General features: G+C 67.0%; 46 protein-coding genes and 2 tRNA genes (1 of these 48 running past the window's edge). 26 read left to right on the forward strand and 22 right to left on the reverse strand.

Features of this window, described 5'->3' with window-relative positions; all coding sequences use genetic code 11:
* The 8 genes from AC56KW_RS09985 to wrbA all read right to left on the reverse strand — a co-directional run.
* Positions 1-867, reverse strand: the start of a protein-coding gene (locus AC56KW_RS09985; protein ID WP_497170580.1) for a methyl-accepting chemotaxis protein. 1,158 nt of this gene lie to the left of the window's left edge; 867 of the gene's 2,025 nt are visible here — the first part of the coding sequence; the start codon lies at positions 865-867; its stop codon lies beyond the left edge, outside the window.
* Positions 868-1,013: 146 nt separating this feature from the next.
* Positions 1,014-2,891, reverse strand: coding sequence for an ABC transporter transmembrane domain-containing protein (locus tag AC56KW_RS09990; protein ID WP_497170581.1), 1,878 nt, complete (start codon positions 2,889-2,891; stop codon positions 1,014-1,016).
* 37 nt (positions 2,892-2,928) lie between these two features.
* Positions 2,929-3,996: a lipocalin-like domain-containing protein gene (locus tag AC56KW_RS09995; protein WP_497170582.1), complete on the reverse strand. Its 1,068-nt coding sequence runs from the start codon at positions 3,994-3,996 to the stop codon at positions 2,929-2,931.
* On the reverse strand, positions 3,996-6,545 hold the full coding sequence (locus AC56KW_RS10000; RefSeq protein ID WP_497170583.1) for an ABC transporter permease: 2,550 nt from the start codon (positions 6,543-6,545) through the stop codon (positions 3,996-3,998). The genes AC56KW_RS09995 and AC56KW_RS10000 overlap by 1 nt, the downstream gene beginning before the upstream one ends.
* Positions 6,533-6,964: a DUF4124 domain-containing protein gene (locus AC56KW_RS10005; protein ID WP_497170584.1), complete on the reverse strand. Its 432-nt coding sequence runs from the start codon at positions 6,962-6,964 to the stop codon at positions 6,533-6,535. Before AC56KW_RS10005 ends, AC56KW_RS10000 begins: the two co-directional genes overlap by 13 nt.
* Positions 6,965-6,977: 13 nt before the next feature.
* Complete coding sequence (locus AC56KW_RS10010; RefSeq protein ID WP_497170585.1) at positions 6,978-8,399, reverse strand: FAD-binding oxidoreductase; 1,422 nt, start codon at positions 8,397-8,399, stop codon at positions 6,978-6,980.
* Positions 8,392-8,793, reverse strand: a complete 402-nt coding sequence (locus AC56KW_RS10015; protein WP_497170586.1) for a DUF2069 domain-containing protein — start codon at positions 8,791-8,793, stop codon at positions 8,392-8,394. Before AC56KW_RS10015 ends, AC56KW_RS10010 begins: the two co-directional genes overlap by 8 nt.
* Complete coding sequence (gene wrbA / locus AC56KW_RS10020; RefSeq protein WP_497170587.1) at positions 8,793-9,404, reverse strand: NAD(P)H:quinone oxidoreductase; 612 nt, start codon at positions 9,402-9,404, stop codon at positions 8,793-8,795. Before wrbA ends, AC56KW_RS10015 begins: the two co-directional genes overlap by 1 nt.
* 71 nt (positions 9,405-9,475) lie before the next feature.
* Here wrbA and AC56KW_RS10025 point away from each other — a divergent pair, with 71 nt between their 5' ends.
* Complete coding sequence (locus AC56KW_RS10025; RefSeq protein ID WP_497170588.1) at positions 9,476-10,873, forward strand: YihY family inner membrane protein; 1,398 nt, start codon at positions 9,476-9,478, stop codon at positions 10,871-10,873.
* Here the strand turns inward: AC56KW_RS10025 and AC56KW_RS10030 are convergent.
* Genes AC56KW_RS10030 through AC56KW_RS10040 form a run of 3 tightly spaced genes read right to left on the reverse strand, consistent with a single transcriptional unit; the run spans position 10,863 to position 13,304 of the window.
* Entirely contained in the window at positions 10,863-11,168 is a 306-nt protein-coding gene (locus tag AC56KW_RS10030; RefSeq protein ID WP_497170589.1) for an Mpo1-like protein, read from the reverse strand. The genes AC56KW_RS10025 and AC56KW_RS10030 overlap by 11 nt on opposite strands.
* Before the next feature lie 8 nt (positions 11,169-11,176).
* Positions 11,177-11,995, reverse strand: a complete 819-nt coding sequence (locus tag AC56KW_RS10035; protein WP_497170590.1) for an alpha/beta fold hydrolase — start codon at positions 11,993-11,995, stop codon at positions 11,177-11,179.
* A gap of 1 nt (position 11,996) precedes the next feature.
* Positions 11,997-13,304: an O-acetylhomoserine aminocarboxypropyltransferase gene (locus AC56KW_RS10040; protein ID WP_497170591.1), complete on the reverse strand. Its 1,308-nt coding sequence runs from the start codon at positions 13,302-13,304 to the stop codon at positions 11,997-11,999.
* 201 nt (positions 13,305-13,505) lie between these two features.
* Here AC56KW_RS10040 and AC56KW_RS10045 point away from each other — a divergent pair, with 201 nt between their 5' ends.
* Entirely contained in the window at positions 13,506-13,958 is a 453-nt protein-coding gene (locus AC56KW_RS10045) for a CBS domain-containing protein (RefSeq protein ID WP_137176105.1), read from the forward strand.
* Between the two features lie 84 nt (positions 13,959-14,042).
* Here AC56KW_RS10045 and AC56KW_RS10050 read toward each other — a convergent pair whose 3' ends face one another.
* Positions 14,043-16,289, reverse strand: coding sequence for a putative bifunctional diguanylate cyclase/phosphodiesterase (locus tag AC56KW_RS10050; RefSeq protein ID WP_497170592.1), 2,247 nt, complete (start codon positions 16,287-16,289; stop codon positions 14,043-14,045).
* 200 nt (positions 16,290-16,489) lie between these two features.
* Between AC56KW_RS10050 and aroC the strand changes: the two genes are divergently transcribed.
* Positions 16,490-17,584 (forward strand): chorismate synthase, encoded by a 1,095-nt coding sequence (gene aroC / locus AC56KW_RS10055; RefSeq protein WP_497170593.1) that lies wholly within the window; start codon positions 16,490-16,492, stop codon positions 17,582-17,584.
* 106 nt (positions 17,585-17,690) lie between these two features.
* On the opposite strand, the gene AC56KW_RS10060 is transcribed toward aroC, so the two are convergent.
* Together AC56KW_RS10060 and AC56KW_RS10065 are read right to left on the reverse strand one after the other, a co-directional pair.
* Positions 17,691-19,184 (reverse strand): HDOD domain-containing protein, encoded by a 1,494-nt coding sequence (locus AC56KW_RS10060; protein WP_497170594.1) that lies wholly within the window; start codon positions 19,182-19,184, stop codon positions 17,691-17,693.
* Positions 19,181-20,914, reverse strand: a complete 1,734-nt coding sequence (locus AC56KW_RS10065) for a putative bifunctional diguanylate cyclase/phosphodiesterase (RefSeq protein WP_497170595.1) — start codon at positions 20,912-20,914, stop codon at positions 19,181-19,183. The genes AC56KW_RS10060 and AC56KW_RS10065 overlap by 4 nt, the downstream gene beginning before the upstream one ends.
* Positions 20,915-21,241: 327 nt before the next feature.
* Here AC56KW_RS10065 and AC56KW_RS10070 point away from each other — a divergent pair, with 327 nt between their 5' ends.
* The 4 genes from AC56KW_RS10070 (at position 21,242) to AC56KW_RS10085 (ending at position 24,595) form a co-directional block, all read left to right on the forward strand.
* A complete protein-coding gene (locus tag AC56KW_RS10070; protein ID WP_497170596.1) occupies positions 21,242-22,915 on the forward strand; it encodes an isovaleryl-CoA dehydrogenase in 1,674 nt (557 codons plus the stop codon).
* A 97-nt stretch (positions 22,916-23,012) separates the two neighbouring features.
* Complete coding sequence (upp, locus tag AC56KW_RS10075; protein WP_497170597.1) at positions 23,013-23,663, forward strand: uracil phosphoribosyltransferase; 651 nt, start codon at positions 23,013-23,015, stop codon at positions 23,661-23,663.
* Positions 23,664-23,665: 2 nt separating this feature from the next.
* Positions 23,666-24,043 carry an Hpt domain-containing protein gene (locus tag AC56KW_RS10080; RefSeq protein WP_497170598.1) on the forward strand — a complete coding sequence of 126 codons (378 nt, stop codon included), beginning with the start codon at positions 23,666-23,668 and terminating at the stop codon, positions 24,041-24,043.
* Positions 24,044-24,391: 348 nt separating this feature from the next.
* On the forward strand, positions 24,392-24,595 hold the full coding sequence (locus AC56KW_RS10085; RefSeq protein ID WP_005670341.1) for a cold-shock protein: 204 nt from the start codon (positions 24,392-24,394) through the stop codon (positions 24,593-24,595).
* 85 nt (positions 24,596-24,680) lie between these two features.
* Here the strand turns inward: AC56KW_RS10085 and AC56KW_RS10090 are convergent, their stop codons facing one another.
* Positions 24,681-25,586 carry a LysR family transcriptional regulator gene (locus AC56KW_RS10090; RefSeq protein WP_497170599.1) on the reverse strand — a complete coding sequence of 302 codons (906 nt, stop codon included), beginning with the start codon at positions 25,584-25,586 and terminating at the stop codon, positions 24,681-24,683.
* A 178-nt stretch (positions 25,587-25,764) separates the two neighbouring features.
* Here AC56KW_RS10090 and aceB point away from each other — a divergent pair, with 178 nt between their 5' ends.
* On the forward strand, positions 25,765-27,354 hold the full coding sequence (aceB, locus tag AC56KW_RS10095) for a malate synthase A (protein ID WP_497170600.1): 1,590 nt from the start codon (positions 25,765-25,767) through the stop codon (positions 27,352-27,354).
* Between the two features lie 225 nt (positions 27,355-27,579).
* On the opposite strand, the gene gloB is transcribed toward aceB, so the two are convergent.
* On the reverse strand, positions 27,580-28,380 hold the full coding sequence (gene gloB / locus AC56KW_RS10100) for a hydroxyacylglutathione hydrolase (RefSeq protein ID WP_497170675.1): 801 nt from the start codon (positions 28,378-28,380) through the stop codon (positions 27,580-27,582).
* Between the two features lie 26 nt (positions 28,381-28,406).
* On the opposite strand from gloB, the gene AC56KW_RS10105 reads away from it, so the two are divergent.
* The 6 genes from AC56KW_RS10105 to AC56KW_RS10130 all read left to right on the forward strand — a co-directional run bounded on the left by AC56KW_RS10105 (position 28,407) and on the right by AC56KW_RS10130 (position 31,143).
* The gene (locus tag AC56KW_RS10105) at positions 28,407-29,195 is read left to right on the forward strand and encodes a class I SAM-dependent methyltransferase (protein WP_497170601.1); all 789 of its coding nucleotides are present in this window, start codon (positions 28,407-28,409) and stop codon (positions 29,193-29,195) included.
* Positions 29,173-29,640: a ribonuclease HI gene (gene rnhA / locus AC56KW_RS10110; protein WP_497170602.1), complete on the forward strand. Its 468-nt coding sequence runs from the start codon at positions 29,173-29,175 to the stop codon at positions 29,638-29,640. Before AC56KW_RS10105 ends, rnhA begins: the two co-directional genes overlap by 23 nt.
* An 83-nt stretch (positions 29,641-29,723) precedes the next feature.
* Positions 29,724-30,431 carry a DNA polymerase III subunit epsilon gene (gene dnaQ, locus AC56KW_RS10115; protein WP_497170603.1) on the forward strand — a complete coding sequence of 236 codons (708 nt, stop codon included), beginning with the start codon at positions 29,724-29,726 and terminating at the stop codon, positions 30,429-30,431.
* 37 nt (positions 30,432-30,468) lie between these two features.
* Positions 30,469-30,543 (forward strand) — tRNA-Val (locus AC56KW_RS10120).
* Positions 30,544-30,699: 156 nt separating this feature from the next.
* Positions 30,700-30,774, forward strand: a tRNA-Val gene (locus AC56KW_RS10125).
* 126 nt (positions 30,775-30,900) lie between these two features.
* A complete protein-coding gene (locus AC56KW_RS10130) occupies positions 30,901-31,143 on the forward strand; it encodes a hypothetical protein (protein WP_497170604.1) in 243 nt (80 codons plus the stop codon).
* An 11-nt stretch (positions 31,144-31,154) separates the two neighbouring features.
* On the opposite strand, the gene AC56KW_RS10135 is transcribed toward AC56KW_RS10130, so the two are convergent.
* Positions 31,155-31,373, reverse strand: coding sequence for a hypothetical protein (locus tag AC56KW_RS10135; RefSeq protein WP_497170605.1), 219 nt, complete (start codon positions 31,371-31,373; stop codon positions 31,155-31,157).
* On the opposite strand from AC56KW_RS10135, the gene AC56KW_RS10140 reads away from it, so the two are divergent.
* Positions 31,372-31,581, forward strand: coding sequence for a hypothetical protein (locus tag AC56KW_RS10140; protein WP_497170606.1), 210 nt, complete (start codon positions 31,372-31,374; stop codon positions 31,579-31,581). The two genes, AC56KW_RS10135 and AC56KW_RS10140, sit on opposite strands and share 2 nt — an antisense overlap.
* On the opposite strand, the gene AC56KW_RS10145 is transcribed toward AC56KW_RS10140, so the two are convergent.
* The gene (locus AC56KW_RS10145) at positions 31,541-32,188 is read right to left on the reverse strand and encodes a class I SAM-dependent methyltransferase (protein ID WP_497170607.1); all 648 of its coding nucleotides are present in this window, start codon (positions 32,186-32,188) and stop codon (positions 31,541-31,543) included. The two genes, AC56KW_RS10140 and AC56KW_RS10145, sit on opposite strands and share 41 nt — an antisense overlap.
* 174 nt (positions 32,189-32,362) lie before the next feature.
* Between AC56KW_RS10145 and AC56KW_RS10150 the strand changes: the two genes are divergently transcribed.
* Complete coding sequence (locus AC56KW_RS10150; protein ID WP_497170608.1) at positions 32,363-34,354, forward strand: MHYT domain-containing protein; 1,992 nt, start codon at positions 32,363-32,365, stop codon at positions 34,352-34,354.
* Positions 34,355-34,440: 86 nt separating this feature from the next.
* Here AC56KW_RS10150 and AC56KW_RS10155 read toward each other — a convergent pair whose 3' ends face one another.
* Entirely contained in the window at positions 34,441-36,417 is a 1,977-nt protein-coding gene (locus AC56KW_RS10155; RefSeq protein WP_497170609.1) for a GGDEF domain-containing protein, read from the reverse strand.
* A 416-nt stretch (positions 36,418-36,833) separates the two neighbouring features.
* On the opposite strand from AC56KW_RS10155, the gene bcaP reads away from it, so the two are divergent.
* From bcaP to AC56KW_RS10185, 6 genes are all read left to right on the forward strand, one after another.
* Positions 36,834-38,231 (forward strand): branched-chain amino acid transporter BcaP, encoded by a 1,398-nt coding sequence (gene bcaP / locus AC56KW_RS10160; protein ID WP_497170610.1) that lies wholly within the window; start codon positions 36,834-36,836, stop codon positions 38,229-38,231.
* A 140-nt stretch (positions 38,232-38,371) separates the two neighbouring features.
* The gene (locus AC56KW_RS10165) at positions 38,372-38,986 is read left to right on the forward strand and encodes an isochorismatase family protein (protein ID WP_497170611.1); all 615 of its coding nucleotides are present in this window, start codon (positions 38,372-38,374) and stop codon (positions 38,984-38,986) included.
* 96 nt (positions 38,987-39,082) lie between these two features.
* Complete coding sequence (locus AC56KW_RS10170) at positions 39,083-40,864, forward strand: thiamine pyrophosphate-requiring protein (protein WP_497170612.1); 1,782 nt, start codon at positions 39,083-39,085, stop codon at positions 40,862-40,864.
* Between the two features lie 156 nt (positions 40,865-41,020).
* Positions 41,021-42,466 carry an iron-containing redox enzyme family protein gene (locus AC56KW_RS10175; protein ID WP_497170613.1) on the forward strand — a complete coding sequence of 482 codons (1,446 nt, stop codon included), beginning with the start codon at positions 41,021-41,023 and terminating at the stop codon, positions 42,464-42,466.
* Positions 42,467-42,556: 90 nt separating this feature from the next.
* Positions 42,557-45,190 (forward strand): cyanophycin synthetase, encoded by a 2,634-nt coding sequence (cphA, locus tag AC56KW_RS10180; protein ID WP_497170614.1) that lies wholly within the window; start codon positions 42,557-42,559, stop codon positions 45,188-45,190.
* A gap of 15 nt (positions 45,191-45,205) precedes the next feature.
* Positions 45,206-45,337 (forward strand): hypothetical protein, encoded by a 132-nt coding sequence (locus AC56KW_RS10185; protein WP_497170615.1) that lies wholly within the window; start codon positions 45,206-45,208, stop codon positions 45,335-45,337.
* Positions 45,338-46,189: 852 nt separating this feature from the next.
* Here the strand turns inward: AC56KW_RS10185 and cphA (AC56KW_RS10190) are convergent.
* Genes cphA (AC56KW_RS10190) through AC56KW_RS10200 form a run of 3 tightly spaced genes read right to left on the reverse strand, consistent with a single transcriptional unit; the run spans position 46,190 to position 50,561 of the window.
* Entirely contained in the window at positions 46,190-48,778 is a 2,589-nt protein-coding gene (gene cphA, locus AC56KW_RS10190; RefSeq protein ID WP_497170616.1) for a cyanophycin synthetase, read from the reverse strand.
* On the reverse strand, positions 48,775-49,653 hold the full coding sequence (locus AC56KW_RS10195) for a cyanophycinase (protein ID WP_497170617.1): 879 nt from the start codon (positions 49,651-49,653) through the stop codon (positions 48,775-48,777). Before AC56KW_RS10195 ends, cphA (AC56KW_RS10190) begins: the two co-directional genes overlap by 4 nt.
* A complete protein-coding gene (locus tag AC56KW_RS10200) occupies positions 49,650-50,561 on the reverse strand; it encodes an isoaspartyl peptidase/L-asparaginase (RefSeq protein WP_497170618.1) in 912 nt (303 codons plus the stop codon). Before AC56KW_RS10200 ends, AC56KW_RS10195 begins: the two co-directional genes overlap by 4 nt.
* A 213-nt stretch (positions 50,562-50,774) precedes the next feature.
* Here AC56KW_RS10200 and AC56KW_RS10205 point away from each other — a divergent pair, with 213 nt between their 5' ends.
* The 4 genes from AC56KW_RS10205 (at position 50,775) to AC56KW_RS10220 (ending at position 56,669) form a co-directional block, all read left to right on the forward strand.
* The gene (locus tag AC56KW_RS10205) at positions 50,775-52,040 is read left to right on the forward strand and encodes an Hsp70 family protein (RefSeq protein WP_497170619.1); all 1,266 of its coding nucleotides are present in this window, start codon (positions 50,775-50,777) and stop codon (positions 52,038-52,040) included.
* A 32-nt stretch (positions 52,041-52,072) separates the two neighbouring features.
* Positions 52,073-52,750 carry a 3'-5' exonuclease gene (locus AC56KW_RS10210; RefSeq protein WP_497170620.1) on the forward strand — a complete coding sequence of 226 codons (678 nt, stop codon included), beginning with the start codon at positions 52,073-52,075 and terminating at the stop codon, positions 52,748-52,750.
* Between the two features lie 125 nt (positions 52,751-52,875).
* The gene (locus tag AC56KW_RS10215; RefSeq protein WP_497170621.1) at positions 52,876-54,315 is read left to right on the forward strand and encodes a tetratricopeptide repeat protein; all 1,440 of its coding nucleotides are present in this window, start codon (positions 52,876-52,878) and stop codon (positions 54,313-54,315) included.
* Between the two features lie 185 nt (positions 54,316-54,500).
* Positions 54,501-56,669, forward strand: coding sequence for a prolyl oligopeptidase family serine peptidase (locus AC56KW_RS10220; RefSeq protein WP_497170622.1), 2,169 nt, complete (start codon positions 54,501-54,503; stop codon positions 56,667-56,669).
* Positions 56,670-56,924 lie beyond the last annotated feature (255 nt).

Below are 56,924 nucleotides of genomic sequence, written 5' to 3' on the forward strand. Positions count from 1 at the left end.
ATTCTGCGAGTCGTAGTGGATGATGCCTTCCTTCTTTTCCAGCATTTCCCTGATGAACAGGTGGCCGTCGATCGATTTGCTGTCGAGGATGTTCTCGCCTTCCTTGTTCGGGTGCACGATCAGCTCGCCATAGGCCTGGCCCGGCACGGCCGACAGCACGTAGAAGTAGCCGGTCTCGCCGACCTTGACGGCGCGGATACGTTCCTTGAGCGCGGCGATGTCGGCGCTGATATCGACGCCAACGTACAGCGCGCCGACCACCTTTCCCGCGCCATCGCGCACCGGCTCGTACTGGGTGATGAACTGCTTGCCGAACAGCTTGGTGAGGCCGACATAGGTGCGGCCCGCGCGCAGCGCCGGGTAGGCCGGCGAAGCCTTGTCGAGGGCGGTGCCGACGGCGCGCTCGCCATTTTCCTTCTTGACCGAGGTGCTCACGCGCACGAAGTCGTCGCCCGAGGCGGCGAAGATGGTGGCGTTGCCACCGGTGCGTTCGGTGAAGGCGTCCGGTGCGCTGAAGTCGAGATTCAAGGGCTGGCCGGCGACGCTCAGCGTCGGCACCTGACGGCCGCCGATGTCGGCGGTGGCGGCTTCGTCGAGCGTGAATTCGCCCGGCAGGCCGGCGCGGAAGATGCGCCCGAAGCTTACCGCCTGGCTGCTGACGGTCTTGTTGAACAGTTCGACGGTCGCGGCGACACCATGCAGTTCGCTGCGCACGCCCTCCACGGCGCGCTGCTCGAGCATGTTCGAGGTCGACACGGTGATGGTCGCGATCAGGGCGGCGATGATGATGCCGGCGAGGGCGAAGGTGACGGCGCTGATGCGCGTGCCGACGCTCCAGCTGGACGGCCTAATTGTGTTCTTGCTCATGGCAGTTGACGAGGCAGACGGAGATATGACCCCGGATCATACCCTGTCAACTTTTCTTGAGGCAATAATTAGTCAGGATCTAATGCGACTTCGTGGCGCACGCAACACTCAACGAGCATCGCTACGTGCTACCACGTATTGACAGTTCAAGCCGCTACCGGCGCATGGGTCTGGAACTGCAGCGCCGCCAGGTTGGCGTACACGCCGCGCAGCGCGATCAGCTCGGCATGGGTACCGGATTCCACGATCCGGCCTTCGTCCAGCACGATGATGCGGTCGGCGCGCTGCACGGTTGCCAGGCGGTGCGCGATGATGATGGTGGTGCGGCCGACCATGGCCGCCTCGAGCGCGCGCTGCACCAGGCGTTCGGATTCGGCGTCCAGCGCGCTGGTGGCTTCGTCGAGCAGCAGCAGCGGCGGGTTCTTGAGCAGGGCGCGCGCGATCGCGATGCGCTGGCGCTGGCCGCCCGACAGGCGCACGCCACGTTCGCCCAGGAAGGACGCGTAACCCTCGGGCAGGCGTTCGATGAAGTCGTGGGCCGCGGCCATCTTCGCCGCCGCGATCACCTCGTCGTCGCTGGCGTCGGGCCGGCCGTAGCGGATGTTTTCCATCGCGTCGAGCGAGAAGATCACGGTGTCTTGCGGCACGATGCCGACCGCGCCGCGCAAGGTGTGCAGCGCCAGGTCGCGCACGTCGACGCCATCGAGGCGGATGCTGCCGGATTGCGGGTCGTAGAAGCGCAGCAGCAATTGGAACAGGGTGGTCTTGCCGGCGCCGGAAGGGCCGACCACGGCCACTGTCTCGCCGGGGCGGATATCGAGCGCCAGGTGCGACAGGGCCGCTTCATCCAGGCGCGAAGGATAGGCGAAGGTGACGTCGTCGAGCGTGACGCGGGCGCCGTTGACCGAGGTGGAGCCAGCCCCGTGTGGCAGCGCTTGCGGCTGCAGCGGATCCTGGATCTCGGATCGTGCGCCGAGCAGCTCGAGCAGGCGTTCGGTGGCGCCGGCGGCGCGCTGGGCGTCGCCCATGACTTCCGACAGCGCGCCTACCGAGCCGGCCACGATGCCGGCGTACAGGATGAACTGGCCCAGGTCGCCGCCGGTCATGGTCCCCTCCAGCACCGCATGGGCGCCGAGCCACAGCACGAACACGATCGATCCGAACACCAGCACGATGGCCAGCATGGTCAGGGTGGCGCGGGCGCGGATGCGCCGCATCGCGGTGGTGAAGGCGCCTTCGACTTCGTTGCCGAAGCGGCCGGACTCGTGGTTTTCGCGGGTGAATGCCTGCACGGTCGGCATCGCGTTCAGGATCTCGCCGGCCACCGCCGAGGCGTCGGCGATGCGGTCCTGCGAGTCGCGCGAGAGTTTACGCACGCGGCGCCCGAACAGCACGATCGGCAGCACCACCAGCACCAGCAGGCCGAGGATGATGGACGTCAGGCGCGGGCTGGTCACGAACAGCATCACCAGCCCGCCGAAGAACAACAGGGTATTGCGCAGCGCAAGCGAGATGCTGGTGCCGACCACGGTCTGGATCAGGGTGGTGTCGGTGGTCAGGCGCGACAGCACCTCGCCGGTGCGGGTGGTCTCGAAGAATTCGGGGCTCTGGCGCACCACGTGGGCGTAGACGGCGCTCCTGATATCGGCGGTGACGCGTTCGCCCAGCCAGGACACCATGTAGAAGCGTGCCGCCGTGGCCACCGCGAGCACGGCGGCCACGCCGAACAGGGCCAGGAAGGTGGCGTTGATGTGTTCCAGGCTGCCGCCTTCGATGGCGGCGCCGGCGGCGGCGGTGGCGGACCCGACGGACGACCCCGCCGCCGCGCCGAAACCCAGGTCGATCATCTGCTTGAAGGCCGCCGGAATCGCGAGGGTCGCGCCGGCCGCGAACAGCAGGGCGACGCCGGCCAGCAGGAACTGGCGGCGGTAGGGACGCAGGAACGGCCCCAGGCCCCTGAGGGTGGCCAGGCTGCTCTTGCGGGATGTCTCGGATTCTGGCTTGCTGGTGTTACGGGTGGTCATCGTGTCCTGGTGTTCCGGTCGTTCTTCTTGTACGTCATCAAAGCTTCATCGGTTGCACGTAGCCGGTCATTTCCAGGTAGCCGCGGCCCACCCGGCGCCCGTCCTTTTCGATCGTGACCGCGCCTTCCCAGTAGACGGCGCCGGTCGAGCGGCGCGAGTCGAGTTCCTGGTCTTGCTGCAGCGGCGCGACCTGCCAGCTGTCGGCGCCGGTCGTGATCGTGGTCGCGATCGGATAGGTGGCGCCGGTGCGCGGCGATGTCCAGTGCGCCTGCGGCGCAAACGTGATCTGCCCGGGTGCGTAATGCACCACCTTGCCGGCCTTGTCGCGCCTGGTCGCGTGCGCCCATAGTTTACCACCTTGGCGGTCGCGGATCTGGAAAGCCATCAGGGCCCCGCCGTCGTCGAGGTTGGCGCCGACCCAGTCCCAGCCCACCGCATCCGGCTGCAGCGCTTCGCTCGACCATTCGTGGTCGAGCCAGGCGCTGCCCGTGACCTGCGTGGCCGCCATGCCGGCGCGGCCGGCGGTGCCGGATACCTCGAGTTGCGGTTCGCTGTAGTAGTAGCTTGCGTGCCGGGCGCTCGGGCCCTTGCGCGAATAGCCGCCCTGGCCCTGGACCAGCACCGGCTGCGTCGGCTTCAGGCGCAGTTCGAGGGTCAGCTGGTTGGAGCGGATCGTGACCCGGTAGACGCCGTTGCCGTCCCTGACCATGCGCCAGTCGTCCAGCTTCAGGTCGGTATTGCCGGGCCGGGCCCAGGCCATGCTGAAGCCTTCGCGCGCGCTGCGCTCGTCGTGCACCAGGCGCCCGACGGAAGGATCGGACAGGGCCGCGTGGCCGATCACCAGCTGGCGCGGCGCGAAGTGGCTCGGGTTGGCGTTGTCGGCGCCGGTGCGGCTGCGAAAGAACGTGACCTGGAAGCCGAGCGGACGTTTATCCGGCGTCTCGACCCAGCCGGTCACGTACCACCACTCGGTGCGAAACTCGGGATGGGCGCCATAGTCGCGTGGGAACGACAGGGCGGCGCCCGGTGTGACAGGAGCATACACGGGAGCCGCGGCATGGCTCGAGCACGACAACAACACCAGCAGACACAAAATGAAACGCATTACCAATCCTCTCTGACCGCCCGCACCGGGCCGCCGGACAATGCCTGGCGCCCCGACACCAGCGCGGTCGCAACCGACGCCGTGACCAGCACCGCGGCCACGCTGCCGAGCAGCGGCCAGGGCAGGTGCAAGCCCATGGTCCAGTGGAAGGACTGCGGGTTGATCACGTACACCAGGATCAGGCTGATCACCAGCCCGAGCGCGAAGCCGGCGACGACACCGAGGCTCGTGAGCAGAGCGCCCTCGAAGGCGAGCAGCTGCAAGACCTGGCGCCGGGTCACGCCGACGTGGCGCAGCATACCGAATTCTCGCGCCCTTGCCAAAGTCTGGGCCGAAAAACTCGCGGCGATGCCCGATAGCCCGATGGCGATCGCGATCGCTTCCAGCAGGTAAGTGACGGCGAAACTGCGGTCGAAGATCTTGAGACTGCTCGCGCGGATGTCACCGGGGCGCATCATGGTCAGGGCCGCGCCGAACGGCAGCGCGCGCAGGCTGCCTTCCAATGTCGCCGGGTCGACCCCGCGCGCGCTCCACAGGGCGGCGTCGGTGACGTCGCGTTCCCCGGTCAGCTTGCGGTAGTCCTCGAGCTGGATCACGACCGAGCCGCCCTGGTTGGCGTAGTCGCGCCAGGCGCCGGCCACGAAGAACTCTACCTCGGCGCCGCCCAGGGGCAGGCGCAGCACCTGGCCGACGCGGGCATCGTACAAGTCGAGCATCGCCTCGGATACCCAGGCCGGGCGGACGCCGGCGGGAATCGTCGCCGTGTCGCCGACCAGGTACAGCAGGCGCGCCGGATCGCCGGCGTCGATGTCACGGGCGATCACGACGATCGGCGGTCGCTCGGGCGCGAGCGAGACGCGCCGGGTGCGCAGGAATTGTACCTGCTCGACCCCTGGCAGCCGGATGAGCGCGTCCTGCTGCGCGCGGCTCAGGAAACCCGTGCCGCCGGCGTCGACCGTGCGTACATACAGGTCGGCCGGCAGGATGTGGCCCATCCACTCGTCGACCGAGACCCGGAAGCTCGACACCATGATCCCCATCGCCACCATCAGGCTGAAGCTGGCCAGGATGCCGCCCAGCGCGATCGAGGCCTGGCCAGGCGCATTCGCCAGCCGGGCCAGCGAAAGCGCCAGCACCGGCGCGCCGTTGGCGCGCCGTGTGACCAGGGTTTCGAGCGCGCGGAAGGTGACGGCGGCGAAGCGCGGCATCAGGCCGATGCCGCCGACCAGTAGCAGTGCAATCGCGAGGTAGCCGAACAGCGGCAGCTCGAACACCGGCGGCGCGAACGCGAGCACGGCGGCGAGCAGCAGGCACGCGAGCGAGGGCCAGACCCGCGCCAGGCGCGTGAGCGGCGCTTCGTCGGCGCCCGACTTGATGGCCACCGCCGGCCGTGCGCGCGCTGCTTCCCAGGCCGGCGCCAGGCAGCCGAGCAGGGCCACGCCCAGGCCCAGTCCAAAAAACACCAGGGCCGCGCCGGGCGTGAAGAACACTTGCGGGCGGATGCCGGGGAAGTAGCCGGCGCCCAGGTCGCCGCCAAAGAAGTGCAGGGCCGCGGCGGCCAGCGCGTAGCCGGCGCCGATGCCCAACAGCGCGCCAAGCAGGCCCAGGCTGCCGCCTTCGAGCAGCACCTGGCGCAGCAACTGGCCGCGCTCGAGGCCCAGCACCCGCAGCAGCGCGAACTGGCTGCGCCGGCGCATCACCGACAACGCCTGGGTGGAAAACACGAGGAAGGCGCCGGTGAACAGCGCGACCAGCGCCAGCACCGTCAGGTTGACGCGGTAGGCGCGGCTCATGTTCGCGGTACGGCTTTCCTGCTCGGCGTCGTTGGGCTGGCCGACCGTGAAGCGGCCCGGCCAGGCCTTGTCCAGCTCGGCGCTGAGACGGCGCTGGAAGGCGGCGCGGTCGACGCCATCGCGCAGTTTGAGGTCGACCCGCGACAGCTGGCCGAGGCGGTTCAGGCGCCATTGGGCGGCGCCGATGTCCATCACGGCAAGGCGCTGGCCGGCGCGCGCACGCTGCACCGGTCCCGCCACGCGCAGGGCCACTTCGCCGGTGCCGGCGCGCAGCACCAGCGTATCGCCGCGTCGCTTGTTCAACCAGGCCTCGGCCGCCGGCGACAGGAACAGGGCGTCGTCGGCCAGGATGTCGAGGCGGCGGCCTTCGCCGGTGACGCCCAGCAGGTCGGGCGAGATGGCGCCGGCGCGCAAAGGGTCGATGCCGATGATGCGCAAGGATCCCTCGACCCCCGGCACGCCGGCCGCCACGTCGAGGACGGGCGAGGCCAGCGCCACCTCGGGGTGTTCGGCCAGCACGGGGTACACCGATTCATCGAACAGCGGCTCGCGCCCCTGCACTTGAATGTCGGCTTGGCCCGACAGGCTCTTGATGGCGGCCGAGAATTCATTGAAGGCGGCGGCGTTGATCAGGTGGACGGCGAAACCCATCGCCACGCCGACTGCGATCGCCGCGATGGCGACCAGCGCGCGCACCGGATGCGCGCGCCATTCGCCGAACAGCAGCCAGCGTGACAGCTGGCTCAGGCCGGGCATTCGACCGCCAGCGTCTCGACCTGGCGCCGCAGCTTGATCCGGGCCGCCTCCTTGGCGTCACCGCGCGTGCGCGCCAGGTCTTGTTCCAGCCATTGGCGCTGCAGGCGCAACCTGTCGCAGCGCTTGCGCAGGGGCAGCGCGGCGCGCCGCGCGCGTTCGTCGTCGCTTTCCTCGCGCGCGGTTCGCCCGGCGCGCAGCGCGTCGATCGCGCGCGCCATGTCGCGCGCGCGCGCCAGGCGCGCCTGCGTCTCGGGGTCGGGCCGCGGGGCGGCGCGCACGGGCAATTCGGCGCCGGCGCCCGCGCAGGGACGGTCGGCGTAGCTCACGCGGCCACCTTCATGGCACTTGTAGACGGCGCCCGCGGCCGCCGCATGGTACACGATGCAGGCCGCGACGAGGACCAATGAACGAAACGGCATGCGCGACTCCCGGTCATAGTATTTTCCCGGGATTCATGATGCCGAACGGGTCGAGCGCGGCTTTGACGGCACGCATCATGCCAAGTTCGACCGGCGACTTGTAGCGCGCCAGGTCCGCGCGCTTCAGGACGCCGATGCCGTGCTCGGCCGAGATCGAGCCGCCGCAGGCCACGACCAGGTCGTGCACGATGCGGTTCACTTCGGCCTGATGGGCGAGGAAGGACTCGTGCGCGGTGCCCGCGGGCGGCGCCACGTTATAGTGCAGGTTGCCGTCGCCCAGGTGACCGAACGTGACCGGCTGGCAGCCCGGGAAGGCCGCGTCCAGCGCGGCATCGGCACGCGCGACAAAGTCGGGGATGCACGAGACCGGCAGCGAGATATCGTGCTTGATGTTCTTGCCGGCCGCCGCCTGCGCCAGCGGAATGTGCTCGCGCAGCCGCCACAGGTCCAGCGCCTGCTGGCCGGAGCTCGCCACGACGGCGTCCTGCGCGAGGCCGTATTCCAGGGCCTGGCCGACGCTTGCCTCCAGCAGGCCGTGGGCATGCTCGCCCGACTCGTTGCTCGACAGCTCGACCAGCGCATACTGGGGATGCCGCCCGGCGAATGGCCTCGGCAGATCGGGAAATTGTTGCGCTACCAGGTCCAGGCAGAATGCCGACATCAGCTCGAAGCCGGTCAGCGCCGCCCCGCAACGCGCCTGCAGCAGGCCGAGCAGGTCGAGCGCATGGCGCGGCGACGCCAGTGCGACCAGGGCGACCAGCGCGGCGCGCGGTGCGGGATACAGTTTGAGCACCGCCGCCGTGATCACGCCCAGCGTGCCCTCGGCGCCGATGAAGAGCTCGCGCAGCGCATAACCGGTATTGTCCTTGCGCAGGCCGCGCAAGCCGTCCCAGATCTCGCCCTGGGCGTTGACGACTTCCAGTCCCAGGCACAGTTCGCGGGTGTTTCCGTAACGCAGAACGGCGGTGCCGCCGGCATTGGTCGACAGGTTGCCCCCGATCGTGCAACTGCCTTCGGCAGCCAGCGACAGCGGGTACAACATGCCGGCGTCGCTCGCTGCGGCCTGGATGTCGGACAGGATGCAGCCGGCTTCCACCGTCATGGTGCGGTTGGCGGGATCGATGAAGCGGATGCGGTTCAGGCGCCGCAGCGACAGCACGATGGCCGTGCCCGAGGTGTCTGGCACGCTGCCCATGACCAGGCCGGTGCGTCCGCCCTGGGGGACGATGGGCACCCGCGCCTCGGCACAGGCAGCCACGATGGCGGCGACTTGCGCCGTATCGAACGGGAGCACGACCGCCAGGCCCCGCCCGCTGTAGCGTCCACGCCAGTCGGCCATGAACGGCGCCATGTCGGCGTCAGCGGTAATGACATGGGATTCGCCGACGATCGCCCGGCAGCGCGTCAGCAAGGCATCTGTATGCGGCTCAGCCATGCGGCACTTTGACCTTGTCGAGCAATTCCTTGGCCAGGCGCTGCGCCTCTTTTTTATAGGGGCGCAGGTAGAGCAGGGCGCTGAGGTAATACACCACGACCAGGGCGATCTCGCCGATGGCCATGTGGCGCGAGGCCGCGCTCTGGTCGGCCCAGGCGCGCACGACGCCCTCGGCAAAATAAATCAGGATCAGCATCGACGACCACTGCAGGGTGTACAGGTCGCGCTTGATGACGCCGCGCAGCGGCAACAACAGGGGCAAGGCCTTCAGGGCCAGCAGCCAGCTGCCCGGCTGCAGGGGCGCGACGAAAGCCTCCCAGGCGACCAGCCAGCCGATCAGCCAGATCAGGCTGGCGATCGCCCCGATATGAAAGACTTTTTTCCCTGTTTCCATCAGCGGCTTCCATGCAGTTTCAGGGCCGCCTCGGCCAGGCGGCGACCGAGCGCGATCGACAGCGTACGCTCGTCTTCGGTCAGGGGGCGCTTGCCGTCGACGCCGGCCCAGTGGGTCGCCCCGTAGGGGCTGCCGCCGCTGGCGGTATTCATCAATTCGGGGTGGGTATAGGGCAGGCCCATTACCATCATCCCATGGTGCAGCAAGGGGATCATCATCGACAGCAGCGTCGCTTCCTGGCCGCCGTGCAGGCTGCCGGTGGAAGCGAACACGATCGCCGGCTTGCCCGACAGCGACCCATTGACCCACTCGGTGGCCGTGCCGTCGAGGAAGTACTTCATGCTTGCAGCCATATTGCCGAAGCGCGTGGGCGAACCCAGCGCCAGGCCGGCGCACTCGCGCAGGTCGTCGAGTTCGACGTAGGGCGAGCCCTGGTCGGGAATGCCGGGCGCGGTCGCCTCGGCGACGCTCGAGACCGGCGGGACGGTGCGCAACCTGGCCTCGGCCCCCGGCACGCTATCGACGCCCTGGGCGATCAGTTCGGCCAGCTTGCGCGTGGCGCCATGGCGCGAATAATAGAGGACGAGGATGCAAAGTGGGGTCGTGTTCATCCTTGGTATTATAGTGCGCTTTGTTGAATTGACATGCCTGCGACAATGACGAATACGGTGAAACCAACACCATGCTGAACAGGACCGTCCATCACCTGTCGCGCCCCGGCGGCGAGTTCGCGGGTGGCAGCGCCGAGCGCGGCCTGACCTGGCTCGAGGCGCGCGACCTGGTGCGCTTCGCCGCGCACCGCCTGCGCGAAGAGCGCCTGCCCCAGGTGGCGGGCAGCCTGACGTTCACCACGACGCTGGCGCTGGTGCCGCTCTTGACCATCGTACTGGCGATCTTCACGATGTTCCCGGCCTTCGGCCAGGTGCGCGAGATGATCGACGCCTGGTTCGTGCAGAACCTGATGCCCAAGGCCATCGCCAGCACCATCAGCGGCAACCTGACCCAGTTCGCCGCCAAGGCCAGGGGCTTGTCGGCGCTCGGCGCGGTGGCTTTGCTGTTCACCACGGCCGCCACGATGAGCCTGATCGAGCGCGTGTTCAACCAGATCTGGAGCGTGCGCCAGCCGCGCCCGCTGGCCCAGCGCCTGCTGGTGTACTGGGCGCTGCTGTCGCTGGGACCGCTGCTGTTCGGCCTGTCGCTCAGCTTTACCTCGCAGGTGGTCGATGTCACGGGCGGCCTGGAGCGCGACGCGTCCCTGCTCGCCACCCTGTTCCTCACCCTGGCGTCGGTGGCGGTGACCACGGCCGGCTATACCCTGTTGTACGTCGTGGTGCCGAACCGGGCAGTCGCCTGGCGCGACGCCTTCTGGGGCGCTCTGGCGGCGGCGATCGCCTTCGAGATCGCCAAGCGCGGTTTCGGCCTGTTCATCCGCCAGTTCCCGACCTACGCCATCATCTACGGCGCGCTGGCGGCGGTGCCGCTGTTCCTGGTGTGGATCTATGTCACCTGGATGATCACGCTGGTCGGCGCGGTACTGGCGGCGGCGCTGCCGGTGGTCAAGTACGAGCGCTGGTGGTACGCGCCGGCGCCCGGCGGGGCCTTCGTCGACGCGATGTCGGTGCTCAAGGTGCTGCATGGCAGCGCCAAGCTGAGCGGCAATGCGCTGGTGGCCAGTAGCACGATCCGCCATCACACCCGGATCGGGTACGACGAGCTGGGGCGGCTGCTGGACCGGATGGTAAGCGAGGGCTGGGTCGGCCGGGTCCAGGACGAGGCGCCGGCGCGGCGCGGCTGGCGCTTCAACCGCCGTGGCGAGCAGGAGCACTGGGTGCTGCTGGCCGATCCCGGCAAGCTGCGCGTGGCCGATGTCTACCAGCTGTTCGTGTTCGATTGCACGGCGGCCCAAGGCGTGCAGCGCGAAGAGATCGGGCCCGATACCGCCCTGTCGCTCGACGCCGGCGAGCTGGCGCGCCAGGTCGAGGAGGCGGTCGAGGCCGGGCTCGGCCAGACGCTGGCCGCGCATTTCGGCGATCCCGAAGAAGCCGTGCTGGCGGATATCGAGGCGCGCGCTACCAGCTGAGTTTGCCGGTTAGCATGTGCCAGTACATCAGCCAGTCGGCGCGGAACGAATACCATGGGTAGTCGAAGGTGGCCGGCTTGTTCTTCTCGTAGTAGAAGTGGCCGATCCAGGCGCCCCCGTAGCCGCCGATTGCCGCCGCCAGCAGCCACCAGGGATTCAGGCTGTCGAGAAAGCGCACCATCGCCGCAATGGCGATCGAGGTGCCGATGAAGTGCGCGCGCCGGCAGCGGCGGTCGTCGTGCTGGCTCACATAGTAGGGATAGAAATCGGCGAAGCTGGCGTAGCGGATTTTCATGGCGCGTCTCAGCCTTTCGATGGGAGTTGGCGGGCGAATTCCAGCAGCGCGTCCAGGACCGCTGCCGGCGTCTCGCTCATCATCGCATGGCCGGCGTCCACGCTCACGACCTTGCCATGCTCGATCGCGCCGGTCAGGAGTCGCGCCGAACGGGGTGGCGTCATCATATCCTTCCGGCCCAGTACGAACAGGGTCGGGCAGGCGACCGAGGCCGCGGCTGCCTCGCCGTTGGCATAGGCGTTGCAGGCCGCGAAATCGGCATGGAACATCTGCGGCGCGCCGCGCGCCGCCATACGCTGCATCAGGCGTCGCGCCGTGTTGGTCACCGAGGCGCCAGGACCGGCCGTCGATGGGCCGGGCAGCCAGGATGCATGCGACCACGCGGCCACCATATCGATGGCCACGCGCTCCTGATCGCGTGCGGTGTCGAGCAGCGTGTCCGCCACTTTCATCGGGTACGTCGTGCCCAGCAGGGCCAGGCCGCTCACGCGCGCTGGCGCCTTGTGGGCGGCCTCCAGGGCGATGAGCGAACCCATGCTGTGACCGACCAGCAGCGCACGCTCGACCCCGGCCGTGTCGAGCACGGCAAGCGCCCAGCCGGCCATCGCTTCGACCGTCTTTAGCGGCGGGCCCTTGCTGCGGCCATGCCCGGGCAGGTCCGGCGCCAGCACCGCATAACCCCGATGGGCGAGGGCGCGGCTCTGCAGGGCCCAGACCGAGTGGTCGTTCTGGGCGCCATGGAGCAGCATGACGACCGGCAACCCGGGATCGAAGGGCTGGCCGCCGGTGTGGCAGTAGACATCATGGGTGTCGAGGGAGAATCGCATCTCACGCTCCCTTCGCGGCCAGTTTCAGGGCGCGCTTGAGGTCGTCGATCAGGTCGTCCGAATCCTCGAGGCCGACCGACAGGCGCAGCATTGCCTCGGTGAGGCCGCCGGCCGCCAGCTGGTCGGCCGGTACCCTGCCATGGGTGGTCGAGGCCGGATGGATGGCCAGCGACTTGGCGTCGCCCACGTTCGCCATGTGCGAGAACACCTGCAAGCCGTCGACGAAGCGGCGGCCGGCCGCGCGGTCGCCTTTGAGTTCGAAGGTCAATACGGCGCCGCAGCCCCTGGGCAGCAGGCGTTCTGCCAGCGCATGGTCCGGATGCGATGCCAGTCCGGGGTAGGAAACCGACGCCACCATCGGATGCGCGCAGAGGAAATCGGCCAGGCGCCGGGTATTGGCGACGTGGCGTTCCATGCGCAGCCCAAGTGTCTCGACGCCCTGCAGGATGGCGAACGCATTGTGGGGACTCATCGCCGCCCCGAAGTCGGGCAGGCCTTCGCGCCGCGCGCGCAGGGCGAAGGCGCCGACGGTCGATTCTTCGCTGAACACCATGCCGTGCAAGCCCTCGCACGGCTCGCACAGGGTGGCGAAACGCCCACTGCGCTCGTGCGCCGCCTGCCAGTCGAAGGTGCCGCCATCGACCAGCAGGCCGCCGAGCGCGGTGCCGTGGCCGCACAGGAAGTCGGTCGCCGAATGCAGCAGCAGGTCGGCGCCCAGATCGAACGGGCGCTGCAGATAAGGCGTGGTGAGGGTCGCGTCGACCATCAGCGGCAGGTCGTGCGCGTGGGCGAGTTCGGCGATGGCCGGGATGTCGAGCACCTCGAGCCCGGGATTGCCCAGCGTCGCGCCGAACAGCAGTTTCGAAGCCGGGCGGATCGCGGCGCGCCAGGCATCGAGGTCGCGCGGGTCGACGAAGGTCGTCTCGACGCCGAAGCGGGGCAGGGTATGGGCGAGCAGGTGGCGCGCGCTGCCTTGCAGCGCGCGCGAGGCCACGATATGGTCGCCGGCGCCGGCCAGCGTCGCCAAACCCAGGTGCATGGCCGCCTGGCCGCTGGCGGTGGCGATGCCGGCCACACCGCCTTCGAGCGCCGCGATCCGCTCTTCCAGCACCGCATTGGTCGGATTCGAGATGTGCGTAGCCACATGACCGGCCTGTTCCATATTGAACAGCGCCGCGCCGTGGCTGGCGTCGCGCAAGGCGAACGAGGACGTGAAGTGGATCGGCGTGGCGCGCGCGCCGGTGGGGTCGGGTGCGCTGCCGGCATGCAGGGACAGGGTGTCGAAACCGGGAGGTCGGGGACCGCTCATGCTGGACTCGTGGTGAGTTGGGATGGCGCATCCTAGCAGTTATGGCCTATTGCGCAATCTGCGCTGCACCATCTGTTCGCACACTTGCACCATGATGCGGCGCAACGCTGGATTTTTTGGCGAGCATAGGCTACAGTCGGTGTTATGCCTTATACAAATTTATCCAGTATCAGCAATATTGACGAAGCGGGGGTGGCGAACATGAAAGTTTCGGAAATCCTGCAAGTGAAGGGCAATATCCTGTACACCGTAACGCCCGACCAGCCGCTGGTCGACGCGGTGACCACGATGTCCGAGAACGATATCGGCTCGCTGGTGGTAATGGAGTACGGCGACCTGGTCGGCATGCTGACCTTCCGCGAAGTGCTCAAGGCGCTGCACGCGAACGGTGGCGCGGTCGGTTCCGGCACCGTGCGCCGCCACATGGACGACAGCCCGATCACCGTGACCCCGGACACCGAAGTCAACGAGGTGCGCCGCATCATGCTCGAGAAGCACGCGCGCTACCTGCCGGTGATGGATGCCCGCACCCTGCTGGGCGTGATCTCGTTCTACGACGTCGCGCGCGCGGTGCTCGAGGCGCAGAGCTTCGAGAATCGCATGCTCAAGGCGTATATCCGCGATTGGCCGGCGGAGCAGAACGCGCCGGATTGAGTCGGCGGTGCATGCATGTCGTTTCCGCCTGCGCGGGAACGACGTCAATCGGCGTATTTCTTGCGCCGCCAGTCGCGGCGCCGGTCACGCCGCGTGCGTGACCGGATTGTTCTCCAGCCACGCCAGCAACCCTTCCGGCGACAACGGCCGCGCATACAGAAAGCCTTGCGCCAGCGGGCAGCCGAGCTGGCGCAGGATCTGCGCCTGGCGCTCGTCCTCGACACCTTCGGCGATCACCGACAGGCCCAGGTTGCGGCCCAGCTGCACGACCATCTGCGCGATGCTGCCGCCGCGCGCCGACCCCGTGATCTCGGACACGAAGGCGCGGTCGATCTTGAGTCGGTCGACCTGCAGCCGCTGCAAGTGCGATAGCGAAGAGAACCCGGTCCCGAAATCGTCGATCGCGATCGACACGCCGGTACGCTTGACCTGGGCCAGCTTCTCGACCAGCAGGGCCGGTTCTTCCATCGCCATCGATTCCGTGATTTCCAGCTCGATGAACTCGGGCGGCGCGCCGGTGTCCTCCAGCGCGCGACGCAGCATGTCGAGGAAGTGCGGATGCCGGAACTGCACCTGCGACACGTTGACCGACATCGTGAAGTCGCGGTGGCCGGCCGCGCGCAGGCGCATCAATTCCGCGCAGGCCTGGCGCAGCACCCATTCGCCGATCTCGACGATCAGCCCGGAGTATTCGGCGATCGGGATGAAACGGTCGGGCGGCACCAGGCGCCCGTCTTCCTGGCGCCAGCGCAGCAGGGCCTCGGCGCCGAACGGGCGGTTGGTGGCCAGGTCGACCTGCGGCTGATAATGCAGGAACAGCTGGCCGCGCTGGAAGCCGCTGCGCAGCGCGTGCATCATGCGCACCCGTTCGCGGATCTCGACGCCCATGCTGCGCGAGAAATAGAAGTGGCCGGCGCGTTGCTGTGACTTGGCGCGCTTGAGCGCGATGTCCGCGTCCTTCAGGGCGTCGGCGCCGCTGCCGTCGTGCTCCGGCAGGCGCACCAGGCCTTGCGTGGCGGACACCTGCACGTCCTGGCCGTCGATCCGGAACGATTCGCGAAACAGGGCCTGCACCTGGGCCGGCTGCACCGCGTCGGTGTCGCCCAGCACGCAAAAGATGTCGCCGCCGATGCGGCCGATCTCCAGGTCCGGCGCCAGGCGCGACTTCAACCGCTGGCCGACCGCGACCAGCAGCAGGTCGCCGAAATGGTGACCGAGGGCATCGTTGGTCTCGGCAAAATGGTCGAGGTCGACCAGGGCCAGTACCGAGCGCTCCCGACGCGGGCTGGCCAGCGTGGCGTCGATCAGCTCGACCACGCGGGTGCGGTTGGGCAGGCCGGTCAGCGGATCATGGAAGGCAGACTTGTTCAGGCTGCTGACCAGCTCGCAGTTGTCGAGGCAGACCGCGACCATGCCGCAGAAGACCTTCAGCAGGCGCCGCTCGACCTCGTCGACCGGCCGATCGAGGGGGATGCAGGCGACGAAATCGCGTCCCGCCTTGCCCGGCAAGTACATATTCAGCAGGCCGTCCTCGGCCGCGCATTGGCGCGTGAGCAGGGTGCGCTCGGCGGCCAGCGCAAGCTGGCCGTGCAGTTCGCGGCCGTCGAGGTGGCGGCAAGCGCCGGCCGCGGCGACGGCGCGCAGCGCATCCGGCCGGCCATGACCGCCGTCGCGCGTGCACAGCACGCCCTCGGGCGGCTGGCCAACCAGGCGGCCCGCCTGGCCGAGGATGCCGAGCGCCACGTCGCGCACCCCGTGCAACGCCATCAGTTCGGCGCAGGCTTCGACGATGTGCTCCATGCCGAGGCGGTTGGCTTCCAGCGCACGGATCTGCTGGTAGGAGCGGATCGCGGCCGCCACCGTCGTGTACAGCTTGGTGCGGGTCAGTTCGGACTTGGTGCGGTAATCGTTGATGTCGTAGCCGCGGATCGCTTCCATCTCGGGCGCGTAGCCGGGCTGGCCGGTGCGCAGGATGATACGCACGTCATGCAGGCCCAGTTCGTCGCGGATGCGGCGCACCAGGCGCAGGCCGGCGTCGGCCTTTTCCATCACCACGTCGAGCAGGATGACGGCGATCTCTTTTTCGCGCACGAGCAGGTCGAAGGCCTCGTTGGCGGAATAGGCGTGCAGGAAGGACAGCGGGCGGCCCTGCATCTCGACATTGCCGAGAGCAAAAGTGGTCGTTGAGTGTACATCGGCATCGTCATCGACGACCAGGATCCGCCATGCGGGACGCGGGGATGCGATGGCCGCAGCTTCGTCGGCAAAGACGAGGTCGTCGGTGACACGGTCATCCTTCAGTGGTCCTGAGGGCGTAATCGATGCTGGCATGTGCTACGTCTCCAGGTTGGCTCGGCATGATCACTTCAGTATATATGCAATTGTAAAGATGAAAGAGACCGATCCGGTTCGTCTACTCACAATGTATCTCTACGGAAACATAATTACGCCAGTCAAAGCGGTAATGGCCGTTTCTGCTTGCCAGATGGCCTGTTAAAATGGTAATTCGTCCAATCCGAAATCTCATTCCCATGTCCGGCAATACATTTGGCAAGCTGTTTTCCGTCACCACCTTCGGCGAATCGCATGGCCCCGCGATCGGCTGCGTCATCGACGGCTGCCCGCCGGGCATGGCCCTGAGCGAGGCCGATATCCAGCCCGAGCTGGACCGCCGCAAGCCCGGCACCTCGCGCCACGTCACCCAGCGCCAGGAAGCGGACCGGGTCGAGATCCTGTCCGGCGTGTACCAAGGCGTCACCACCGGCACCCCGATCGCCCTCCTGATCCGCAACGAAGACCAGCGCAGCAAGGACTACGGCAATATCGCCGAAAGCTTCCGCCCCGGCCACGCCGACTACACCTACTGGCATAAATACGGCGTGCGTGATCCCCGCGGCGGCGGCCGTTCGTCGGCGCGCCTGACCGCACCGGTGGTCGGCGCCGGCGCCGTCGCCAAGAAGTGGCTGCGCGAGAAATACGGTACCGAATTCATGGGTCATATGCGCGCGCTGGGCGATATCGACGTGCCGTTCGCGGGCTGGGAGCACGTGCACGCCAATCCCTTCTTCGCCGCCACCGGCGACGCGGCGTTGCTGCAGCGCATGGAAGAAGCGATGGACCAGCTGCGGCGCGATGGCGACTCGATCGGCGCGCGCATCGACGTGGTCGCGACCGGCGTGCCGGTCGGCTGGGGCCAGCCGATCTACGACAAGCTCGACGCCGACATCGCGTATGCGATGATGGGGATTAACGCCGTGAAGGGCGTTGAAATAGGCGCCGGCTTCGCCTCGGTGGCGCAGCGCGGCTCGGAGCACGGCGACGAGTTGACCGCCGGGGGTTTTGTCGGCAACCATGCGGGCGGGGTGCTGGGGGGGATCTCGACTGGGCAGGACATCACGGTGTCGCTGGCGATCAAGCCGACGTCGTCGATCCGCGTGCCGCGCCGTTCGATCGACAAGGAGGGCAATCCGGCGACCGTGGAGACCTTCGGCCGCCACGATCCGTGCGTGGGCATCCGCGCGACGCCGATCGCCGAGGCGATGCTGGCGCTGGTGTTGATCGACCACGCGCTGATGCACCGCGCGCAGTGCGGCGACGTGCAGGTTCGTACGCCAAAGCTGAAATAACGCTGCGGCCAATGGCAATCGCCGGCCCCGGCAAGGGCGGGGGGCACGCGCGGGGCCAGCGCAGGAAACGATGTGCGTGGTGCAGCGGACGACCGGCGCCGCAGGTTCAAGCCCGCGTCACGGTCGCTTCCATCGGATGCCGCTTTTCGACCGTGCGCACCACCAGCGCACGCAAGTCGTTCAACAGCGAAAACTCGGTCTGGCTCAGGATCACCTGCGGGAAGGTGCCGTCCCAGTCGCCATAGATGAAGCCAGCCGGCTGTCCGTGCGCTGACAGGGGGATCACGACGAAGCAGCGCGCCTCGGCCAGCGTGCCCTTCCACCATCCCGGCAGCTTGGTCGCGAACTTGCTGTCGCGGGCGTTCTCGATGAAGATCACGCGATCGCTCCCGAGCGCGGCGTGGAACACGTTCGGCTCATAGGCATCATCGAACACCAGGTTCGGCAGCAGCGCCTTGACGTCGTCGCCCAGCCCCAGGCGCGCCGAATAGCGGCCTTCGCGCCGGTTGCGCAGAAAAGCGAACGAGCGTGTAAACGACAACCCCTTGTGCATGGACTCGAGCGCCATCGAGATCATCTGGCCGGCGGTGGCGTTCGGTCCGGCGTCGCGCATATCGGCCACGCCGCGCATCAAAATCTTGTTGCCGGCGATGCGCTTGCGGGTGGCCGCCGCCTGCTGCGCGCGCTTTTCCTGCGGCTTGGACAGCGGCGCGATCGACAGGTCGGATGTCGCTTCCATCTTGGCCTTGTCGATCGAGGCCAGGATGTCGCCCGGCGGCAAGCCCAGCATTGGCGCGAAATGCTCGGCCAGGACCGCGACCCGGGCGGCGCCGGCCGCGTCGTCCGCCCACAGGGCGTCGGCGACCTGGGTCGACATGCTGCCCAGCGCCGCCAGCCAGTCTTCATGCGCGAAGCCGTCGAAGCGCTCGCCCGGCTCCACCCGCCGCATGCCGGCCACCAGGTTGTCCGGCAGCCCCCAGTGGGCGGCCGTGGCCCGTCCCAATGCTTCCAGCGACAACCCCAGTACGTCCAGCGCCGCGTCTTCTTCGCGGCCTTCGCCGGCCAGTTCGCGCATCTTCGCCCAGCGTTCCGGCATGTAGAAAGTCAGCATCATGCGGCCCAGCGAGTGGAGGATCGAGCAGACTACCGCTTCTTCGGGGTCGCGCGAGCCGGCGCCGGCCGCGAGCTGCTGCGCCACCATCCCGGCCAGCACCGCCTTTTCCATTTCAATGTGCGCGACTTCGGTGTCGGGCGTGCTCCGGCTCAGTTCCTCGATCAGCTTGAGGCCCAGCGCCAGATGGCCGATCGATTCGGTGCCCAGCACCAGCACCGCCTTGGAGATGGTGTCGACGTGCTGGCCGAACGCCGAATACATGCTGCTGTTGGCCAGACGGAGCACCTTCTGGGTGAGCACCGGATCGGACAGCACCGTCTGCGTCATCGAGAAATCGCGTTCGTCCTCGCCGCGCATCGAGGCGAGGATGGCATTGATCGCCTTGGTGAACCCCGGCATGTCGCCCTGGCGCCGGATGCGCTCCCACAGCAGGGCGAGGGTGGCTTGCGACTTCGCCGTGCGCGGGGTGGTGGCGTGTGTGGTCATGATTTGCCTGCGGCCGGCAAAAGCGCGGCGTAGAGATTTTCCTTGAGCGCCGTGACGGCCACGTTGGCCGGCATCGGTTTGCCCGTCAGGTAGCCCTGCACGTAATGGCAGCCCTGGTCATCGAGCCAGGCCAGCTGTTCCTCGGTCTCGACGCCCTCGGCCACGACCGACAGGCTCAGGTGCCCGGCGAGGTCGAGGATTGCGTTGCAGATGGCCGCATCCTTGTTCGAGCCCGGCAAATCCTTCACGAAAGCGCGGTCGATCTTGAGCACCGAGATCGGGAAGCGCTTGAGGTAGGCCAGCGACGAGTAGCCGGTGCCGAAGTCGTCGATCGCGATGCGCGCATGGCGCTCGGCCATGTGGGCCAGGATGTTCTCGGCATGCGCCGGATCGACCATCAAGGTGCCCTCGGTGATCTCGAGCACCAGCTGGCGGCCGTCGAGGCCGGACAGCGCCAGTGCGTCGTCCAGCACCGTCAGGAACAGATCGCTGCGGAACTGGCGTGGGCTGATGTTGACCGAGATATACAGTTCGCGCCCGGCCACTTCCTGGAACTGGCGGATCTGCATGCAGGCCGCCTTCAGGGCCCAGGCGCCCAGCAGGTTGATCAGGCCGTTGTTCTCGGCGATCGGGATGAAGCGCGCCGGCGGCACCATGCCCAGCGTCGGGTGCTTCCAGCGCATGAGGGTCTCGAAGCCTTCGATGATGCGGCTGCGGGCGTTGACGATCGGCTGGTAATACAACAGGAATTCGCCTTCGCGGATGGCCGCGAACATGGCCGCCTCGAGCGAGATGTCGTGCTCGGGCGGGCCCTGGTCGCTGGGGCTGTAGACGACGGCGCGGCCCTTGCCGGTTTCCTTGGCGCGCGACAGCGCGGCGTCGGCCAGCGTCACCAGGCGTACCTCGTCTTCAACGTGGTCGGGGTGGACGGCAACACCGATCGAGGCGCCGAGATAGATCGTGTGGCCGCCGGCTTCGAACGGCGACTGCATGGTGGCCAACAGGCGTCCGGTGACGAGCTTGATCTGGGCTTCGCTGAACGTCCCTGGGAGCACCGCGACGAATTCGTCGCCGCCGACCCGGGCCAGGGTGTCGCTGTCGCGCAGCGTGCGACGCAGGCGAGCGGCGGCCATCTGCAGCACGGTGTCGCCCAGCGGGTGGCCCAGGCCGTCGTTGACCTTCTTGAAACCGTCGATGCCGATGGCGGCGACGGCGAAGCCGTGGCCCGATCTGCGCGCATTGGCGATCACCATCCGGATCCGGTCCGACAGCAGCACCCGGTTGGGCAGTTCGGTGAGGGCGTCGTGGGTCGCCATATGGCGTAGCCGCTCCTCGGTTGCGTGCTGGATCGACATATCGCGCCCGATGACCAGCAGCGGCGCCTCGTCGCCGGTGGCCAGGCGCGCAATCCGCAGCTCGAACCAGATGTCGCGCTCGCCCGAGTGAAAGCGCGTCTCGACCAGCACCGCCTCGTCGCCGGCGGCGGCGCCGGCCAGTGCATCGCGCAGCGCCGGCTGGTCGATCTCGTGCACCAGCGACACCAGAGAGCAGCCCGGCTCGAAGCCGCACAGGTGCTGCGCGCGCGTGCCGGCCGCGTGGATCGCGCCGTCAGGCGTGACGCGGAACACGGCATCACCGGCCGTCTCCAGCAAGCCGTCAAGCAGCGCCGCAGGCAGCGTGGGCGCGGCGGCCGGCTGCGATGGGGGCACGGCTGAAGAACAGGTGTGCATGTTGTTTAGGAGCTTTCTTGTTGCGGCAAGTACGCGTCATGCCAATGTCACATGTGATTCGGTGCAAGTCTACCAAACCAGTGGCGACTGTATCACTGAAAAATTCCGTAAAGCATTAGAAAGCACAAGCGTGGACGATTTTGCGATCGCTTACGCGCGCTCACCCTGCTTGCCGGACAAGCTTGTTGGCGCTAACCTGCTTGTCGTACGGGCAAGTGTGTCAGCAGGCATTGTCGCTTATTCTTGATCGTAGGGACATAAGATAGTGCGATTGTGGTGCCGTAGTGCAACATTTTACAATAAGCAGTTGTGCTTAGAGGAGCCACCATGGACGGATTCGACACCCACGAGATCGTGAACCAGGCCTTGCCTTTCACGGACGTGAACCTGTTCGCCTGCGATCCGGCGCTGCAGGAGGCGTTGTTGCGCGAGGGTGGCGGCTGGGCCGCGCCGCAACTGCTTGCATTCGGCGAGCGGCTCGGAAGCGGCGAGGTCCAGGAACTGGCGCGCCTGGCCAACGCCCACGGCCCGGCGCTGGCATCTTACGACCGTGCCGGACGCCGGACCGACGAGCCCGAATTCCATCCGGCCTGGCATGACCTGATGGGTATCATGATCGGCGCCGGCGCCCATGCCGCGCCATGGAGCGAGCCGCGCCCCGGCGCCCAGGTGGCGCGCGCGGCCCAGTATCTGCTGATCGGCCAGGCCGAGAACGGCGTCCAGTGCCCGCTGACCATGACGTATGCCGCGGTGCCGGCGCTGCGCCGGGCGCCCGCGCTGGCCGCGCAGTGGCTGCCGAAGATCCTGTCGCGCGACTACGATCCGCGGCCGCTGCCGCTGGCGCGGAAACGTGGCGCCCTGGTCGGCATGGGCATGACCGAGAAGCAGGGTGGGTCCGACGTGCGCGCCAACACCACGCACGCCAGCTTGCTGCCGGTCGGCGCCGGAGGGGAGGCGGGCGAGGGCGCCTGGCGCATCGTCGGCCACAAATGGTTTTATTCGGTGCCGCAGGCCGACGCCCATCTGGTGCTGGCCCGCTGCGAGGGCGATGCCGGGGGTGGCCTGGGCTGCTTCCTGGTGCCGCGCTTCCTGGCCGACGGCCGGCGCAACGCGGTGCGCGTGCAGCGCCTGAAGGACAAGCTGGGCAACCGCTCGAACGCCTCGGCGGAGGTCGAGTTCTGCGGCGCGCTCGGCTGGATGGTCGGCGAACCGGGGCGCGGCATCCCGACCATCCTCGAGATGGGCAGCCATACCCGGCTCGACTGCGTGCTGGGCAGCGCCGGCATCATGCGCGCCGCCCTGTGCCATGCGCTGCACCATGCGCGCGGGCGCATGGCCTTCGGCCGGCCGCTGGCCGAGCAGCCGCTGATGGGCAATGTGCTGGCCGACCTGGCGCTGGAATCCGAGGCCGCCACCGCCTTCGCCCTGCGCCTGGCGCGCTGTTTCGACGAAGGCGACGACCCGGCGCAGGCGCTGCTGGGACGCATCCTGACGGCGGCCGGCAAGTACTGGATCTGCAAGCGTGGCCCCGGCTTTGGCGCCGAGGCGATGGAAGTCATGGGCGGCAACGGCTATGTCGAGGACGGCCCGCTGGCGCGGCTATACCGCGAATTGCCGGTCAACTCGATCTGGGAGGGGTCGGGCAATATCATGTGCCTCGACCTGCTGCGTGCGCTCGGCAAGTCGCCCGACGCGGCGCGCGCGGTGCTGGCGGCCGAGCTGGCGCAGGCGGTGGAACGCGACGCGCGCTTCGGCGCGCACGTCGCGGCGCTGCTGGACGGCCTGGCGGAGCGGGTGCAGGATGAGTCGGGCGCGCGCCTGCTGGCCGAGCAGATCGTCGTGACGCTGCAGGCAGCCCTGCTGCTGCGCCATGCTCCGCCGTACGTGGGCGAAGCTTTCCTGCGCTCGCGCATCGTCCAGCCGGTAGGCGGCGCCTACGGGCGGTTGCCGGCGGATGTCGATTGCGGGGCGATCCTGGCACGCGCCTTGCCGTTGTCATGAAGGCCAATTATTTCTTGCGCAAACCGGGACAAACGGCCGCATGGCTGGGATAATGCCGGCTTGCATGCTTTAACTGGAATCAGACTGACACCCCGCCATGAAACAAGATCCGCGCTTCCCGAACCTGTACATCCTGAACCACCCGCTGATCCAGCACAAGCTGTCGCATATGCGCGAGCACGATACATCGACGCGCACCTTCCGCGAGCTGCTGCGCGAGATCACGCTGCTGATGGGGTACGAGATAACGCGCGACCTGCCGCTGACCACGCGCTCGATCCGCACGCCACTCGTGACGATCGATGCGCCCGTGATTGCCGGCAAGAAGCTGGCGGTGGTGCCGATCCTGCGCGCCGGCATCGGCATGAGCGATGGCTTGCTGGAACTGGTGCCGTCGGCGCGCGTGGGTCATATCGGCGTGTTTCGCGATCCGGCAACCCACGAGCCGGTCGAATACATGGTGCGCCTGCCCGACACGATCGAGCGCACCTTCATTCTGTGTGACCCAATGGTTGCCACCGGCAACTCGGCCGTGCACGCGATCGACGTGCTCAAGAAGCGCGGCGTGCCGGACGACCAGATCCTGTTCCTGGCGCTGGTGGCGGCCCCCGAAGGCGTGCAGGTGTTCCAGGATGCGCATCCCCACGTCAAGCTGTTCGTGGCTTCGCTCGACTCGCACCTGGACCAGGACGCCTACATCATCCCGGGGCTGGGCGATGCGGGCGACCGCATCTTTGGCACCAAGTAGGCATGACGATGGCAACCGTGCAGCAGGCCGACCAGCAGTTCTTCGCGCGCCTGGCTGAACTCAACGAGAAGTTCGCGGCCAGGCTGCCGACCACGCTCGAGCGTTTGGCGGCGCTGTCGCATGATCTGGGCAGCGCCGGCACGCCGGGCTTCGACGTCGTGCCGGCGGCGAGCGAATTGCAGGCCATGCTGCACACGCTGGCCGGCTCGGCGGCGACCTTCGGTTTCCGTGGCCTGGGCCACCATGCGCGCTTGCTCGAGCAACGCTTGCGCGTATTGCGGGCCTTCGATGTGGTCTCCGCCACAGAATGGCAGGCCTGGCGCGCGGAGCTCGACGAATATATCCGGGTCGCGCGCCGCGATCCAAAATCGCTTACCTGAACAGGTAGCGCAACGGGGGGCGCCGGTGCTGGCGCGGTCATACGCAAGCCGCATGCGCAAGCTTCTGGTAGAGCGTAATTTGATTTATCGCAAACATTTGCGCCGGCCTTGCGCCTATATTTTCCCTCGTACCGTGAAAAGACCCGCACCCTGTATTTATTGATTTTTAGAATCGTTGTGGTCTGGCGGTTTTTTATTTAACGAATAGGGGTACAAAGCGGTTTTATTCGGTATAATACGGGATCGTTGGGTTCGAGGTAGTAGTGCAGTCTGTCTGTCATTTCTTTCTTGCTTCTTCAAACGATCTGAAACGGGCGCAAGCCCAACTAACCGAAATAGGAAATTGTAATGGCAACTGGCATCGTTAAATGGTTCAATGACTCGAAGGGCTTCGGCTTCATCACCCCTGATGAAGGCGGCGAAGATCTGTTCGCGCACTTCTCGGCTATCCAGAGCACCGGCTTCAAGTCGCTGCAGGAGAACCAGCGCGTTTCGTTCGACGTGACCACCGGCCCTAAGGGCAAGCAAGCCTCGAACATCCAGCCTCTGTAATAGCCTAAAGGCGTTACGAGACAAAAAATCCCCGGAATTGCCGGGGATTTTTTTTGCCCCCACGGCCCAGCCCGGAAGCTCACGGTCAGGGATTGCGCCAATAGTCGGGGGCGGCGTAGCTGCGCCGCAGGAAGTCCACGAAGGCGCGGATGCGCAGGGGCAGGTGGCGCCGCTGCGCGAAAACGGCATGGATGTCGTTGCCGGGCGCCGTGAATTCATCCAGTACGGTACAGAGCTTGCCGCTGGCGATCTGCTCGCCGACTTCCCACATCGAACGCCAGGCCAGGCCCTTGCCGGCCAGCGCCCAGGCATGCAGCACGGCGCCGTCGTTGCACACCATATTGCCGCTCACTTTCATGGTGACCGGCTTGCCGTCGTTCAAGAACGTCCAGCCGCGCTGGCTGCCTTCGCTGCTGATCGGCAGGCAGTTATGACGCGCCAGGTCGGCCAGCTCGCGCGGCCAGCCGTGGCGCTTGAGGTAGGCGGGGGACGCCACTACCACGCGCCGGTTGTCGGCCAGCTTGACGCCGACCAGGCTCGAGTCGTCCAGGCTGGCGATGCGGATCGCCACGTCCACGCCTTCGGCCACCAGGTCGATCACGCGGTCGCTCAGGTTGAGGTCGATGGTCACGTCACGGTGCTCGGCCAGGAAGGAGGGCAGCAGCGGCGCCACGTGCTGACGCCCGAAACCGGCCGGGGCCGACACTGTCAGGTGCCCCGAGGCGCGCATGGTGTGTTCGGAGATGGCCGACTCGGCGTCGTTCACTTCATCCAGGATGCGCTGGCAATCCTCCAGGAAGGCCACCCCCTCGTCGGTCAGGACCAGCCGGCGCGTCGTGCGTTGCAGCAGCTTGACCCCGAGCCGCGCTTCGAGGGCGTCGAGCCGGCGGCCGATCATGGCCGGCGCGATCCCCTCGGCGCGCGCCGCCGCGGACAGGCTGCCGCGCGCCACCACCTCGACAAAGGTCGCCATCTGGGTGAATTTGCCCATGCTTCTCGCCGTTTCTGCTTTCTATTTGATACAAAAACACACGGATGATGTGAGAATTTGTATGGTTTAGCGCTATTCAAGTGAATATACTTGATGGAAAGGCAAACGCCAAGGCGCGCGCGGTCGGTTCGCGCCGGCTGCGCGTCGCACGGATTTCTCATCAAACTCAGGAGTCGCTATGTCCATCACCATCCCCGCAGGCATGGAAATCAAGGGCGAATTCAAGCCCGGCTACGAACACATCCTGGTGCCGCAAGCGCTCGAACTCGTGGCGAAGCTGTCGCGCGCCTTCGCGCCGCGGCGCCAGGAACTGTTGGCCGCGCGCGCCGAGCGGGCACGCAGGCTCGACGCCGGCGAGCGCCCGGACTTCCTGCCGCAGACCGCGGCCATCCGTGACGGTGACTGGCGCATCGCGCCGATTCCGCCGGCCCTGGCCTGCCGGCGCGTGGAAATCACCGGCCCGGTCGAGCGCAAGATGGTGATCAATGCACTCAATTCCGGCGCCGACAGTTATATGACCGACTTCGAGGATTCGAATACCCCGAATTGGGATAATCAGATCCAGGGCCAGATCAATCTGTTCGATGCGATCCGCAAGACCATATCGCTGGAACAGAACGGCAAGTCCTATAAACTGAACGAACAGGTCGCCACCCTGCTCGTGCGCCCGCGCGGCTGGCACCTGGACGAGAAACACGTGCTGGTCGACGGGCAGCGCGTGTCGGGCGGGATCTTCGATTTCGCGCTGTTCATGGTCCATAACGCGAAGGAACTGCTGGCGCGCGGCGCCGGGCCGTATTTCTATCTGCCGAAGCTGGAATCGCACCTCGAGGCGCGGCTGTGGAACGACATCTTCGTCATGACCCAGGACGAACTCGGCCTGCCGCAGGGCACGATCAAGGCCACGGTGCTGATCGAGACCATCCTGGCCGCCTTCGAGATGGACGAGATCCTGTACGAGCTGCGTGAGCACAGCGCGGGCCTGAATGCCGGGCGCTGGGATTACATCTTCTCGTGCATCAAGAAGTTCAAGCACGACACCGACTTTTGCCTGGCCGACCGCGCCAAGGTGACGATGACGGCGCCCTTCATGCGCGCCTACGCGCTGCTGCTACTCAAGACTTGCCACAAGCGCGGCGCGCCGGCCATCGGCGGCATGGCGGCGCTGATCCCGATCAAGAACGATCCCGAGAAAAACGAGATCGCGATGGGCGGCGTGCGCACCGACAAGGCGCGCGATGCGACTGACGGCTATGACGGCGGCTGGGTCGCGCATCCGGGCCTCGTTGCTCTGGCGATGGAAGAATTCACCAAGGTCCTGGGCGACCAACCGAACCAGTTCGAGAAGCAGCGTCCGGACGTCGAGGTGACGGCGGCGCAACTGCTCGACTTCAAGCCCGAAACGCCGATCACCGAGGCGGGCTTGCGCTACAACATCAATGTCGGCATCCATTACCTTGGCGCCTGGCTGGCGGGCAATGGCTGCGTGCCGATCCACAACCTGATGGAAGATGCGGCGACGGCCGAGATCAGCCGCTCGCAGGTGTGGCAGTGGATCCGGTCACCGAAAGGGGTATTGGAAGATGGTCGCAAGGTCACGGCCGGCATGGTGCGGCAGATGATTCCTGAAGAGCTGGAGCAGGTCAAGCAGGTGGCGGCGGATGGAACGCACGCGAGCTACGAGCGTGCGGCCGTCATTTTCGAAGAGATGTCGACGTCGGACGAATTCGCCGAGTTCCTGACGTTGCCGCTGTATGAAGAGATCTGATCTCGGGCCGGGCTGAATTCGCCGCGCATGATCGACGGGTGGGCGGCGAGCCGTCCGCCCGGCATTGCAGGGCCGCAGTCGCATGACGATCCACCCATACCGGCGCGCCCGGCTACGTCCCTGCGATGAGGCACCGCCCGCACGTGGTCCGTATCGCGCGAACAGGTCGAGGATGGCAATGACGCGGGGCGGGCGGGGCCGCCCGCCCACGGGTCTGGCGTCATCTCAAAACGTATTCTTCCATTCGCGCAGCGCTGCGAACGTCTCGACCATGGTCGCGCCCGGCTGAAGCCGGCCGGCTTCGACCAGGCTCTGCACGATGCGCGGTGCGCCATGGCGCAGGAAGGGATTGGTCGCCTTCTCGACCGCTAGCGTCGACGGGATCGTCGGCTCCCCGGCCGCGCGCTTCGCACCATCGGCTTCGACGCGGGCTTCCAGCGCCGCATTGCCCGGCTCGACCGCCTGCGCAAAGCGCAGGTTCGACATCGTGTACTCGTGCGCGCAATACACCAGCGTCCCGTCCGGCAGGGCTGCCAGCTGCGCCAGCGACGCCATCATCTGCCGCGGCGTCCCTTCGAACAGGCGCCCGCAGCCTGCGCCGAACAGCGTATCGCCGCAGAACAGCCAATCGGCGCCGGTGTCGCGCCGCACATAGGCGATATGCCCCAGCGTATGTCCTGGCACGTCGAGCACGTCGAGCGCCAAATCCAGCCCCGGCACCGCGACGCGCTCGCCCTGGCCAAGCGGATGCGTTACCAGTGCAATACCGTCGTTGCGCGGCCCGAAGACGGGCACGTTCCAGTCTTCCAGCAGGCGCGGCACACCCCCGATATGGTCAGCATGATGATGGGTGAGTAGAATGGCGGTCAGGCGCAGCTTGTGCGCGGCGAGGGCGGCCTGTACCGGCGCGGCTTCGCCAGGGTCCACGATGGCCGCGTTGCTGCCGTCGTGAATGAGCCAGAGGTAATTGTCTTTAAAGGCTGGGAGCGTCAATACCGCAAGGTGTTCGCGCAGAGGAGTCGTCATGGTGAACCGTGGGTCAAAGAGGTGGCATGGATAGCGCATCCGAAAAATCCATTATAGCGCTCGACAACTGGCTGCAATCGCCGGCGGGCGCCTACGTGCGCGCGTTCGAGCAGGCTTGCCTGGATGAGCTCACGGTGGATATCTTCGGCTTCAACGCGCTGCAGATCGGCGTGCCCCAGCTCGATGCGCTGGCGGCCAGCCGGATGCCCCATAAATGGCAGGCGGCGACGCGCACCTCGCACGCCGACGAACTCGCCTTCGCGGCCGGCGGCAAGCAGATCGCGGTCGCGGTCGACTTCGAGGAGCTGCCGTTCGCCACCAGCAGCATCGACCTGGTGGTGCTGCCGCACGTGCTCGAGTTCGCTCTGGAGCCGCACCAGGTCTTGCGCGAGGTCGAACGGGTCTTGATTCCGGAAGGGCAGCTGATCATCTGCGGCTTCAATCCGGCCAGCCTGTGGGGCATGCGCCAGGGCGTGCGGCGCGTGACGCGCAGCGACTACTTGCCCGAGTCCGGCGAATTCATTTCTTTGCCGCGTCTGAAAGACTGGCTAAAATTGCTGAACCTGGGCGTGACACGCAGCCATTTCGGCTGCTACGCCCCGCCGTGCCGCACGGCCCACTGGCTCTCCCGCTTCACGATGATGGAATCGGCGGGCGCACGCTGGTGGCCGTACCTCGGCGCGGTTTACGTGGTGCATGCGATCAAGCGGGTCAAGGGCATGCACATCATCGGTCCCGCATGGAACAAGAAAGCGAGCAAGCGGCCGGCGGCAGTGCCGGCAGCGAACAGGAATGAGCGAACAACACACGAATGAAGCAGGCGCGACGCAAGTCGAGATCTTTACCGACGGCGCCTGCAAGGGCAATCCCGGCACCGGCGGCTGGGGCGCGCTCCTGGTCTCGAACGGCCACGAAAAAGAAATCTTCGGCGGCGAGCCGAACACCACCAACAACCGGATGGAATTGCGCGCCGTGATCGAGGCGCTGGGCGTCCTGAACCGTCCCTGCAAGGTCGTGCTGCATACGGACAGCCAGTACGTGCAAAAGGGGATCTCCGAATGGATCCACGGCTGGAAGGCACGCGGCTGGAAGACGGCGGCCAGGGAGCCGGTCAAGAACGACGACCTGTGGAAGGCGCTCGACCTGGCCCAGCAGCAGCATGCGGTCGAATGGCGCTGGGTGCGCGGCCACAACGGCCACCCGGGCAACGAGCGGGCCGACGTGCTGGCCAATCGCGGCGCGGCGTCGGTGCGGCGCTGATCGTTTCATCCCAAACGGCAAGGGCGGGCTTTGCTATACTGCGGTCCGCTTCAATCCAGTTTCATCTCAATCAGTAGAACGCCATGCGCCAGATCGTCCTCGACACCGAAACCACCGGCCTGAATCCTCGCACGGGCGACCGCGTCATCGAGGTCGGCTGCGTCGAAATCTTCAACCGTAAGCTCACCGGCAACAACTTCCATTGCTATATCAATCCCGAGCGCGATTCGGACGAGGCGGCGCTGGCGGTCCACGGCCTGACCACCGAGTTCTTGAGCGACAAGCCGAAATTCCACGAGATCGCCGAGCAATTGCGCGATTTCGTGCAGGGGGCCGAGATCATCATCCATAACGCGCCGTTCGACCTGGGCTTCCTGAACCACGAATTCACCCGCATCGGCCTGCCTCCTTTCGTCGAGCACTGCAACGGCGTGATCGACACCCTGGTGCATGCCAAGGAACTTCATCCGGGCAAGCGCAATTCGCTGGACGCGCTGTGCGACCGCTACGAAATCTCGAACGCGCACCGCAAGCTGCACGGTGCACTGCTCGACTCGGAGCTGCTGGCCGACGTCTACCTGGCCATGACGCGCGGCCAGAACTCGTTGACGATGGATGTCGAAGTCGAGACCTCGAACCTTGGCGACGCGCTCGACGTGGTGCCGCTGGGCGAGATCATCGTGGTCGCCGCCAGCCTCGAAGAACTCGCGGCGCACGACGAGGTACTGGTCGGCCTCGACAAGAACGTGAAAGGCAGCTGCGTCTGGAGGAATTATTCTCCACAGGGATGACGGCACAGTGATTCTGTGCCATAATATGCCTCGCTTCGGGAGGTTAGCTCAGGGGTAGAGCACTGCATTCACACTGCAGGGGTCGCAAGTTCGAAACTTGCACTTCCCACCAGAATTCAAAAGGCCAGCAGCAATGCTGGCCCTTTTGTTTTTGGGCGCGCGATAGGCGCTGCGACCTGGCGTGGCTTCGGCCATGGTTTGTGCAGCAAGGAGTTGGTTAATTGCCATTTGGAATAATCAACACGCTATGGCATAATACGGCCTCGTTGGGAGGTTAGCTCAGGGGTAGAGCACTGCATTCACACTGCAGGGGTCGCAAGTTCGAAACTTGCACTTCCCACCAACAGGATTCTTCGACACGCCCGCACATCGCGGGCGTGTCGCATTCCAGTCCCCCTTCCTGCCGTCTCCCTGGTGTTGACAGATCGCTGTAATAATTGCTTCATAGAATCAGGCGATTGCCAGTTCCGTGAAGCCGATGCTCGCCGATCCTTCCCCCACCATGTCTGCGCTTGCCAATGTCGTCCATGCCAGCACGGCGCAAGGGCGCCTCGAGGTCGCCCAGCGCCGCCGGGCTCGGCGCGCGCCGCGCAGCATGCCAATCATGCTCGATGGGCACACGGCAGCCGGAACGCCGGCGGCGCTGAGGCCGGCCGCGCAGCTGTCTGGCATCCTCGACGCCCTGGCGGCGCACGGCCGATCGCGCCTGTGATCGCGGTGCGATCAGGCCGCAATCACACCAACGGCCGCAATCACACCAACGGCCGCAATCACACCAGCGGCCGCAATCACACCAGCGGCCGCAATCACACCAACGGCCGCATTCACACCACCGCCGGGAGTCACACCACCGCCGGAAGTCACGCCACCGGCCGCGGTCACACCGGCGGCCGCACCGCCGCCAGCAAACGACGACGCGCGCCCGGCCCTGGTGAAAGCCATGGTGATCCGTACCGCCGATACCGGTTTCGGCCTGATCGCCGCCGGCCTGGTGCGGCGGATCGGCGCCGCGCGCGACCACCGGCTGCAGCGCGCCATCGCCCATTGGCATACGGCCATGCAGGATTCGAAGTACGCCAGGGAGGTGGTGGAACACCAGTTCGCGCTGGTCAAGGCTGCCCTGCAAGCGCCTGTTTCAGCGCCGGGGTAATGGTCCACGCATACAGGGTCTTGTCGCGCACGCGCACGATCTGTTCCGGCGGCCACTGGGCGCCCATGTGAAAGTCGTGCGACACGACGCGCGCGCCGATCCGCAACTGGCGCCACAGGCGCGGCATCAGTTGCAGGTTGACCTCGAACAGCAGGTACAGCATGACCACGGTGGCCGGGCTGAAGTCGGTCTGGAACAAATCGGCCTGGCGAAAGCGCACGCGATCCTGCACGCCGGCCAGCCGCGCGTTGGCGTCGGCCTCGCGGATGCGTGCGGGATCGAGGTCGATGCCCACGCCACGTGCACCGCGCTGGCGGGCAGCCGCGATCACGATGCGGCCGTCGCCGCAGCCGAGGTCGTACACCACATCTTGCCGCCCGACCTTCGCCATCGACAGCATGTGCTCGACGATGTCCTGCGGCGTCGCGACATACGGGACCTTCGGCAGGGGGCGCTGCGCGCGTGCCGGCAGGGCCAGGCCGGGCGCCAGCGACAGGCCGGCCAGCCCGGCGGCGCCTTGCAGCAGGGCGCGGCGAACTGGCGCGGGGGCCGGATTTTCGCCGTCGGCATGCGGCGTGGATATGCGCTCTGGGTGGTGGTCGGACAAGGCGAAGTTCCTCGAAAGGCGTGGGCGAACGGGTCGGCACAAGCCTACCCGATATCGGCCGTGCCGGCGGTGCAGGTCGTGTACACTGGCTTCGACAGGCATCCCATATGCGGGCGGTGCGGGTGGGGCGCGATCGACGGGTGCTTGCGATAACACGATAAGAACAAGGAACCCATGGTGAACGGGCATTACGAACCCTTGCTGGTCTTCGTCTCGATCCTGGTGGCCATCCTCGCCTCGTACACGGCCCTCAGCCTGGCGATGCGGGTACGCCAGGCACAGGGCCGCGCCCCTTACTTCTGGATCGCCGGCGGCGCGCTGGCGATGGGCAGCGGCATCTGGGCCATGCACTTCATCGGCATGCTGGCCTTCCGCCTGCCCATGCCAATCGGCTACGATCGCCTGATCACCTTCGCTTCCTGGCTGCTGCCCGTGATCGCCTCCGGTCTCGCGCTGTGGCATGTGCGGCACCGCGAGTTCCGGCGCCGCCAGCTGGCCTGGAGCGCCGTGCTGATGGGCCTGGGCATCAACGCGATGCACTACACCGGCATGGCCGGCATGCGCATGGATCCGGCCATCACCTATACCCCATGGTTGTTCGCGCTGTCGGTCGCGATCGCGATCCTGGCCTCGGCGCTGGCGCTGCAGATCGGCCTGCGCCTGCAACAGGATGGCCGCGCGCGGCGCGTGGTGCAGGTCGCGGCCAGCGTCATCATGGGCGGCGCGATCGCCGGCATGCACTATACCGGCATGGCCGCCGCCCACTTCGAGGCTGGCAGCATCTGCCGCGCGGCGCCCGGCGGCGTCGACCAGGACTACCTGGCGGCCCTGGTCACGGTGGCCACCGTCGCCCTGCTCAGCATCGCGCTGCTGGCCACCATCTTCGATGCGCGGCTGGAATCGCGCAACCGCACGATCGCCGAGTCGCTGGCCGCCGCGGCCGAACGCCAGCAACTGTACCTCGCCGAGCAGCAGGCGCGCCTCGAAGCCGAGAACGTGAGCCAGATGAAGGATGAATTCCTGGCTACGCTGTCACATGAGCTGCGCACGCCGCTCAACGCCATGCTGGGTTGGTCCCAACTGCTGTTGCAGGGGCAGCGCGACGGCCCCATGCTGCGTCGCGGCCTGGAAACCATCGAGCGCAATGCGCGCGCCCAGTCGCAGCTGATCGAGGACATGCTCGATATGAGTCGCCTGCTGGCGGGCAAGGTACGGATCGACGCGGTGCCGATCCAGCCGCAGGATTTCGTCAACGCCGCGCTCGAGACGGCGCGGCCGGCGGCGCTGGCGCGCAGCGTCGGCCTCAACGCCAGCATCGACCACGGCGCTGGTCCGGTGTGCGGCGACATGGCGCGCATGCAGCAAGTGATGTCGAACCTGCTGTCGAACGCCGTCAAGTTCACCGAGCCGGGCGGCACGGTCACTGTCAATCTGCGCACCGAAGGCACGGCGGACGAGGGTGGCGACAGGTCGGTGACGGTCGACGTGACCGACACCGGCGCCGGTATCGCGCCCGCATTTCTGCCTTATGTGTTCGATCGTTTCCGCCAGGGCGATTCCTCGTCGGCGCGCCGGCATGGCGGACTTGGCCTGGGCCTGGCGATCGCACGCCAGCTGGTCGAGCTGCAGGGCGGTACGATCAGTGTCGCCAGCGGCGGTGCGGGCCATGGCGCCACCTTCACCCTGCACCTGCCGCTGGCCGGCCCCGGTGCGCTGCCGGCGCAGCGGCCCGAGCCCGCCGCCGGGCTCACGCTGGCGCCGCCCGAGCTGGCCCATATGACGGTGCTGGTGATCGACGATGAGCTCGATTCACTGGAACTGGTGCAGCAGGTGCTGGCCGCCAGCGACGCCACCATCCTCACCGCGACCAGCGCGGGCGAGGCGCTGCGCCTGGTCGCGCTGCGCCGGCCCGACCTGGTCATCAGCGATATCAGCATGCCGCTGGTCGATGGCTTCGAGCTGATCCGCCGCGTGCGCGCCATGCCGGATCGCGAGGTGGCCGGCGTGCCCGCCATCGCGCTCACTGCATTTTCGCGCCGCGAAGACCAGCAGCGCGCGCTCGAGGCCGGCTTCGACGACTACCTGGCCAAGCCGGTGACGCCGGCGACCCTGCTGCAGACCGTCGCGGCGATCATCGCCCGCCGCAATCTGCTGCGTTCGCTTTAAGGACGTATCGACGGCGATGTGCGGACGGCGCGGACGGCGACGCCGTCCACGCGTTCAACCATCATGCGCGCCGCCCCGATTCCTGATCAGGCCGGGGTGCCGGGCAGTACCAGATCCAGCTCCAGAGCACCCTCGGGCCGCCGCAATCCGGCCACGATATAACCGCGATTGCGTCCCGCTTCCTTGCCCTTGTACAGCGCACGATCCGCCAGCGCGATCGCCTGCTCCCAGTCCGGCTGAATGGCTGCTTCCTCTTGTTCGCCGGCCTCGGGTGCGAATGGCAGCGACACCGCGCCGGCGGTGGCGCTGATTGCAATCTCGGCGCCGTCGTCCAGCACGACCGGCGTCGCCGCGATCGCGTCCAGGATGCGTTGCACCAGCTGCGGTCGCTGTTCCTGGCTCACGCCCTGGGAGTACACGAGAAACACCTCGCCGCCCCAGCGCAGCACCATATCCGACTCGCGCATCGCCGCGCGCAGCCGCTTGCCGACCTCGACCAGCACGGCGTCGCCCGCCGCATGGCCGTGTTCATCGTTGATGCGCTTGAAGTGGTCGATATCGAGCAAGGTAAAACAGTCGGCCGAACCGAGGCGCGGCGCCGCTTCGCCGGTGCGGCTGCGCATGCGGTCCTGGAACGAGCGGCGGTTGAACAGGCCGGTCAGGGGATCGTGGGCCGAGCGGTAGGCCAGTTCCTCGTTCAATTCGGCCAGGCGGCGTCCGGTGCGCACCGACTGGCGGTACCACCACAGCACCCCTGCGCCCAGGAACAGCGCCAGCGCCGCTCCCAGCGAGGCGGCGGTCTGCAGCAGGGTGCGGTGGCGCAGTTCGGCGTCCTTCGCGGCGTTGTCCTGCCGCAGCGTGTCGATCCGGGCGGCGCGCTCGCGCGCCTTGAACTGCTCTTGCAGCGCCGAGATCGCCTTATTGCGCTCGTTCAGCGCCAGTTCCTGCATCACCGTCTCGCGTTCGCGCGACGTGGCCAGCGCTTCGCGCCAGCGCCCGGCGTCTTCGAGGGCATGGCTTTTCTCGGCCAGCATGCTGCCCACGGTCGACATCGCGCCGGCTTTGCGCATCTCGGCGATGACTGCGTCCACCAGCGCCATGCCTTCGCGCTGGCGGCCCTGGCCGAACAGGGCGAAACCGAGGGAAGCCCGGGCCATTTGCAGGCTGATCCGGTCTTCGCTGCGCTCGGCTGGCGCCAGCGCGGCGCGCGCCGCCTGCTCGGCCTGCGCATAACGGTGCGCCTTCAGATGGGCGTTCGCAATATTGCCCAGCACATGGGCCTCGATCGAGATCAGCTCATGGGCATGGGCCAGTTCGAGCGCGCGGCCGAAGGCCGGCAGGGCAGGCGCGATCTGGTCCTGGGCCACCAGCGCGCGGCCTTCATGAAAATGGGCGGCGGCCTCGGTGCGCGGCGGCAGGCGCTGTTTGTCGGCGCGAATCTCGCGCAGGGTCGCGAGCGCCCGGGCCGGATCACGGGCGTTGACATACATGCGCGCCATCGCCAACCGGATATCGGCAGGGCGGGGACTCCACAGGTCCGGATGACGCCCGACGATGTCCAGTGCGCGCAGGAAGTGGTGCAAGGCGCGGTCGTATTGGCCAGCCGCGCTGTAGGCCATGCCGTGCAGCGCCTCGATGCCGGCGCTGAACTCGAGGCTGTCGAGATCGCGGTAACGTGCGCCGAGCGTCGCCAATTCGCCCAGCGCGCCGGCCGTGTCATTATTTTCGATCAAGCGCAGCACGCGCGCCAGGCTGGCCAGCGCAATATTGAGCGGATCGCGTTCGGCCTCCGCCAATCCTATGAGAAGCTCGTTGGTCTCATGGGCATCGTGGACGTTCCCGGCATCGGCCTGTACCCGGCGCAGCAGGCGCAGGTAATGGATTCGCACGGCATAGGACGCTCCAGCGATCAGCCTCGGGCCTTCGTGCACCAGGACCGTGCGCGCCTGACCATTGTCCTGCTCGGCCAAGGCGGCGATCTCGGCCAGGCGCGTCTCCGGTTGCTGGAAGGCGAAGGCGGGGCCGGCGAGGGCGGCCAGCAGCATACCGATCGCCAAGGGCACGCTGCATCTGGTCGGGCGTCCGCAGTGGGTAGTCATGGTGGAGATGGCGGCATCGGTGGGCGGGACGAGCCGGACGAGCGCTCGCAAGAGGTGCAAGCCATTATCGAATGTTGATTTATGGAAATCAAGCGCGACGGCTGCGACTGCGATGTTTACGCAACGGGCCTGCTGGAGCCATAAATTACCTCCGGGCACGTAAATTGCAGAAGAATCGTCAGATTGCTTTGATTCGCAACAGCATTCTGGTTATATTTGCACGTCTGCAAAAAGTTGACGGTTTGCAGGTGCCGTAACAGCGGTTTCAGTCAGGCATGCCAGCCCAACAGGCAGGATCTCGTCACGTGCCCGCATGACCTGCGGGCGCGTCGCAATGACAAGACGCGGGACCACACTATTTTTTGATTGGAGAACACGTAGTGAGTATTTTTAGAACCAAGAATCTGGATGCCATGCTGGCGGCCAGCGCCAAACCGGGCGGACTCAAGAAAGTGCTCGGCCCGACCGACCTGATCATGCTCGGTATTGGTGCGATCGTCGGTACCGGCATCTTCGTGCTCACAGGCACGGGCGCCGTCACCGCCGGCCCGGCACTGACCCTCTCCTTCATCATCGCGGCCATGGCTTGCTGCTTCGCCGCCCTCTGTTACGCCGAGTTCGCCTCGACCGTGCCGGTCGCCGGCTCAATCTATACCTATAGCTACGCCACCTTGGGCGAATTCGTTGCCTGGATGATCGGCTGGGACCTGCTGCTCGAGTACGGCCTGGCCACCTCGACCGTCGCGGTCGGCTGGTCCGGCTATTTCCAGTCGCTGATGTCCGGCTTCGGCCTGGTGCTGCCCGACCTTTTGACGGCCGCCCCTGGCGCCCGTCCCGGCGTCGAGACCTTGTTCAACCTGCCGGCCTTCGTGATCATGATCGCCCTGACCGCCATGCTGTCGCTGGGCATGCGCGAATCGGCGCGCATCAACAATGTCATGGTCGTCATCAAGATCGGCGTGGTGCTGCTGTTCATCGCCGTCGGCGTCGGCCACGTCCGTCCCGACAACTGGCAGCCGTTCATGCCTTACGGCATGGGTGGCGTGATGAGCGCCGCCGCGCTGGTGTTCTTCGCGTTCATCGGCTTCGATGCGGTGACCTCGGCCGCCGAGGAAGTCAAGAACCCGAAACGCGACCTGCCGATCGGCATCATCGGTTCGCTGGTGGTCTGCACCATCCTGTACGTGGTGGTCGCCGCGATCATGACCGGCATCGTGCCGCACCTGGACTTCAAGGGCGTCGACCATCCGGTCTCGCTGGCGCTGCAAGTGGCGGGCGAGAACTGGGTCGCCGGCTTCGTCGACCTGGCCGCGATCCTGGGCATGAGCACCGTGATCCTGGTGATGGCCTACGGCCAGACCCGCATCCTGTTCGCCATGTCGCGTGACGGACTGCTGCCGGCCAAGCTGTCGACCGTGCATCCGAAATACGGTACCCCGTTCTTCGCTACCTGGCTGGTCGGCATCATCTTCGGCCTGATCGCCGCCGTGGTACCGCTGAACGTGCTGGCCGAACTGGTCAACATCGGCACCCTGGCCGCGTTCACCCTGGTCTCGATCGCCGTCATCGTGCTGCGCAAGAAGCGTCCGGACCTGCCGCGCGCCTTCCGTTGCCCGGGCGTGCCGGTGATCCCGGGTCTGGCGATCGTGTTCTGCCTGGTCCTGATGTCGTTCCTGAGCTGGCATACCTGGCTCGCGTTCGTGGTCTGGCTCACGATCGGCGCCGCCGTCTACTTCGGCTATGCCCGCCAGCGCTCGCTGCTGAACAAGCCGCAGTAAGCGTCGCGCAGTAAGCGCCATAGTCGCACTTGTCCGTGGCGGGTGGTCGCTCTTCGACGCCAGGCCAGGCCGGCGCGGGCGCTTCATGTTAATCTGCCATCTTTGACGCAGCGTGTGCGTCCTTGAAACGGAGATGACTCATGAGCGCCATCGTGCTCGGCCAGGGCGACGCCCTCCTGATCGTCGACCTGCAGGTCGATTTCCTTCCCGGCGGCCGCCTCGGCGTGCCGCATGGCGACAGGGTGATCGCGCCGATCAACCGCCTGATTGCGCTGTACGCGGCGCGCGCCTTGCCGGTCTATGCGTCGCGCGACTGGCATCCCGAACAGCACTGCTCCTTCGCTGCGCAGGGCGGGCCATGGCCGCCGCACTGCGTGGCAGGGACCGACGGCGCCGGCTTTTCCCCGGCCTTGCACTTGCCGGACGATGTCAGCGTCGTCTCCAAGGCGACCACCCCCGAGGTCGATGCGTATTCCGCTTTCAGTGGCACCGCCCTGGCGCGGACCATGCGCGAACGCGGCATCCGGCGTCTGGCCGTGTGTGGCCTGGCCACCGATTATTGCGTGCTCAATACCGTGCTCGACGGCCTTTCCGACTTCGAGATCCTGATCGTGGCCGAGGCCATGCGCGCGGTCGACGTCAAGCCGGGCGACGGCGACCATGCGATGACCCGCATGCTGGGCGCCGGCGCGGTGCCGGTGCGGCTGTCGGAACACGGCCTGGTGGCCGACGTGGCGCTGGGCGCGCGTCCGTAACGCCGGCGCGATTGCGTCCCTGTGGACGCTGGCGCACGGTCGTCACGAGAGTGTCGTCCTAGGATCGCCTTTCCATCTTTGCGAAAGGACATCGGCATGACCAGCACCGTAGGAGATTTTTTGCTCGAGCGTCTCGGGCAATGGGGCGTGCACCGCGTTTATGGCTATCCGGGCGACGGCATCAACGGCATCCTGGCCGCCTTCGGCCGCCAGGACGCAATCGAGTTCGTCCAATGCCGCCACGAAGAGATGTCGGCCTTCATGGCCTGCGGCCACGCCAAGTTCACCAACGAGGTCGGCGTGTGCCTGGCGACCTCGGGCCCGGGCGCCATCCACCTGCTCAACGGCCTGTATGACGCCAAGCTCGACCACCAGCCGGTGGTCGCCATCATCGGCCAGCAGCAGCGCTCCGCGCTCGGCGCGCACTACCAGCAAGAAGTCGACCTGGTCACGCTGTTCAAGGACGTCGCGGGCGAGTTCGTGCACATGGCGACCGATGCCGCGCAAGTGCGCCACCTGATCGACCGCGCCATGCGCATCGCGCAGGCACGCCGCTGCGTGACCTGCGTCATCATTCCGAACGACCTGCAGGAAGAAGACGCCGTGCCGCATCCGCCACGCGAACACGGCAGCACCTTCTCGGGCGTCGGCGTCGCGCTGGAAGCCGCCGTTCCACCCATGGAGGCCCTGCGCGCCGCCGCCGACCTGCTCAATGCCGGCAACAAGGTCGCGATCCTGGCCGGCGCCGGCGCCCATGGCGCGCTCGATGAACTGGTCGAGGTGGCAGAATTGCTCGGCGCCGGCATCGCCAAGGCCTTGCTGGGCAAGGCCGTGGTGCCGGACGACCTGCCGTTCTGCACCGGCACCATCGGCATGATTGGCACCCAGGCCAGCGACGCCATGATGAAGGAATGCGACACGCTACTGATGGTCGGGTCGAGCTTCCCGTATGCCGAATTCCTGCCGGAGGAAGGCGCCGTGAAGGCGGTGCAGATCGACGTCGACGCCACCATGCTCGGCCTGCGCTATCCAATGGACGTCAACCTGGCCGGCGACGCGCGTGCGACCTTGCGCGCGCTGGTGCCGCTGTTGCAACGCAAGAGTGATCGCGGCTGGCGCTCGCACATCGAACAGAACGTGGCCGAAAGCTGGCGCGTGCTCGACGAGCGCGCGCGCCAGCCGGGAAAGCCGATCAATCCGCAACGCGCCTTCAGCGAGCTGTCGCCGCGCTTGCCGGACGACGTGATCCTGACCGGCGATTCCGGTTCCGTCTCGGCCTGGTATGCGCTGCACCTGCGCCTGCGGCGCGGGATGATGGCCTCGCTGTCGGGTGGTCTCGCGACCATGGGCTCGGCAGTGCCGTACGCGATGGCGGCCAAGATGGCGCATCCGGGACGGCCGGTGATCGCGCTGGCCGGCGACGGCGCCATGCAGATGAACGGCATGAACGGCCTGATCACGATCGCGCGGCATTGGCGCGACTGGGCCAATCCGACCTTGGTGGTGCTGGTCCTGAACAACCGTGACCTCAATTTCGTGACCTGGGAACAGCGTGGCATGCAGGGCGAGCCGAAGTACGAACCGTCGCAGGAGCTGCCCGATCTTTCGTATGCCGAGTATGCGCGCATGCTCGGCCTGGAAGGGGTGCGGGTCGACGATCCGGAGGAGCTCGGGCCGGCCTGGGAGCGTGCGCTGGCGGCCGGCCGTCCCTTCGTGCTGGAAGTGCTGGCCGATGCGAACATCCCCCCGTTCCCGCCGCATATCGTCGACGCCCAGGCCGACAACGTCCAGCAGGCCCAGGAGAAGGGCGATCCGGAGGCGGCGGACGTCGAACGGGGCATGCGCCAGCAGGGCGACGAGGCGTCGTCGCTGCCGTAATCAAATTGCTAATCGTATGCTGCGCTGCGGGATGTCTCTTTTGTAATCCCTATCTTACATCCTCGCAGCGCGCCTACCGATTTTCGCAACATGGCACAGCTTGGATAATGTCGGTAATCGTCCATAGGACACTTTACGATGCGAGACATGACACCAATGCTGTTAGCCGACGCGCCATGCGTCGAGACTGCGCCGCTGGCCACCGCGCAAGGCGCGAAGGACCTGTATTTTTCGCTGTACGCCGATCCATCGGCGACGCCCGAACAGGCCAAGGATTTCGTGGCCAGCCAGATCGCGGTCGCGCGCGAGCTGCCTTCCGACCTGCCGTCCAGCCTGGGCGAGCTGCAGGGCTGGATCGAGCAGCGCACCGACATCGTCGGCCAGCAGTACCGCGACTACCTCGCCGCGCGCAAGAACGGCGCGCCACGCCGCTACTTCAGCTGCCGCGCACATGCGCTGTACTTCATCAAGGGCGTGGCGCCGACCAAGCTGGTCGACGGCGCCTGGCTGTATGGCCTGACGCGCCAGTGGGACGACGTCGCCTTCCACCCCCTGATCAAGACCTATCTCGAAGAGCTGGGCGACGGCCTGCCCGACAAGAACCACGTCACCCTCTACCGCAAGCTGCTGGCGACCCACGGCTGCGAAAGCTGGGAAGACCTGGGCGACGACCACTTCCTGCAAGGCGCGCTGCAGCTGGCGCTGGGCCACCACGCCGAGCACTTCCTGCCCGAAGTCGTCGGCTACAACCTTGGCTACGAACAGTTGCCGCTGCACCTGTTGATCACGTCCTACGAGCTCAATGAACTGGGCATCGACCCGTATTACTTCACGCTGCACGTCACCGTCGACAACGCTGCCAGCGGCCACGCGCGCAAGGCGGTGCAGGCGGTGCAGGACCTGATGCCGAAAGTCGGCGATCGCGAAGCGTTCTGGCAGCGCGTGGTCGACGGCTACCGCCTCAATGAGCTGGGCGCCAGCACCACGTCGGTGATCGGCGAGTTCGACTTGCAGTCGGAACTGGTCGGCATCCTGGCCGCCAAGAGCGGCGTCGGCAAGAACATGCACTCGGATTACTGCCGCGTCGCCGGCCGCTCGGTGAACGACTGGCTGACCGACCCCGAGCAAATCCCGGCCTTCCTGGCCGCGCTCGAAGGCGCGGGCTGGATCAAGCGCGGAGAAGACGTCGAGCATAGCCGCTTCTGGCGCCTGGTCGAGGGCGAGCGGGCCGAGATGTTCGGTGTGTTCAACGCCTACGAATTGCAGGTGCTGCGCGACTGGATCACCTCCACCGCCGACGGCAAGCCGGCCAGCGCCCAGCGCGTGTTGACGGCGCGTGCGCGCCAGCGCACCCTCGACCAGCTGGGGCAGGGCGCCGAACGCGGACAGGCCTTCCCGGTGCGCGGCCTGATCCGCCGCCACGCAAGCCTGGACGAGCTCGATACCGGCAACGAGTTGCGCCTGCTGGAGCAGCAGGTGGCGGCCGCGAACGGCAAGCAGGAGGCGATGCAGATGCTGGGCCGTCTGCTGTCACCCGAGATTCACCATACGGCGGTGGGCCTGATGGCCACCCGTATGTACACGCAACTGTTCGACGCCTGAACCGCCTGCACAGTGCGATAGCGGCCGGCACGCGATAGAGAGCGCATGCCGGCCGTGGCTGCAAATACGACTATCACAAGGAAATCACACGTGCAAATCCTCGAACAACGCTTCCTGCGCGGACCGAACGTCCATGCCGACTCCCCATGCCTGCTGTCGGTGGTCGACCTGAAGGATTTATACGGCAAGTCCTCCAAGGACCTGCCCGGCTTTAACCACGCACTGCTCGAAGTGCTGCCGTCACTACACGGCGAACGCCTGCCTGCCGGCCAGCCCGGCGGCTTCGCCCAGCGCCTGGCCGAAGGCACCTACCTGGGCCGCGTGATCGAACACGTGACCCTCGAACTGCAGACCCTTGCCGGCGCGCCTGCCAGCTTCGGCCGCACGCGGCCGGTGAACGGCCATCCTGGGCAATTCAGGATCGTGTGCGCCTACCAGTGCGAAAAGCTGGCCGAGCCGGCCTTCGACCTGGCGCTCGACCTGGTCGGCGCGCTGGCGCGCGGCGAAGGCTTCGAACTGGCGCCGCGACTTGAAGAGCTGCGCGGCATCGTGTCGCGCTATGCGATCGGCACCAGCACCGCGTCGGTGGTCAACGCGGCGCTGGAGCGCGGCATCCCGGTACAGCGCATCACCGATGAAGCCAACCTGTTCCTGCTCGGCTGGGGCGTCAAGCAGAAGCGCCTGCAAGCCACCACGACCGGCGACACCAGTTTCATCGCGGTGAAGATCGCGAGCGACAAGCAGCTGACCAAGGCCTTGCTCAAGGAAGCCGGCGTGCCGGTGCCGGAAGGTGACGTGGTCACGACCGTCGAAGCGGCCCAGCGCGTCGCGCGCCGCCTGAACGGACCGGTGACCCTGAAACCACTGGACGGCAACCAGGGCAAGGGCGTGACGGTCGACTGCAACACGCCCGACGACGTCGCGCGCGCCTTCGACTTCGCGCGCCAGTTCGGCCGCCGCATCATCGTCGAACGCCATGTCACGGGCTGCGATTACCGCGTGCTCGTGGCCGGCGGTCGCGTGGCCGCCGCGTCGCGCCGCCGTCCGGCGCACGTGGTGGGCGATGGCATCAAAACCATCCGTGAACTGGTCGAGACCGAGAACGCCAACCCGGCGCGCGGCGCGGGCCATGCAACCATCCTGACCCGGATCGCGCTCGACGATCACGCCGCCGACATGCTGTCGCGCCAGGGCTATGAATTCGACAGCGTGCTGCCCGTCGGCGCGCTGGCGGAATTGCGCGGCAACGCCAACCTGTCGACCGGCGGCACCGCCGAAGACGTGACCGACCTGCTGCCCGACTCCACGCGATTGCTGTGCGTGCGCGCCGCGGCCAAGATCGGCCTGGACGTGGCCGGGATCGACATCGTGTGCCAGGACATCGGCCAGCCGCTGGCCGCCCAACGCGGCGCCGTCATCGAAGTCAATGCGGCGCCGGGCATCCGCATGCACCAGTACCCGAGCGAGGGCGAGGCGCGCGACGCCGGCGAGGCGATCGTCGACGGCCTGATGGGCGCCTCCGATGGCCGCATCCCCGTGATCGCCCTGACCGGCACCAACGGCAAGACCACCACCACCTTGCTGGTCGCGCACGCGGCGCGCATGGCGGGCCGGGTGACGGGTGTGACCACGACCGAAGGCGTCTTCATCGACGGCAAGCAGATCGTCAAGGGCGATTGCACTGGCTACTGGTCGGCGCGCACGGTGCTGCACGCGCCCGAAGTGGAGATCGCGGTGCTGGAAACGGCGCGCGGCGGCATCCTCAAGCGCGGCCTGGCCTATGACCGCTGCGACGTGGCGGTGGTGCTCAATATCGCCGCCGACCACCTGGGCCTGGACGGCGTCGACACGGTCGAAGACCTGGCGCAGGTGAAGGCGGTGGTGGCGCAGTCGGCCTCGAAGGCGGTGGTGCTGAACGCCGAAGATGCGCTGTGCGTCCAGATGGCGCGCCGCGTGAAGCCCGGCGCCGAGATCCTGTTCTTCTCGATGGACGCCGAGAACCCGGTGTTGCTCAAGCATCTGGAAGACGGCGGCCGCGGCGCCTACCTGCAGGATGGCGCGGTGGTGGTGGCCGACGGCCAGATGCAGCAGGCGGTGATCAAGGTCGAAAGCATGCCGGTCGCTTTCGGCGGCCTGGCCCGCTTCAACATCGCCAACGCGCTGGCGGCGGCGGCGGCGCTGATGGCCTCGGGCTTCAGCCACCTGCAGATCGCTGCCGGGCTGTCGACCTTTGTGTCGAACGGCCGCACCAATCCGCTGCGCACGAATATGTTCGACATACGCGGCGTGACGGTGATCGTCGACTACGCCCATAATCCGGCCGCCTACGCGGCAATGGCCGACATGGCCCGCGGCATGCTCCCGGGCCAGCTGGTCGGCATCGTGACCGCTCCCGGCGACCGCCGCGACAGCGACCTGCGCGAAGTCGGCAAGGTCTGCGGCGCCCGTTTCGACGAGCTGGTCGTCTACGAATCGCAAAGCCGCGGCCGCGCCGTCGGCGAAGCCGTCGACCTCATCCTGGGCGGCGCCGAAGACGCCGTCGGCAAGTCAGACACGCTGCACCGCGAACTCGACGTCGGCAATGCGATCCGCCTCGGTCTGAGCTTGTGCGAGCCGGGCGACGTCCTGGTCTTCGCCTGCGGCTCCTCGCTCCAGGTCTTCGTCGACGCCATCCGCGCCACCGACCCCGAAAGCGCCGACATCATCGCCGCCCAAACCTCTTAACCGAGATGTACCGGGATGGTGGACAAGGTTGATCAGGTACACCTGTGCATTTTTTTCCACCTGAGCGGGCGTTCGGCAGGCGGGGTGGTGGGGCCGCTGTCGATGGTAATGCACGTCGATATCGCCGGCGATTGCGGCCAGCGCTGACGCGTGATGATCTTGGAGCGTGCGGTGGGTTACTCTGTTCTTAAGTTTAAGAAGAAGCTCTCTGCCACGGCATTGTCGTGGCACGCTTTCCTCGCCTGATCATGGTTGGTCGAGCCTGCTGATCTTTCAGCGCATTCCTGGACAGGCCTGAGGCGAACTGCCAACCTTGATCTGTGTGGCAAACCGCACCTGCTCATGGGTTCTGCCGCGAAGCATCCTTTCAGTCTGGAGCAGACGCCACATCCTGATCGTGCCAGGAGCATGTCGCTGGGCGTCTGTGCGGCTCCTCGATACGTGAACGCAGTGCAGCGTCCTGGCTTCTGCGCTTGCCTTCAGGGCGCTTGTGCGTTGAATAGCAGCCACTACGGCGAACCTTCTGCAAGCGACACATCATGGACACTGGATCCATGCCGGTATGCTCATGAATGAATGCGTACTTCTCGGCGTGCGGGGCGCAAAGTACGCCTGCGTTTTTACGATGGTGTTCTCCAGCTCGAGACGCTCGTTTTCACGATGTGTTTTGTCCGGCGCATTTTGCCCACCCCAGCCGGACGGCCAGGGCCCTTGAAAGCTTTGCCAGTACCAGCTTCCTCCTTTTGCCCACTCGTACAGCCGGTTGCGCGGCACCGCGCTCAATAGCAAGAGCCGTTGCGTTACCTTCTTGCTGGAGCATGGCAACGGCGCGTTTCTTGCAATCGCTGGTGTGAACAGTGCGTTTCACCGCTGGGGTCGAAGTGTCATCCATAGGCCTTGCCGTCTCCTGCCCGGATGTCGACCCAACCCGGGCCGCCTCAGAGCCGATATGTCGGCTCATCAGTCAAACTTGTCAAACAAGTCGACTGTGCCCCTGCGTCAGATTGTGGCGGCGTCGATGCGGCGCGCCAGATCCGGGCGGGTGGGACGCAGGGCTTCCGTCAATTCCGAAATCGAGGAGCCGCAGCCGAAGACCAGGACGTCCCCCGGGCGGCACATCGACAGGCCCAGGCGGATTGCGCGGTGGACGTCGAGCTCCACCTGCAGCTGCTCGCTGCCGATCTTGCCCAGCTTGGCGCCGCGCGCCAGCAAGGTGGCGGTGTCGCCGGCAGGGCGGCCGCGGTTTTCGGTTTCGTAGATCACCAGTTCGTCGAAGCCGGCGGCGCAGGTGCGGCCGATGTCGATCAGGTCGGCGTCGCGCCGGTCGCCAGGGGCGGCGACGACTCCCACCAGGCGGCCCGGGGTCATCGCGCGCGCCATGTCGGCCAGTGCAGCGTAGGCGGCGCAGTTGTGGGCGTAGTCGACCACCACCGTCACGCCGTCCACGTCGAACAGGTTCGAGCGCAGCGGATTGTGCTTGCTGTCCGAGACGAAGTCGCGCAGGCCGTCACCGATCTCGCTATTGTCGAAGCCGCACGCGATCAGCGCCGCCGCCGCCGCCATCGCGTTGGCGATGTTGTAGCGCGCGCGGCCGCCCAGCGAGGCAGGCATCTCGCGCACATCGAGCAGGGCTTCGTGGCGCAGGCCGCTCGCGATCACGATCGTCGAATCCTGCAGGTAGACCCCGCGTCCGCCGTGCTCGACGTGGCGCAGCAAAACCGGATCCTCGGCGTCCAGCGCGAAATAGATGATCTCGACGCCGTCGGCCAGCTCGGCGGCCATCTGCACGCAATACGTGTCTTCGGCGTTGAGCACCACTGCGCGCGAGGCGCGCCTGGCCACCACCGCCTTCACTTTCGCCAGTTCGTCGATGGTGTCGATGCCATCCAGGCCGAGGTGGTCGGCCGAGACGTTCAGCACCACCGACACATCGCAGCGGTCAAAGGCAAGGCCGCGCTTGAGGATGCCGCCGCGCGCCGTTTCCAGCACCGCGAAATCGACGTCGGGCGCGCCCAGCACGCTGCGCGCCGAGTGGTAGCCGGTGCAGTCGCCTTCATAGGCCAGCTGGCCGTTCAGGTAGACGCCGCTGGTGGTCGTGACGCCGGTGCGCAGGCCCGCCATGCGCACGGTGTGCTCGATCAGGAGGCTGGTGGTCGTCTTGCCGTTGGTGCCGGTGACGGCAACCACCGGAATGCGTCCATTGCAGCCCCCGAACAGCGCCTCGACGATGGCCTCGCCGGCGTCGCGCGGCGTGCCGCGGCTCGGGTACTGGTGCATGCGGATGCCCGGCGCGGCGTTGACTTCGATAATGCCGCCACGCTGCGCGCGCAGCGGTTGCGCGATGTCTTCGCAGATGATGTCGATCCCCGCTACGTCCAGGCCGATGGTGCGCGCGGCGCGGATGCAGATGTCGCGGGTGTCTTCCGGCAGCAGGTCGGTCACGTCTTCGGCGGTGCCCCCGGTCGACAGGTTGGCGTTGCCGCGCAGGTCGGCGCTCACGCCGTCGTCCAGCACGGTGTCGAGGTGATAGCCCTGCTTGGACAGCGCCTCGTCGGCCAAGGCGTCGAGCGCGATCCTGGTAAGAATATTGGTATGCCCGTCGCCGCGCGCCGGATTGCGGTTTTCGAGCTCGACCAGTTCGCGGATGGTCGACTTGCCGTCGCCCGTGACGTTGGGCGGACGGCGCCACGAAGCGGCGGCAACGCGATTGCCTGTGACGAGCACGCGGTAGTCGCGCCCACGCAGGTATTCTTCGACGATCACGCGCCGTCCGTGCCTGCGCGCGAACTCGAAGGCGCGGGCCACGGCCTCGGGCCCCACGCAATCGACCGTCACCCCCTTGCCCTGGTTGGCGTCGAGCGGCTTGATGGCCACTGGGCGGCCGAGCCGGCGCGCGATACGCTGCGCCGCTTCCACCGTGGTGACGACCTCGCCCTGCGGCACCGGAACGCCGGCCTGATCCAGCAAGGTCTTGGTCAGCTGCTTGTCGCTGGCGATGCCGACCGCGATTGAATTGGTCGCGCCGGTGATCGTCGCCTGCAGGCGCTTCTGGCGGCTGCCCCAGCCCAGCTGGAACAGGTTCGCCGTGTCGAGCAGGCGCAGCGCCGGAATACCGCGCCGCAGGGCAGCATTCACGACGGCGCCGGTGCTGGTGCCGATCGCATGGTCTTCGGCCACCTCGCGCAATTCGCGAATGGCGCCGTCCAGGTCGAAGGGCAGGTCGCGCGCCAGCGCTTCGAGCAGGTTCATCGCGGTGCGCAGCGCTTCCTCGGCCACCTGTTCGATCGCATAGCCGCACACCACGCGGCGCTGCTCGGGCCGGCCGGTCACGGGCAGGGTGGCGCCATGCTCACCCGGCGCGCCGGCCAGGCGCTGCAATTCCATCACGACCGGTTCGAGCGCGTCGACGAGCAGCGCGTCGTCGGCCAGGCGCACCGCGGCTTCGACCGGCAACGCCGGCAGTAACGCGAGCAGGCGCGCGGCGAAGCCGCGGCCCGTGGCGCCGCCGTTGGCGATCAGCGCCATCAGGCAGGGACTGGCAGCGTACAGATTGGGCCCGCGCAGCAGGCGTTTTTCCTTGATTCTCATGACAGTGTGGTCCGTTTGGTGACATTTTCCAGGAAGTCCAGCAGCTGGGGCGGCACCCGCTTGCCAACCCGTTCTTCCCCATTGGGCAAGCAATACTTGCTCCCGGCCGGCAGCAGGTGCAGGCGCACGTCGATCAGTTCGGGCGTGGTGCGGTCCCTGATCTCGGCCACATTGGTGCTCATCGAGCGGCCGTCGACCACGGTCACCGCGCCTTCGCCCAGGACCTCGATGCCGACGCCGCGCTCGATGATCAGCGCCGTGTCCTCGTCGATGCCGATCCCCTGTAAATAGGGGTTCTGGGCCACGACCGACAACAGGCGTGAAAGACGCTGGCGCTCCGAGAAGTGCTGGTCGACGACCACGCGGTGCAGGAAGCCGAGGCCGGCCCCCAGGCTCACCGAGCCTTTCTCTGGCAGCAGGTCGGTCCGGCCCTGGGCCAGCATATGGCCGGACATGGCCGACGCCCCGGCGCTGGTGCCGCCGATGGTGGCGCCGCGCACCTTGAGCGCGGTGTGCATCTCGGCGTCCAGCGCCGTACCACCGATCAGGGCCAGCAGCCGCTTCTGGTCGCCGCCGGTCATGAAGATGCCGTCGGCCCCGGCCACCTGCCGCACGAAGTCTTCGCTATTGGCGTCCTCGCGGCTGGTGATCTCGAGGTGCGAACGCTCCTTGACGCCCAGTGCGCCGAATACGCCGTCATAGATCTTCCACATCTCGTCGGCAATCTGGCTGGCCGCCGTGATCACCACGATGCGAGCATCCGCGCCGCCAGCCAGTTCGACGAAGCGCGACAGGATTTCCATATCGTGCTTGCGGTCTTCGCCACCGCCGATGATGACCAGGTGGCCGTTCTTGTGTTCGATTGCGTTGCTCATCGTTGCACCATTTTCGAATAAGGCATGTCACTGTTGCTGCGCGCGCCGGCCTCATGGCGGCTGACGGCGATCAGGCCGACCGAGATCTCGGGCGCGAACAGGTCGACCCCGCGCTGCAGCGCCTGATCGAGCGCCATGCCGTCCGCGATCCAGCCGTACACGGTGCGCGCCAGCAGGTGGCGCACGATGTGTTCGCCAATGCCGCTGGCCGCGACCGCGCCTTCGGGGCCGGCATAGAAGCCGCTGCCGATGATCGGCGTGTCGCCGACGCGGCCAAGCAGCGACGGCGCCGAGCCACCGGTCGAACAGGCCACGGCGAAGTGGCCGTCGGCGCCGCGCACGACGGCGCCGACGGTGTCGCAGGCGACCCCTTCGGGCAACTGCAGCGGGGTGTTGTAGTTCCAGAAGCGGTCGAACAGCGCGTTGTTCACGCCCGGCATGGCCGGCACCGAGCCGGCCAGTTGCGCCATGAGCTTGCGGTGGTCGGCACGCTGGCGCTCCGATATCGGCGCCCCTTGCGGCATGCCGATCGTGCGCGCAAAGCGCACGGCGCCTTCACCGGCCAGAAGCCAGTGCGGCGTGTCGGCCACGGCGCGCGCCAGCTGCACGGGATTCTTGACCGCCTGCACGCAGGCGATCGCGCCCAGGCGGCCGCGGGTATCCATGATCGATGCATCCATTTCAGTGGTGGCGCCGTCGAGGCCCAGCACCGCGCCGCTGCCGGCATTGAAGCGGCCATCGTCCTCGAGGGCGGTGACCGCGGCAATCGCCGCGTCCAGCGCGTCGCCATTGACTTCCAGCTGGGCCAGGGCGCGGCGCGCGGCGAGAACGCAGCCGTCTTCGTTCTCGCACGACGCACCGGCGCCGCCATGTACCACGACGGCGCCAGCGTGTTGGGGGTTGCTCATCTCGTCCAATCCTTGTGCATTATTGTTATGTCGGTTGGCCGCGCATCACCGTGCGCGGCCAGTGCACATTATGCAAAAGCTATTGTTGAAGCAATATCGGTAGCGCCGCCGTGTGAATGTAAGAGGCCGCTTACAGGGGAGTCAGACGGCCTGAAGGGAATACAAGCGGCGGGGAATCTGGTACGATACCGCCCCTTCGATATAAAGGTTCCTATGGCGCACGCTTGCGGCGTTGACTTCGGCACGTCCAACTCCACTGTCGGCTGGCTCCGGCCAGGCACGACGCATTCCGCCCCGACGGCGCTCCTGGCGCTCGAGGACGGCAAGCAGACCTTGCCGTCGGTGGTGTTCTTCAACGCCGACGACGAGCGGGTCAGCTATGGCCGCGCGGCGCTGGCCGAATACCTTGAAGGCTATGAGGGCCGCCTCATGCGCTCGCTCAAGAGCCTGCTCGGCACGAGCCTGATCGACGGCCAGACCGAGGTCGCCGGCCGCTCCCTGCCATTTCGTGCGCTGCTGGCCCAGTTCATCGGTGAAGTGAAGCGCCGCGCGGAAAACCAGGCCGGCGCCGCCTTCGACAGCGCGGTGTTCGGCCGCCCGGTGTTCTTCATCGACGACGACTCGCAAGCCGACCGGCTGGCCGAGGACACCCTGCATGAGATCGCGCGCTCGGTGGGCTTCAAGGACATCGGCTTCCAATATGAACCGATCGCGGCCGCCTTCGACTACGAGGCGCGCATCGACCGCGAAGAACTGGTGCTGATCGCCGACATCGGCGGCGGCACCTCGGATTTCTCGCTGGTGCGCCTGGGACCACAGCGCGCGGCGCGCCTGGACCGGCGCGACGACATCCTGGCCAACGGTGGCGTCCATATTGGCGGCACCGATTTCGACAAGTACCTGAGCCTGGCCAGCGTGATGCCGCTGCTCGGCTACGGGAGCAAGCTGCGCTCGGGCGCCGCGATCCCGTCCAGTTATTACTTCAACCTGGCGACCTGGCACACGATCAACCAGGCGTATACGCGCAAGAGCGTGTCACAGCTGGCCGACCTGGCGCGCGATGCGGCCGAACCGGCTAGAATCGCACGTTTGCAGAACCTGATCGACGACCGCGCCGGCCACTGGCTGGCGATCCAGGTCGAGGGGGCCAAGATCGCGCTGTCGGACGCCGACATGGTGCGCCTGCAGCTCGATCGCCTGGCGCCGCCCGAGACACTGGACGTCGCGCGCATGCAGTTCGAGGCGGCCATCGCCGGGCTGGTCGACCAGGTGGCGACCACGGTTGGCAAGCTGTTCGCCGACGCCGGCGTCACGCCCGACCAGGTGGATACGGTTTTCTTCACGGGCGGTTCGAGCGGCGTCGGCCTGCTGCGCGAGCGCATCGGCGCCATGGTGCCTGGCGCGCGCCGCGTCGAAGGCGACCTGTTCGGCAGCATCGGCACCGGCCTGGCGCTGGACGCGCTGCGCAAGTTCGGCTGACGCCCGGTCAGCACACAATAGGGAAAAGAAGGATGAGTATTTACGATCGACCGCTGGTGATGCTCGACTTCGAGACCACCGGCCTGTCGCCCGAGATGGGCGACCGCATTACCGAAGTGGCGGCGCTGCGCATCGTCGGCGGCGAGGTGACCGAGCGCTATGTCTCGCTGGTCAACTGCGGCGTGCGGGTCCCGTCCTTCATCACCCAGCTGACCGGCATCACCCAGCAGATGGTGGACAGCGCGCCGCCGGCGCACCAGGTGGTGCCTGAGTTGCTCGACTTCATCGGCGGCGACGTGCTCTCGGCGCACAACGCCAGCTTCGACGAGAAGTTCCTCAAGGCCGAAGGCGCGCGCTTTGGCCGCGCCACCGCGCACGCCGGCCTGGTGTGCTCGCTGAAGCTGTCGCGGCGCCTGTTCCCCGGCCTGGCCAGCTACAGGCTGGGCCAGCTGTCGCAGCAGCTCGGCATTGAATTTCGCGGCACTGCCCACCGCGCCGAGGCCGACGCCCAGGTCGCCGCCGACGTGCTGCTGCACGCCGCGCGCCACCTCGGCCGCGCCTGCGGGATCGAACAGGTCGAGCCGGCGCTGCTGGTCTCGATCAACAAGGTCGCGGCCGCCAAGATCCCGGCTTTCCTCGACAAGTACGCGGCCACCGTGCGCGAGCGCCGCAGTGCGGCCGCGGCAGCCGCACCCGCCGTCGCGGTCTGAGCCGTCCCTGGCGGCGCGATCGGCGCGCCGTTGAACGTCCGATTGTGCGGTCGCAAATCCCGATTCACTCGCGCTCCTTAAAATTTTAACAAGGGTCCGAGCGGCGACCGGCGAGAGGATGTTCGATGAGCGAGGATGCGGCCCGCCAGGGCACCTACCCCTATGAGTGGTTTCGCCGCGCGGCGTTGGACGGCGACCCCTACGCCCAGTTCAACCTGGCGCAGCTCTACTTGCGCGGCGCCGGCGTGGCGCGCGACGATGCGCAGGCCGCCGCCTGGATGGCGCGCGCTGCCGGACGCGGCCTTGCCTATGCCCAGAACCACCTCGGCGCCATGTACTACAACGGCCGCGGCGTGCTTCGCGACGCATCGCGCGCGGCGCAGTGGTTCCGCCGCGCCGCCTTGCAGGGCGACCGCTCGGCCCAGCACAACCTCGGGATGTTGTACTGCAGGGGGCGCGGGGTGCCCAGGTCGCACAAGGCCGCGATCGGCTGGTTCTACCGGGCTGCCGAACAAGGCATGGCGCGCGCCCAGGCCCGGCTGGCCGAAGCTTATCTTCACGGGCGCGGCGTGGGCGTCGACCATCCGCTGGCGATGGCCTGGTTCCGCAAGGCCGCGATGCAAGACCATGTCGCCGCTCAGGTGCAGCTGGCGCAGATGTACGCGCGCGGGCAGGGCGTGGCGCCGAGTCCGGCGCAGGCCCTGTACTGGCTCCGCCATGCGGCCGCAGCGGGCGATCCCTGCGCGCAGCGCCAACTGGGCCTGGCCTATGCCGAAGGCTGCGGCGCCGGACCCGACCAGGCACTGGCCATCCAGTGGCTCGAACGCGCGGCGGCCAATGGCGAGCGCGAGGCGCTGTTCGCGCTGGGCGGCCTTCTGTCCGGCGCCCTGCCGTGCGACAGCGCGCGCGCCCTGCGCTGCTACCTGCAAGCCGCCGCCCAGGGCCATGTGCAGGCCGGGTACCAGGCGGCGCGCATGCTGGCCGGTGGCTGCGGCGTGCCGTGCGATCCGGTGCGCTCCCTCGAGTTCTACCTGCTCGCCGCCGAGGGCGGCGCCGCCAATGCCCAGTTCGCGCTGGGCCTGCTGTACGCCAAGGGGCAGGGGGTGCCGCGCGACCCGGCCCAGGCCGTCGCATGGTACCGGCTCGCGGCCCGGCAGGGCGACGCCAGCGCGCAGAACAATCTCGGCGCCATGTATGCCAGCGGCGACGGCGTGCCGCGCGACGATGTGCTGGCCGCCCACTGGCACCGCCCCGCGGCGCGGCAAGACCATGCGCCGGCCCAGCATAACCTGGGCGGGCTGTACGCGGCCGGACGCGGCCTCGTGAAAGACCCGGTGCGCGCCTGCATGTGGGCCTGGCTGGCGCGGCAGGGCAAGGGTCTCGAGAAGGCTGCGCCGGGCGCCGTCGCGCTCGCGGCCAGCGTGACGGCGAACGACTATGCCGCCTCGCTGAGCCCGGCCGACCAGCGCCGCGCGCGAACGCTGGTGGTGCGCTGGCTGGCGTCCAGGATGAGTCCGCGCCGGCTGCCCGGGCACATGCGGGCAGCATGGTCGCGCGTGTACTGATGGAGACCGGCGGGTGCGCTGGCGGGCCGTGTCTGCGCGCGGGCATGCCTGTCAGATGCGCCGTAAATAAGCGTTCCGGTACCTGCGCCGCAGCGGCTTGCCCGGCCATACCCAAGCATGTCATTTCGCGCTATGATGCCCTGCGGCCACAAGCCTACCCCATCATCAAACAGCCCGAGAACACTATGCACATGAGACTCGCCACGCTCGCCGCCGTCCTGGCTACCGCTTTCGCCGCACCGGCAACGGCGCAGAGCTGCTCGCCGGTCGGCCCTTCGCCGACCTACCCGGTGTCCAAGAAGGTCGACCAGACCGACAACTACCACGGCACCGTGGTGGCCGATCCCTACCGCTGGCTCGAGGACGCCAACAGCGCCGAGACGAAATCGTGGGTCGACGCCCAGAACAAGGTGACCCAGGCCTACCTGGCGCAGATCCCGCAACGCGAAGCGATCCGCCAGCGCCTGACCCAGCTCTGGAACTACGAGCGCTACAGCGTGCCGGGCAAGGAGGGGGGGCGCTACTTCTACACCCGCAACGACGGCTTGCAGAACCAGGCCGTGCTGTACACCCTGAAGAACCTGAACGACCAGCCGCGCATGCTGCTCGACCCGAATACCCTGGCCGCCGACGGCACCGTCGCCCTGGCCGGCGCCGAGGTCAGCCCGGACGGCAAGCTGCTGGCCTACAGCATCGCCGCCTCGGGATCGGACTGGAACGAGATCAAGGTGCGCGACATCGAGACCGGCAAGGATTTGCCAGACCACATCAAGTGGGTCAAGTTCTCGAGCACCGCCTGGACCAAGGATGGCAAGGGCTTCTTCTACAGCCGCTACGACGAGCCGAAAGAAGCGACCAAGCTGGCCGACGTGAACTACTTCCAGAAGCTGTACTTCCACCGCATCGGCACGCCGCAAAGCGCCGACACCCTGGTATATGACCGCGCCGACCAGAAGGAATGGGGCTTCGGCGGCCATACGACCGACGACGGCCGTTACCTGCTCATCACCACGACCAAGGGCACCGCGCCGAAATACCGCGTCTCGTACAAGGATCTGTCGAAGCCCGATTCGAAAGTGGTCGACCTGATCGACAACTTCGACGCCGGCTACGACTTCATCGACAATGTTGGCTCCGTGTTCTACTTCAGCACCGACCGCAACGCGCCGAAGAAACGCATCATCGCCATCGACCTGAGCAAACCATCGGAAAACAACTGGAAGGAAATCGTCGCCGAGGGCGCCGACACCCTGTCCGGCGCCGACATCGTCAACAACCAGCTCGTGCTGGAGTACCTGAAGGATGCGAAGAGCGTGGTGCGCGTGGTCACGCTCGAAGGCAAGCCGGTACGCGAGATCGCGCTGCCCGGCATCGGCACCGTCGGCGGCCTGTCGGGCAAGCGCGACGATACCGAGACCTTCTACTCGTTCACCAGCTTCACCAACCCGACCACGATCTACCGCCTGAACCTCAAGACTGGCGAAAGCACCGTGTTCCGCCAGCCGAAGGTTGCCTTCGACCCGGCCGACTACGAGACCCGCCAGCAGTTCTATACGAGCCGCGACGGCACCAAGGTGCCGATGTTCATCGTGTCGAAAAAGGGCATCAAGCTGGACGGCGCGAATCCGACCTATCTGTACGGCTATGGCGGCTTCAATATCTCGCTGACCCCGAGCTTCTCGCCGGCCAACCTGGCCTGGATGGAAATGGGCGGCGTCTACGTGCTGGCCAACCTGCGCGGCGGTGGCGAATATGGCGAAGCCTGGCACCAGGCCGGCACCAAACTGCAAAAACAGAACGTATTCGACGATTTCATCAGCGCGGCCGAATGGTTGATCGAGAACAAGGTCACCTCGCCGAAGAAGCTGGCGATCGGCGGCGGCAGCAACGGCGGCCTGCTGGTCGGCGCGGCCACCACCCAGCGTCCGGACCTGTTCGCGGCGGCCATCCCGTCCGTGGGCGTGATGGACATGCTGCGTTTCCACAAGTTCACCATCGGCTGGGCTTGGACCTCGGACTACGGTTCGTCGGAAAACCCTGACGAGTTCAAGGCCTTGGTCAAGTACTCGCCGCTGCACAATCTGAAGGCGGGCACCTGCTATCCGGCGACGATGGTCACCACGGCCGACCACGATGACCGCGTGGTGCCGGCGCACAGCTTCAAGTACGCGGCCGCGGCCCAGGCTGCGCAGGCTGGCGCAGCGCCGATCCTGATCCGCATCGATACCAAGGCCGGCCATGGCGCCGGCAAGCCGACCGGCAAGCAGATCGAGGAAGTCGCCGATCGCTGGGGCTTCCTGTCGCGTGAGCTGCAGATGGGTGATACGGCCAAGACGGTGGGCGGCGCGCACTGAACATCAGGGTTGCCCGGCGTCGCGCCGGGCGCCGCCGCGATGGCCGCCGGGTGACCCGGCAGCCTTTTTTGGCAGTGTTCGCGTGCATCATGCGAACCATTGCCATCCGTACCAGTCTCGGTCACTTTCGAGGTAACTCATCAGGTGACAATGATGCAAGGCTTGGTCTTCAAAGAAATATTAGCCGGCTGACGTCGCCGCACTTGCATACTGACGAAGTGGCCAGGCTGGATGCCTGGATCGCCGCGACTGCCA

The organism is Telluria sp. RT2P19, from assembly GCF_059685725.1.

What these genes read in the sequence shown, in the direction of transcription:
- AC56KW_RS10220 (WP_497170622.1), top strand. Translation starts at nt 54,501, where the DNA reads ATGCACATGAGACTCGCCACGCTCGCCGCCGTCCTGGCTACCGCTTTC.
- AC56KW_RS10040 (WP_497170591.1), bottom strand. Translation starts at nt 13,304, where the DNA reads ATGAGCGGTCCCCGACCTCCCGGTTTCGACACCCTGTCCCTGCATGCC.
- rnhA (WP_497170602.1), top strand. Translation starts at nt 29,173, where the DNA reads ATGAGCGAACAACACACGAATGAAGCAGGCGCGACGCAAGTCGAGATC.
- upp (WP_497170597.1), top strand. Translation starts at nt 23,013, where the DNA reads ATGAAACAAGATCCGCGCTTCCCGAACCTGTACATCCTGAACCACCCG.
- AC56KW_RS10005 (WP_497170584.1), bottom strand. Translation starts at nt 6,964, where the DNA reads ATGCCGTTTCGTTCATTGGTCCTCGTCGCGGCCTGCATCGTGTACCAT.
- aceB (WP_497170600.1), top strand. Translation starts at nt 25,765, where the DNA reads ATGTCCATCACCATCCCCGCAGGCATGGAAATCAAGGGCGAATTCAAG.
- AC56KW_RS10000 (WP_497170583.1), bottom strand. Translation starts at nt 6,545, where the DNA reads ATGCCCGGCCTGAGCCAGCTGTCACGCTGGCTGCTGTTCGGCGAATGG.
- AC56KW_RS10200 (WP_497170618.1), bottom strand. Translation starts at nt 50,561, where the DNA reads ATGAGCAACCCCCAACACGCTGGCGCCGTCGTGGTACATGGCGGCGCC.
- AC56KW_RS10080 (WP_497170598.1), top strand. Translation starts at nt 23,666, where the DNA reads ATGACGATGGCAACCGTGCAGCAGGCCGACCAGCAGTTCTTCGCGCGC.
- AC56KW_RS10135 (WP_497170605.1), bottom strand. Translation starts at nt 31,373, where the DNA reads ATGGCTTTCACCAGGGCCGGGCGCGCGTCGTCGTTTGCTGGCGGCGGT.
- AC56KW_RS10210 (WP_497170620.1), top strand. Translation starts at nt 52,073, where the DNA reads ATGAGTATTTACGATCGACCGCTGGTGATGCTCGACTTCGAGACCACC.
- cphA (WP_497170616.1), bottom strand. Translation starts at nt 48,778, where the DNA reads ATGAGAATCAAGGAAAAACGCCTGCTGCGCGGGCCCAATCTGTACGCT.
- AC56KW_RS10070 (WP_497170596.1), top strand. Translation starts at nt 21,242, where the DNA reads ATGGACGGATTCGACACCCACGAGATCGTGAACCAGGCCTTGCCTTTC.
- AC56KW_RS10090 (WP_497170599.1), bottom strand. Translation starts at nt 25,586, where the DNA reads ATGGGCAAATTCACCCAGATGGCGACCTTTGTCGAGGTGGTGGCGCGC.
- AC56KW_RS10010 (WP_497170585.1), bottom strand. Translation starts at nt 8,399, where the DNA reads ATGGCTGAGCCGCATACAGATGCCTTGCTGACGCGCTGCCGGGCGATC.
- AC56KW_RS10185 (WP_497170615.1), top strand. Translation starts at nt 45,206, where the DNA reads ATGGTGGACAAGGTTGATCAGGTACACCTGTGCATTTTTTTCCACCTG.
- AC56KW_RS10140 (WP_497170606.1), top strand. Translation starts at nt 31,372, where the DNA reads ATGGTGATCCGTACCGCCGATACCGGTTTCGGCCTGATCGCCGCCGGC.
- AC56KW_RS10045 (WP_137176105.1), top strand. Translation starts at nt 13,506, where the DNA reads ATGAAAGTTTCGGAAATCCTGCAAGTGAAGGGCAATATCCTGTACACC.
- AC56KW_RS10170 (WP_497170612.1), top strand. Translation starts at nt 39,083, where the DNA reads ATGACCAGCACCGTAGGAGATTTTTTGCTCGAGCGTCTCGGGCAATGG.
- AC56KW_RS10105 (WP_497170601.1), top strand. Translation starts at nt 28,407, where the DNA reads ATGGATAGCGCATCCGAAAAATCCATTATAGCGCTCGACAACTGGCTG.
- AC56KW_RS09995 (WP_497170582.1), bottom strand. Translation starts at nt 3,996, where the DNA reads ATGCGTTTCATTTTGTGTCTGCTGGTGTTGTTGTCGTGCTCGAGCCAT.
- AC56KW_RS10025 (WP_497170588.1), top strand. Translation starts at nt 9,476, where the DNA reads ATGCTGAACAGGACCGTCCATCACCTGTCGCGCCCCGGCGGCGAGTTC.
- AC56KW_RS10205 (WP_497170619.1), top strand. Translation starts at nt 50,775, where the DNA reads ATGGCGCACGCTTGCGGCGTTGACTTCGGCACGTCCAACTCCACTGTC.
- aroC (WP_497170593.1), top strand. Translation starts at nt 16,490, where the DNA reads ATGTCCGGCAATACATTTGGCAAGCTGTTTTCCGTCACCACCTTCGGC.
- AC56KW_RS10065 (WP_497170595.1), bottom strand. Translation starts at nt 20,914, where the DNA reads ATGCACACCTGTTCTTCAGCCGTGCCCCCATCGCAGCCGGCCGCCGCG.
- AC56KW_RS10060 (WP_497170594.1), bottom strand. Translation starts at nt 19,184, where the DNA reads ATGACCACACACGCCACCACCCCGCGCACGGCGAAGTCGCAAGCCACC.
- AC56KW_RS10165 (WP_497170611.1), top strand. Translation starts at nt 38,372, where the DNA reads ATGAGCGCCATCGTGCTCGGCCAGGGCGACGCCCTCCTGATCGTCGAC.
- AC56KW_RS10175 (WP_497170613.1), top strand. Translation starts at nt 41,021, where the DNA reads ATGCTGTTAGCCGACGCGCCATGCGTCGAGACTGCGCCGCTGGCCACC.
- AC56KW_RS10050 (WP_497170592.1), bottom strand. Translation starts at nt 16,289, where the DNA reads ATGCCAGCATCGATTACGCCCTCAGGACCACTGAAGGATGACCGTGTC.
- AC56KW_RS10085 (WP_005670341.1), top strand. Translation starts at nt 24,392, where the DNA reads ATGGCAACTGGCATCGTTAAATGGTTCAATGACTCGAAGGGCTTCGGC.
- AC56KW_RS09990 (WP_497170581.1), bottom strand. Translation starts at nt 2,891, where the DNA reads ATGACCACCCGTAACACCAGCAAGCCAGAATCCGAGACATCCCGCAAG.
- AC56KW_RS10030 (WP_497170589.1), bottom strand. Translation starts at nt 11,168, where the DNA reads ATGAAAATCCGCTACGCCAGCTTCGCCGATTTCTATCCCTACTATGTG.
- wrbA (WP_497170587.1), bottom strand. Translation starts at nt 9,404, where the DNA reads ATGAACACGACCCCACTTTGCATCCTCGTCCTCTATTATTCGCGCCAT.
- dnaQ (WP_497170603.1), top strand. Translation starts at nt 29,724, where the DNA reads ATGCGCCAGATCGTCCTCGACACCGAAACCACCGGCCTGAATCCTCGC.
- AC56KW_RS10015 (WP_497170586.1), bottom strand. Translation starts at nt 8,793, where the DNA reads ATGGAAACAGGGAAAAAAGTCTTTCATATCGGGGCGATCGCCAGCCTG.
- AC56KW_RS10215 (WP_497170621.1), top strand. Translation starts at nt 52,876, where the DNA reads ATGAGCGAGGATGCGGCCCGCCAGGGCACCTACCCCTATGAGTGGTTT.
- AC56KW_RS10035 (WP_497170590.1), bottom strand. Translation starts at nt 11,995, where the DNA reads ATGCGATTCTCCCTCGACACCCATGATGTCTACTGCCACACCGGCGGC.
- gloB (WP_497170675.1), bottom strand. Translation starts at nt 28,380, where the DNA reads ATGACGACTCCTCTGCGCGAACACCTTGCGGTATTGACGCTCCCAGCC.
- AC56KW_RS10150 (WP_497170608.1), top strand. Translation starts at nt 32,363, where the DNA reads ATGGTGAACGGGCATTACGAACCCTTGCTGGTCTTCGTCTCGATCCTG.
- AC56KW_RS10195 (WP_497170617.1), bottom strand. Translation starts at nt 49,653, where the DNA reads ATGAGCAACGCAATCGAACACAAGAACGGCCACCTGGTCATCATCGGC.